The following is a 56,597-nucleotide window of genomic DNA, read 5'->3' on the forward strand; positions in this document are numbered from 1 at the left end:
TCCACTCCGTGTGCTGTAGAGTCGTCAGCGCCCTGTGGGAAGGCGTCTTCGCCCCGTCCCTTCCCTGCATCAGCCCCATGTCGTCATGGCGTCCTGTAATGGGCGTCTAATAACGCCAGTCCTTACGCTGCGTCTTTTGCAGCGTTAGTACTGCTGCGTTTTCAGCCGAGTGAGAACGTCGGCTCGCCTATGGAGGGGATATCATGAATACAAAAGCAAAAAGAATAAATGATTTCGGAAGGGATCACGTACCCGGCCTTGTACTGCGGGTATCTGTCCCGTTTATGTTCGCACAGTTCGTCAACGTCCTTTACAGTATCGTTGACCGTATTTATATAGGAAACATTCCGGTAACCGGGGCCGATTCCCTGGCAGGGGCGGGTGTATGTGCTCCCATTATCACCCTGCTTTCCTCCTTTGCCACGCTTATCGGTATCGGCGGTTCCATTTTATTTTCCATGCGTCTTGGCCAGGATGACAAAAAAGATGCGGAACGGATTCTGGGAAACTGCTTCAGTACCCTGCTTCTTTTCTCCGCCGTTCTCACCGTCGTTTTCCTGCTTACCAAAGGAATGCTTCTGCGCTGGTTCGGCGCCAGTGACATTACCTATCCCTATGCGGATATCTATCTGACCATTTACACCTGCGGCACTTTTTTCGCCCTGCTGTCCATGGGCATGAATTATTTCATCACCGCCCAGGGATATCCCATGCTTGGAATGGTAACCACCCTCATCGGGGCTGTTTTGAATATCATTCTGGATCCCTTATTTATTTTTGTTTTTCATATGGAGATTGCAGGAGCCGCTGCCGCCACGGTGCTGGCGCAGCTCGCTTCCTGCCTTTTTGTACTCTTCGTCCTTTATAAAAAAAGCATGCCGGTCCCCCTTCACCTTCGCCGTCCCGAACTGACGCTGGTAAAAAGGATTCTGGCGCTTGGCTTCTCCCCATTCCTCATTCTGGCAACCGACAGCATTATAATTATCGCCATGAATGCGGTTCTGCAGTATCATGGCGGCCCCGGCTACGGGGATACCCTCATTACCTGTGCCACCATTGTACAAAGCTACATGATGCTCATCACCTCACCCATGCTGGGCATTACCGGAGGCTCCCAGCCGCTTATCAGCTTTAATTACGGAGCCAATAAGCCGGAGCGGATAAGGAAAATCATTCTGTGTGTCCTGCTTTTGTGTATTGGATTTACAACCTTCATGTTCTTGGTTTCCCGTTTCCTGCCCGCTGCCTTTGCAGGAATATTTACCGATAACGCCGAGTATATTGAGCTTTCCGTATGGGGAATACGCGCCTTTACCATGATGATCATTCCCCTGAGCTTCCAGTATGTATTTGTGGACAGCCTCACGGCACTGGGAATGACAAGCCTGTCCCTGTTCCTTTCCCTGTTCCGCAAAACCACTTATTTTGCCGCCACCTGCCTGCTGCCCCTGGCCTTTACGGCAGCAAGCGCCTTTTATGCGGAACCGATTGCCGACGGAATCGCCGCCCTTTTATCATCTGCTGCTTTTACCCTGGTGTATTTCAAATATCTGCGGGGAACCGGCAGGCTTGTGCAGATCGGAATCGGGAAGGAAAAAGCAGCTGCCTGACCTGCGGATGGTACTGCATAAATAGTAAAAAAAGAAGCCCTGCGGAATCCTTATTGCAAAAACATTGCAGATTCCGCAGGGCTTTTTCATCCCTTGCTTTTTTATATTAGGAACTCAAACTTCCGTCCTACGCCTCATTCCAAAGCCTTTCCATAAACTCTCTGGCCTGCACCGCATTCTCCGGTACGGTATCCTCCAGCGTTGCATGGATATAGGGCTTATCCGTTTTCATAAAGCGAATCAAATCACTGTAATCCATGATTCCCGTTCCCGCCGCCATGGAAACAATCTTCCCATCCGACACACTGAAATCCTTAACATGGATGACCGCCACGTCTTCTCCCAGCAGTTCAATGGCTTCCTTCACCACATCCTTATACCTTCCGGCATCGCAGTCATCCAGCAGATTCACCGGATCCAGTATGATCTGCAGATTCGGCGACTGAATCGAGCGAAGCACCTGCCTTGCCCTGCGCGCATCGTATACGATGTGCCGGCAGACCGGTTCAATTGCTACCACCACTCCCATTTTTTCCGCATATTCCACAACACAGGAAAGATTCTTCGTAAACGTATATAAGGCTTCCTCCGTGCGGCTTGCCGGATCCGGCACATACAGGGAATTCGGATTGCCGGTTTCCGTCCCCACCACGCCTGCTCCAAGCCAGGACGCAAAACGAATCTGCGCCTTGTATTTCTCTATTGTTTCCACAAGACGGGCTCCGTCAGGATCCGCCAGGTTCAGATAACAGCCAAGCACAGCCACATCCAGGTCATTGCGCGCGAAAAGCTTTTTTAAATACATGGCAAAACCGGGCGTGAGCGTGGAATTCTTTATTTCAAAATCATCAATCACCTTGGACAGCGCCACATGGGCACAGGAAAAACCCTGCTCTCTGGTATGGGCCAGCCTCTCCGGCAGCGCCATGGGTAATGTATCGTGTAAGCGGATTCCTATCTGCATATCTCATCTCCTTACGCTTCAGATACGAAGCATTTTGGTGGCATAGGGCTCCAGCTGCGCTTCCACCAGCCCGTCTGCTGTCTGTATGGTTGTTGTCTGGGGCATATCGCTGTTGTTAATGACCACCAGCTGTCCGCTGCCCGGATAATAAGCGCATTCCGTACAGCAATTATCCGTCAGGTAAAGCCCGTTTCTGTCTTCTCCTCCCGCAAGCAGAATCAGGTTGAGAAGCAGCCTGGTATTTTCTATCGTTTTTTCAAAAGAAGCCATATAAATTCCCATACCGCTGCCGAACTTGTTCACCGTCAGGGTAGGAACCCCGCCGTCCTGTGCGAGTACCTTTGCTTTTCCATCCGTGAGGAAAGGGATCCCCTTCCGGTAATTACCGGTTTTCTTCACAAAGCAGCCTTCCGGCATAAGCCCTTCCTCCGTCTGTACCTCAAATTCCCATTTCCCATGACAGATACGCGCTCCGGTATCTTCATCAACACCCAGTACAGGAGCCATACGGAAAAAGGAATCATAGCCATCCACCGCGGAAGGCTCATTTACGCCGATAAAGCTTCCCCCTTCATATACAAAACGAGTCAGTTTTTCAACAACAGCCGGATTCTTCCATACATCCCCGCCGCTCCAGGCGCTGCCCGCAAATCCGGCATTGAGCACCACATCCACGTTTTCCAGCGCGCCGTTTAAAACGTCCTCAAAGCTGATAAAGGATACGTCCACCGGAAGTCCGGAAAGGGCTTCATTGATATGAATCAGGTCATTCATATAGGTTTCATGGAAATGACCGGAAAGCGTCCAGGAACGGAGCTTTCCCCAGTAATGCAGAACAGCCACTTTTGTACGGATACTGTAGGGCCTGCCTTCCTTGTGGAATTCACCTATGGTACGGAATTCATCCGCCACCTGCTCTATATAATCGCAGAAATCCGGATAGTCTTCCACCAGATGGAGATAGCCTCCCAGCCCGATCCTCTGGACAGGTTCCCTAAGAAGGGCCCTTCTCACACTGTTCCAATATTTTTTCGCCTCCAGTGTGGGGTCTCCGCCGTCCATAAAGGTAGGCGCGCCGCCCAATCCCACAGGGAACAGATACGGATGAAGCCGCAGCTCATGGGTATCCACCTTCACCCCTGCGCAGAGCCTGGCCTCGAAGCCGGAGAACACGCACTTGATCAGCCCGTCAAAACCGAATTTCTCAAACCTTCCGTTATAAGGCTCGATTCCCACCCAGCTGTCATCATAAAAAACATAGGCTTTTTTGCCGTATTCATGTACCATATCAATCAGCTTCCGGCCGAAGGAAATTACAAAATCATTGATAAATTCCATCCAGTCCGCTTTTTTCCGGCTGCCCGGCATATGGGTCACATGCAGTTTTCCCTGGTTGATGAAGTCCTCGGCAGTCAGTTCATAGCCATATTTCGCGGCAAAATCATCCAGCGCCTTTTCACTCACCGTAAAATCATAGGAGCCCCAGTCCGTAAAAAGGTTCCTGTTCCTGACATCGCTTCCCCATATCCAAACAAAATTATAAAACATGGAAGTAAAACGCACAACAGTAGTGGCCGGATGGGTTTCACACCACTCCTTCATCCACTCCAGGAGAAATTCCTGTGTCTGAGGGTAAATGGGATCAATCTGCATCAGGTGCTCTTTATCCCAATTGTTGGTAGTATGGTTGTACATGGAAATTTCTTCCCAGATACGGTAGGCCATAAAGCTCACCGTATAGGAGTGCCATGCGGCGGGCTCCTCAATGGTCACACATCCTTTTTCCTTATCGTAACTCCATTTATCCGCATCCAGCAACGTATCCGTGGTTCTGTCATATACCTGCCAGTACCGGATCGCCCTGTCGCTGTCATTGACAGAAAACTGCTCCTCAAAAAAATCCTTCATCAGCTCAATGGTGAGCTTCCCTTCCGCCGCCACCGCCGGGCTTGTCATAAGGAAGCACTGCTGCAGCTTATCATGGTTCTTCTTCGCCCACTCATTATGTTCCCGTATCATACAGATAGTGGAGTAAATCCCATATCCCGCATCCAGTATTTCATCGGAAAGCTCCGTCCCGTCACTGTCACGGATGACATCCGCCCCCCATTTTTCCGCCAGCTCCAAAGTCAGCTTTTCGTAGCCTGATTCCCCCGGCAGCGTAAAGCTCCCTTTTCTATTTTCACTCATTCCTTCATTTACTCCTTATTTCTCAGGATTTATGTATATAATCCTCCCGGATCATTCCGATTGCATAAAATTATAAAGCGCCGTCCTTTGCCGCGTCATTGGCTGTGAGCAGTCCGGAGAAAAACGCCAGCGTCAATCCCTGTCCCCAGCCCTGAATCCAGCGTCTGGAAATATCCCTGTACCCATCCCTGTCCTTCATAACAGCGGTTCCCGCGGATACATTCATCACCTTTCCATCCTTGCCCACATTTTCCAGAATTCCTTTCACTGCTTTATTGATATATTTGGAATGCAGAGGATTTCCCTTTTCCAGCATGGCTGCGGCGATACCTGCGGAAGCGGATACTTCCTCATAAGAGCCTTCATCGTCCAGAATCGTCCTCCATAACCCGTTTTCCGTCTGCAGCAGCTTCAGCGCGGCAAGCTGCTCATTCAGAGAGCCGGTCACCTCCAGGTATTTGGGGTAGAGATAAGCTTCCGGAAGAATGCTTCCTACCTGCGACATGGTATAGGCGGCCCAGGCATTTGCCCTTCCCCAGTAAAAACCGGACATGTGGTCGCCGGTAATATTATTATAGCCATGGTAATATAAACCGGTTTCCGGATTCTGAAGATAATGGATATGCCAGTAGTATTGATTCAGCGCATCGTCAATCATCTCGGCATTGTTAAGCTTCACGCCCACGCGAAGCAGGAAAAAAGCCGCCATGAACAGAGTGTCCGCCCAGGCCTGTTCCGGAAAATCATTGTTGGCAGACACCGTATGCTGAAGCACATGGTCACCGAACCGAAGGGCCTCCTCCTGCAGGTAATGCACCTTGCTCATCACCACATCCCAATATTTTTCATCCCCGGTTGCCTCATATAAGGTAATCAGGCAGTGTCCCATGGCGCAGGTATTCACCGTCCACTGAGGCGGCAGTCCCAGCTCCATATATTCATCAATCCTGTCCTTTAAAAGTGTCAGATACTCTTCCTTCTTTGTAACCTCCCAAGCTTTGGATATGCCGTAATAGGCCACACCGCAGGGCCAGTCCCAGGTCAGATCCATATTCATGGTTTTGTGCACGATGCGGTCGATTGCATCCTCAATTTGGTTCCTGTCAAAATCCAGCTTTAACATTTGCACCCTCTCTTTCTCCGGAAAATTCCGGTATGCATCCCTATTATGCCTATACCTTAAAATAAATCGCTTCCGATTTCTATTTAATTTGAATGATATACTTTGCAATTTCAACCATTTATGATATATTTTTGTTAGCTTTTATCCATTATTTTAAATTCAAACGGAACAATTCCGGAATAGGATCCGTTAATTTGTATATTATTTTAATCTTTCTTCTTTTTCTATGGTTTTTCCATACAATTTATTGCAAATTTTATTTGTTACTTTTTTAACATATTGGTTGTAATTATTATAAATTCCTGTAAAAGGAGGCCGTATATGTCCAAACCCAAAAACACTGTCATGGAATACCGCAACTATTATCTTCCTGCGGACTTTCCGGTTCTTGTCCTTACAGGCGGACATTGGAAAATATCAGATATTCCCAGCAGCCGTCTCCATTTTCACAACTGCCTGGAAATCGGCCTGTGCCACTCTCACAGCGGCACGATGAAATTTTACAGCGAACCCATGTCCTTCAAAGAAGGGGATGTCACCTGTATTCCCCGGAATATCCCCCACACCACTTACTCCGACCAGGGAATGGAAAGCCGCTGGTCCTATATTATGTTTGATCCTGCGCAGCTTTTCAGGGGCCTGTTCCTCACCCCCGACGCAGGCCCCGACCTGTCCCTGTTTTCCTATCGGAATTACCGGCATATCCTGCCCCGAGAGGAATACCCCCATATCCACTATCTGACGCTATCCATCATCCGGGAAATGGAGGATAAACGGCCCAATTACCAGATATGCGTAAAAGGGCTTCTGCTTGCCCTCTCCATCGAGCTGAACAGGATCCAGGAAGAGGCAAGTCAGGAGCCGGGCTCGGAAGCCTCTCACAAAGCCTATCTTCCTGAAAACGCCCTCATCATTTCACCTGCCCTGGATTATATAGAGGATAATTACAGCACACAATTTCCCATGGAAGACCTGGCTGAAGTATGCCATATGAGCCTCACTCATTTCAGACGCGTATTTCATACCATCATGCGGACCAGCCCTCTGGATTACCTGAACAGCACCCGCATCATGAAGGCCTGCAACCTGCTGCTCAGTACAGAGGAATCCATCCTCACCATATCCGAAATGGTGGGCTTCGCTTCCGTCTCCAATTTCAACCGGCATTTCCGCAGTGTAATCCGCATGACGCCCCGTGAATACCGCAGCCGGATGCTCCTTGCCCGTCAAAAAGAAGGGAACGACTCCCGGCAGACCATCCTGGAATTCACCGGATGGATGGAGCCGGAAACCGATCCCTCTTAGGATATGCGCCATCGTGCGCGCCGTATATTACTTATAATACCCCTTCAAAGCTTCTTTTACCGCATAATAGGCCGGTTTGGGCCTGCATTCGGTATCCACTATCCCCCAGTAGCATTCCGCAGGGCAGTCCGACGCACCGCAGTGATAGCAATGATAGGCATCCCGCCAGCAGAACATGAAGGAACCAAGGCAATGCGGATGTTGTGCAAAAATACGGTGTCCTCTCTTAAAATAATCTGCCTGCACCTGGGGCGTATGCCCTCCTTCCGCCTGATTGAACCATTTCTTTGTATAACATACTTCATTCAGCCCTTCAGGAATCAGCGCCGGATCCGGTGCCTCTGTCTCCAACTCCCCGTCAGAGGAATACCCCCATTCATTCGCCAGTACGGGAAGCCCGTATCTTTCATACAGACCGTCAATTACCCCGATCCAGTCATCCACATCTCCCGGCTGCCAGGAGCCAAAATATTGATCCACTCCCATGTAATAAAAAGGATGCCCCTCCCGGTAAACCAAGTCCGCAATTCTCACCGCGTTTTCATTGTAGCAGGAAATATTGATGCCGCATCTGGCCTGAGGGTTGGCTCTTCGTATTCCCTCCGCGCTGGCCCTGGCCGTGTCCGCCAGAATATCATCCGGATAATCATTGGAAAAGACCGGTATGTCAATTTCATTCATGCACTGCCAGTATATTCCCGCAGCTTCCCCCAAATCCTCACAGATAAAACGCATGGATTCCCTTACGTTCTCATAGAATTCATCGGTCCCTTTCTTACCCACGAACTCAGGAAAATGCTCATGCCAGCAGGTCTTCCCTTCTTTTTCATCATAGGAAAACCCGCCAAGAGGAGGGGTTGCAGGCATCACCTGAAATCCTTTGGCATGGGTATCCAGGATTTCCTGCCTCGCCTGTATGTATTCCTCACTCAGGGTGCCGAACATTTTGTCCGCCCAGGGGAAACAGATATTCAGCCGCATCCATTCCACCCCAAGCTCCTTTACCATTTCATATTCTCCGCTTGTATTATACGCAAAAACAATCCCCTTAATTTTTTCAGATGCCTTCATACCCCAGATTCCCTCCATCTTCTTCAATTATGGAAAGCCATGCCAGCTCCGCTCCCCAGTATGCCGCCAGTTCCTTTTCCCTTTCAGCCTCTTCTTTTCTTCCAAGTCCCGTATATGCATAAAATTTTGCGGGATGTGCCTTCATATGATTGGCCTTGCGCACGTCATGCTCTCCCGGAAGGTTGGAAACAAAACCGCCGAAATAGGGAAGTCTGTCTTCCTTCTCCAACAGCGCATCCGCGCCCTCCAGCATCTGACGGTACAAAATGGCGGCCTCCCTTTCCTTTCCCAGCCGCCGCAGGGCACAGGCCGTATAAAAATCGCTTTCATCCAGACGCCCTGTCTGATAGGCCGCGGCTTTTTCATACCAGGCCAAAGCTTCTTCCCCTCGGCCATCCGCCTCAAGAGCCTTCGCCATATGGTAATACACCGCCGCTTCCCGGGCCATGACACCCCTGCCCTCATGGTAATTTTCCGGATATTCCAGCGCTTTTTCCAGGAAAGCTATGGCATCCTTATTCTTTCCTTCCCTCAGGGCGCGTCTTCCCAGCTGAATATAGGCTAAAATATGGGCCTTTACAAGAATTCCCTCTCCGCCTTCATAAGGATTGAAAATACGGTTTTTAAGGAATTCCGCCGCTTTTTCAGGCATTCCCGCTTCGTTGTACAGAACAAGCTGCTGATGGTACAGATCCTCTCTTTTGTAAACCAAATCAGGATACTCTTCCAGCAATTCCAGAAGGTTTCTTACCGGCACGCCGCACTGCTTCCGTATTTCCATGAGTTCCAGAAGATACCGCCCGTCGGGGCTGGGAGAAGAATTTTCTCCTGCCGAAGAAGCCCTTTTCAGGGCAAATGCCTTCTCCATTTCTCTCCTCGCACCGGTTTTATCACGGCATACCTCCAGGAGGGCAAGGGCAAGACATCTGTGGGCCTGGTAAAGCCCGTCCTCCCTGGACACCGCCTCCTCCCAGTATCTCATTCCTTCTTCCCTGTTGTCCCTCCCATAATACAGACAGCCCAGATAATAGGCGCTGCGTCCTCCGTCAAGCCCGCGGGAGTACGCGTATTCCAACACCCTTTTATCCATATCCGTATAAGGGAAGCAATAATCTCCGGGATCCGCTCCCGCCTTTTTCAGGAAAGCCGCCGCATCCTCCTCTTTTCCAAGGCCTGCCGCCGCATAAGCGCAGTCGTAGTAAACCATGGGATTGGAAGGCGCCTTCTCACCGAGCTTCAGCACCTCCTCCCAGGCTCCCAGCTCCAGATAAGAAGCCATCAGCACAAGCCACGCCGTTCTTCTTTTCCCCAGAACCGCCTGCAGTCTTTCCAGGCCGCTTTCTCCCTGCAGGAACCAATTTTCCCCCAATGACCCATAGGCCATGGGATCGATTCTCAGCATCCTCCCGGTCACCGCCTCCGCCTCCTGCGTTCTTCCCTCTTTTCGCAGAAGAAAAGCCTGCAGGAAAAAAAGCTCCGGGCTTTCTCCGTTTACAGTCAGAGCCTCCCGCACACAATCCCGGGCCGCCCCGGTATCCCCTCTTCGAACAGAAAGCTTTGCCGCCTGTTTCAGGCCCGCGCCCTTATAGCCATAATTCCAGGCCGCCTTTCTGTAATAGCGGACAGCTTCCTCCTCCTGCCCGTTTTCTTCCAGCGCCCAGGCATAATTAAAACAATATTCCCCGTCCCTCGGATTGGGATTGCGCAGCATACAGCGTTTCACCGCCCGTTCCATGAAGCGCAGGGCCTCCCTGCAGTTTCCACGCCGCATCATAAGAAGCCCCATGGCGTTATTGCAGCGGCTGTCTCCCGGATCCCTGTGCAGCGCTTCCATATAATAGTCCTGCGCGCGCAGCGTCACATGGCGGTACTGCTCCAAATGCAGCCCCTCCAGATAAAGCTCTTCCTGGCTGCCAATCTCCTTCGGCTCCCGGGCAGGCTTATGGGGCACGGGCTTCTCCCTGTTTTCAAAAAACGGCGCCCTGCAGGTATAGGAAATCAGCTCCTTCCCGTCTTCGTCATAAAGAAAGGCTGATACCTCCTTTTCCTCCATATCCTCCGGTACCTCAAACGTTCTGAGCACAGGCTTCCCGGGTTCCAGGGAAACTTCTTCTTCCACAAGCGTCTCCCCTTTTAACACTACCTTCATCCGGGCATTTCGATGGACAGCAGTGACATTAAAGCACACCTCCAGGCTCCGCCCTTCGTGCACAAAGCCCACCGCCCCGTCTTTTCCGGCATTTTTTAATCCCGGCATATCCGACAGGGCATACCATGTCTGCTCAAATGTCTTTGTCTCATCCGGAACCATAAATGAGAAATCCGGCTGATTATCCGTGTAGCAGCCTGTCATGATTTCCAGATAGGCCCCGTCCTCATCCGTCAGGTTAGAATGCCATACATCCCCGAATTCCCGGCTTCCCCACGTGAAGAATTTCTTTCCTACGGATACATGATGGTCCGCCACATGTACCGTTCCCCTTTTTCTTCCGTGGTCATAGCCGCCCATAAAATTATAATCCGAATTCAGGATGAAAAAGGACGCCGGCGAAGGAATATTCTTAAACCAGGTGATATCCGTCCCTTCCCCGAAATCCGCTCTGGCAAATTCCCCTCTGACCACCGGGAACGGAGAGACCGCATCCTTATAATGATAAGTAATGTAGTCCACATCCGGCGGGAACTGCAGCTGGTAATCCTGATTGGCATGAACCGCCAGATTGGCCCACCAGTGAAAGGTCTGCATGGCGTTTGTAGGATTATACAGCCTTGTTTTCACCGTCACATAGGCTTTGCCGGGCCAGATAGTCACCCCAACCATGCCCTTCATGCCGAATAAAGGCTCATATTCCCCCATCCATGCGGTTTCTGAACCGTCTTCCCCCTTCTCAATCCAGGAATCCACAGGCATAAAGGTGGTGGGACGGTGATGCTGGGGCCAGTTAAATTCAATGCCCCCTGAAATCCAGGCCCCGCACAAACCGATCAGCGCCGGTTTTATCACATTATTTTTATAAACAAAATGATAATCCGCCTTTTTGTCATATCCCTCATATATTCTTCCGCCCAGCTGGGGAAGCACCGTCACCCGGATGAATTCATTTTCCAGCCGGATGGCATCATATTCCCTGTCCGTCTTCACATTCTTAAAGGTATCTGTCATCGGGATGGGATAAATATTCCCCCTGGTTCCCTGATGATTTCTCACATCATAGAAAACAGGCGCCTTCTCCGCCTCATCCATTTCATATGTGGGAATCACCAGCTTCTGTCTGCTAATCATGTCATTAACCCCTTTGTCCGCTTCAGCGGACACCTTTCCCCTAAAAAGCAATCATCGCTGTCCGTTCGGCTTTTTCCTCCGCAGGCATTTTTTCCCCCGCCGCCACCTCATAGAGATCGGCGCCGCATGCCTTTACCGCCTCCATCATCTCCGGATAAGGCTGGGAGCAGATGTCAAATAAGCCGATATTATAATTTTCTCCGTCAAACCTGCCCAGTACAAACTGATCATAGCACTGGAAATAATGGCATCCCACCCCATAAGGATGCGCCGCCGCACGCTGACAGTAATACTTATAAGCCAGTCCTCTGTCATATTGGGAGGCAACTCCCTTCAGCCCGGTTGAACTGGGCCCCGCATCCAGGGCTCCGAAATGGAATTCTCCGATCAATACGGGAAGATCCACCCCCAGATCCACAATATTCTGGATCGCCGCTGTGGGATCATAAGCATAACAGTTAATGGAAAACACATCGAAGTTCTCCCATCCCGTAACCACATCCGGATCGGAAACCCAGGCCCAGCGCATTCCCAGATTCATATGGTCAGGATCCGCCTTCCGGCAGGCTCTGGAAGGAATCCCCACATATTCCTCCATCATCTTCCTGGAAAAAGCATGCATATCCCGCCCGGCACGTTCCGACCATTGAGACACATGGGCCTGGCTTTCATACAAATCCTCAAATTCCTCAAAGCTGCTGTTCCACGCGCCATTCAGGGCCTCTATCGTCTGATATTCCGCCTTCAGGCTTTCCACCAGCCTCTCCTTACATACCGTCCTCGCAGGATTATAAAGAACCTCATCCGCGATCACCAGATTATCCACGAACGCCCAGGCCGGCTCATTCCGAAGGAAATACCCCACCATCCAGGGATCCCTGCTTTTTGCCTGCATGGCCTTCGCACATTCCTCAGCATCCAGCCGGTATTCCTCACTGAACACGTCCGGGAAATCCCTGAAAATATTCTGCTCTGTCCCCGGGAACCTGGGAAGCGAAGTTACATAAGGCATCCCCGTAGTTCCCAACAGCCTGTCATCACTCCAGTTCCCCAGAGTATTCATCCCATATTTTCTCAGCTGTCCGGGAAGCATGCGCTTCCACTCCTCATACCATTCCTCTCCGAAAGCCCTGTAAAGATTTGCCTGTTCAAAAGAAAACAGCGTACATTTCCTTCTCGCCTCCCCGACAGGCGGCCACTTTTCATGAAGCTCATACATTCTGCCATACACGGGATCCTCCCTGTCCGGCAGCCAGTCCATCCATTTCTCCACGCCGTCCACACGGCAGTCACTGCGCGCCACCACACAATCCGGCCCCACGCTGAAAAAAGCATACCCCAGAGGATCCACCAGCCACCAACGCCCATCTTCCTTACAGCGCGTAAAAAATCCCGTTCCCTCAGCCAGTTTCTTCTTTTTCCATCCGCCATATTCCGTCCAGTCCTCATACGGATACCCCATATCCGCCTCCCCGGCCTGACGCTCAAGCATTTCCTTCATTTCTCCGATACTATGTAACTTACTCCCCCACTCCTTTCTCTTATTCTGCCCCAGCTCATCCACCAGCTTCACATCCGGCAGAGGAAACTCCCCCGGCCGCGTATCCGTCAGGGTAAGCTCCGAAAGCTTCAGCTCCGTCTCCTCATCCATAGGAAGTGAAGCCAGCACAATCCGGCTGATTTCCTCCCTGTCCACCCGTCTGCCCTGACACACAATTTTCAGCTGCCCCGGACAGGTCTCCGGAAAAAGCGCATGCGCATCCAGCCACGTCAGATCCACACAGATCCCCGTAAGAATTTGCGGAAGAACCCCGAACCGTATACCGAACACCGGCTCCCCGCTCTCCTCCCTGCTGCTATACACCAACAGATTAACCGGCACACTATGCTCCGCTTCCGCCTCCAAAGAAAAGACCAGATACCTCTCATCCCTCTCCTTCAGCCAGGTCACATCCAGTCCTCCCCCCGTCACCGGCACCCGCAGCCGGGCCATTCCCCCTTCATCTCCCAGCCAAACAGCCCCATCCGTCAGCATCCCCCTGCCAACCATTATTTTCTCCATAAAAATCCCTCCCTTTCTTTTTAGGTAAATAGTAGCTTGTAAATCCCCTCCCGTCTCCGAACCCTTCCCCGCCAGGGGCCTTCCCGCTCCGGTATTTTGGCCTTCGGCTTTTGGCTCCCGCCGAGCCTCCGCCGGGCAGTATCCGCTGAAAGGGCCGTTTAAAAACGCCGGTCCTTACGCTGCGTCCTTTGCAGCGTTAGTACCGCTGCGTTTTTAACCGAGCGAGAGCGTGCCCGCCCAGTGGATACTGCCCGGCGGAGGCTCTGTGGGAGCCAAAAGCCGAAGGCCAAAATACCGGAGCGGGAAGGCCCCTGGCGGGGAAGGGTTCGGAGACGGGAGGGGACTCACAACCTACACTTTATATTCTAAAGGAGCCCGTGCATTTTTACAATACACGGACTCCTGTCGGGGCAGTATGAATTTTACTGTTCCCTGTCGGCTTTGATGGCGTTGTTCATCTCAACCAGCTTGGCAACATCATCTGCCTGCGCAACAGCTTCATCATAGAAATACTGGAATACTTCATCCACATGATAATTCTTCTGCAGTTCTTCAATCATTTTAGTACGGGTTGCTTCAAATTCTTCGTCACTCTTGGCAGCAACCGCGGTAACTACATTCTTGCCCATATAAGCATTGATTTCATTAACATAGGAAGCAATGTCCCCTTCCGGATCCCCGAAGGAAATATACATTCCGGCATCGGTAACGGGTGTTTCCGCACGGTATACATCGGCCTGGGTTTCCTGTCCGTAATGGGAAATGAAATCCTTCACCGTATCATTCATCTTGGAATCCAGTGCCTTCTGGGAGAACTGATATAAATCTATGGCAACACCGTCATCCGGATCGATTGTTCCGTTTCCGAAACCACAGAAATGATGATATACGTTCACGCCGGTTTCCACGCCAAAAGCATCATCCTTCGTAACCTTCAGATAATCATCCGTTGGAACGGCCTCTCCGTCCTCCACATTCCAGAACTGTCCTTCCAGACCGTTCCATGCGATTCGGGAGAATTCATAAGTAGACACGAAGTCAAGCAGTGCAACGCATCTCTCCGGATTTTCCGTATTGGCATTTACCACGTACTGTCTTTCGCCACGGTACATATTTCCGAAACGGTCTTCTGCATCACCTCTTAAGCTGGGCATGGAAATAAATGTTTTCTGGTTGCCTTCCGTCTTATTAAATTCCTGGTTCGCATTTCCTGACATCCAGCCAGGTACATTGAACATATATTTTCCGGCCTTCAGGTTCTCTTCATAGATATCGGAGGTCATGGTAAAGGAGTCCGGATCCAGCAGGCCTCTCTGGTTTGCTTTGTTATAAAAGCGTACAGCCCTCCAGAAAATACCTTCGGGATCGGTCAGCTGGTTATTTTCCAGCGGCTTGGAATCCACCGTGGATACACCCAGAACACGTCCGGTTGTTTCAATCAGGTTTACACCCTCCTGAGGCCCAAGGCCGAATGTAAATACCCATTCACCCCAGCCCTGTCCTGCGCCGAACCATGCACCGCAGCCATAGGTTTTCTGGCCGTCTGCTGTTTCGGGTTCAAGCGCCTGCATGGCTTCCATTACATCAAGCAGGTCTTCATCATAGGATTCCAGTTTGGGATAGCCGGCTTCTTTATACAGATCCCATCTGATATAATGGCCGCAGGTAGGTATTGTGCCGTCATCCCAGGAGCCCTTGCACATTCCCCACAGGTAAGCGTTCCCGTCAGGGCTGTTTGCCGCCATTCTCTGAGCTTCGATCATCATTTTCCCGGCAGGATCATTCATGGTGTTGGGCGCATACTCTTCCAGATAAGGCTCCAGATTCAGTGCGGAAGCCGATTCCAGCAGCATGGGAAGCTGCTTTGTGGGATCGGATAACAGGAAAATATCCGGCAGATCGCCGTCAGCCATCATCGCGGACAGCTGGCTCGGCCAGTCCGCTTCCGTAACCCCTGTCAGATACAGGTCAATATTCAGCGTGTCTTCAATATACTTGGTAACAGGATCGCTTCGTAATCCGTCCGCTTCCCCTCTTCCCACAAACGCAACCACATCAAGGGCCACACGGTCCTCAAAATGAGGAATCACCACTCCGGAATCAGCGGCTGCCTCATCGGTTCCTGCCGCATCCCCTGCGGTTCCCTCTTCAGCTTCTGCCTGTGTGGCTTCTCCTGTTGCCGCAGCGGAACCGGAAGCGGGTTCCTTCGATGAAGAACCGCAGGCTGTAAGTCCGCCGAGCATTGCAATGGTAACCACCACTGCCAGCATCTTGGTTACAGTATTCTTTTTCATACTCTCTCCTTTCTTTTCAGGCGCAATAACGCCCCTTCCTTACTTATGGGATTTCATTGTCTGCCAGATACCACGCCTAAAAACAGCAGGATATCCGACCCCTGCGGGAACCGCCTGTGAAATGTGCAGACACATTTTCCCGGCTGCCGTCCGCAGGAATGAAAGTAAGAACTTACTAACCCTTTACAGCCCCCAGCATGATACCCTTGGTGAAAAAGCGCTGCATATAGGGATATACACAGAGGATTGGCACCACGGTAATAAAGCTCATAGCCATCCTCAGCGTGGTGGAGGTGACCTTGACGGCCGCCCCTGCCGCGGCTCCGGTGCCTGTTGTTGACACCACATTGGACTGCAGCTTCGTGTACAGCAGATATTGCAGACAGTGCAGGTTGGCAGCCTTCCGCCCCTGCATAAAGAACATATCATCCGACCAGGTATTCCACTGATTCACCGCGGCGAACACCACAATACATGCCAGAATCGGCTTTGCCAGCGGCAGGATGATCCGGAAAAACACCTTCACCAGGCCTGCCCCGTCCATCTCCGCCGATTCCACCAGTTCACCGGGTATGGACTCTATATAGGTCTTTATCAGAATAATAAAGTAGGCCTGCACCGCATACGGCAGTATATATACAAGAAAATTATTTTTCAGCTTGATATTGCTGATTAACAGGTAATAGGGAATAAAACCCGCATTCACATACATGGTAATAATGAAAAATCGGTACAGCAGCTTTCTGCAGGGCAAATCCCGGTTCGCAAGAATATAAGCGGCGAAGCTGCAGCACATCAGAGTCAGCAGCGTACCCAGAATCGTACGGGCAAATGCGATTCCGATACTGGAAGTCAGCCCGGGGATTTCCAGCAGGTTCGTGTAGGCCTCTACGGAAAACTCCCTGGGAATCAGATATACACCCCGGTTCACTGCCGCAGGTGAAGACCAGGAGTTAATAAATATGTACCAGAGCGGATAAACACATATAAAAGTAAACAGCCCTAAAATAAGAGAGTTTATTATACCGGCAAAAGTAATTCTTTCCTTCTTCTTTTTATTCATATCACAGCTTCCTTTCTCCAATTCTGTCCCTTTTTCGCACTGCTTAGAAAATAGAATCCCCTCTCAGCCTCTTGGATGCCCAGTTAGCAAAGGAAAGAAGAATGATGCTGACAACGGATTTGAAGATACCCATTGCAGTCGCCAGGGAATATTCCATATTCTTGATACCCATCCGATACACATAGGTATCAAATACCTCCAGCTTATCCCATGTCATGCCGTTTCCTAACAGCCAGTACTGATCAAAGCCGTTGGAAAGCATATTTGATATTGCCAGAAGAAGAAGTACAAAGAAGGTCGACAGTAATCCGGGAACGGTAACGTGAACAATTTTCTGCCAGGTATTGGCGCCGTCCACATCCGCCGCCTGATACAGCTCCTGATCAATGGAAGTTATGGCCGACAAATAAATGATTGCGTTATATCCCAGTGTCTTCCAGGCGCCGATTGCCACCTGGATAAACCAGGCATGCTTTGCATTAGTCAGAGGATTTACCGGCTCCTTCACCAGCCCCAGTCCCATCAGTATATTGTTCAGGGCGCTGCTTTCCGAAGACAGCAGCATAAATACGATAGAATATACCAAAACCCAGGATATGAAATTGGGGATGGAGGTACCTGTCTGAACCATCTTGGCGTAACGCTTATTTTTCAGCTGGGAAATGGCGATGGCAAAAATGGCGGGAAGCACAGAGCAGCAGATATTCAGGAAGGAAATACACAGGGTATTCCGCATCACATTCAGGAAATCCTTGGGATTGGCGACAATTTTCTGAAAGTACTTCAGTCCGACAAATTCCGAATCAAACACGGATACGCCCGGCTTGAAATCTACAAATGCGTAACTCCATCCCAGAAGCGGGGCATAATTAAAGATCAGTACAAATATCATGAACGGCAGCAGCAAAAGTACAAGACGTATTTTTTTCTTCTGCCTTCCTGTCAGTTGATTTTTAGCTTTACCTGCCGTTTGCATCATATATCTCCCGCTCCTTTCTTACTATCCGGTTCCTCAATCTGCGCCACAGGGCTTACACGGAAGCAGGGTTCTTCCACACAACGGTCTTTATAGGCAAAGCCCCTGGCAATACCCTCCACGTTGTTATACCAGTTTCCCGTCACCTCATTGATGATGTGGATTCCGTCAAAGGTCTCCTCCATCTCAAAAAGCAGAATACGCTTGGCTTCATGCCTGTTGGGACAATGCAGCGCCATCATCAGCTGTCCCCCGAAGGTGGTAAACAGCATGGAATGCGCGCCGTCCATGGCGTACAGCGGTTCCGTCTCCTGAATCCAGGGGCCCTGGATATCTCCGCTTAAGGACCTGGCATAACCGGTAGTATATCCTCCCTTTTCCGAAAAGCTGGACCACAGCATAATCAGCACACCGCTTTTCAGTCTGTGAAGAAAAGGGCCGTCCGTTACCCATCCGCTGTTCTTCATCATTTTTGCAGCCCATGGGCCGTCCGAAGCACGGAAAAGAATGACAGGTTCGCCTGTGGCCTTTCCTAAATCATCACTAAGAGGTACCGCACAAATCTGTCCGTCATTTACCTGGAGCCACTCATGGCAGAAAACCATCCAGGGCCTGCCCTTTCTGTCTTCGTACAAGGTTCCGTCCAGACAGTGCCATCCATCCGGTGTAACCGGTTTCTCACTTACAGGTTTAAAAGGGCCCTTTGGTGAATCCGCCACGAGACACTGACATCTCCGATAGGTTCCCCTGGCCCGGAAGGAGGACAGCAGATAATATTTTCCTCTCCAAATATGTACCTCAGGAGCCCAATAATCGGAATCAGCCCAAAAGTCACCTTTACGGAAAGCGATTTCCGGTTTGGACCAATGTATCAAATCTCTGCTCTCCAAAACATAAAAACAGGGTTCCTCTGTATCTACCTCAGGAAACCTGGTTCGATCTACAAACTGCACATAGGTATAGTACTTTTTGCTTACCGGATCCGCCAGGATAAAGGGATCGCTGATATGTACGTCCCTGATATGATAAGGATACCGTTTTTCCATTTCTTCTTTCATAAGCCGTATTCAACCTCCCTTTTTATATACTTTTATTTGATAAGTGCTGCTATGTATTGTTTAATTGTTTATTTTGTATTATTTTATTAATTACAAAAGATATTTTTTGTACTTTTTATCTATATGTATTATCTTATATTTACTGCTTCCCTTTCATCCACTTTTTAGACGAATACCTATGCAGAATTGACCATATTAACAGAATTTACATTTTATGGTATACTACATCTATGTGCAATATGATGCTGTTTTACAGAAGGGAGGAGCTCTATGCCAACAAAAAAGCCAAAACCGATAGTTGAATACAGAAATTATTACCTTCCTTCCAGTTTTCCCGTACTACTTCTCACCGGGGATAACTGGAAAATATCCGATGTGAGAAGTGAACATCTCCATTTCCACAATTGCCTGGAGGTGGGTATCTGCCACACCGACAGCGGTACCCTGGAATTCTGCAGCGCAATGACCATCCCTTTCTCTGCCGGCGATGTCACCTGTATTCCCCGGAATATACCTCATACCACTTACTCGGCGCTCTACACCAAAAGCAGGTGGTCTTATTTATTTTTTGATCCCCGGCTGCTCTTCCGTGATATGCTTCCTCCTGATTTCAATTACAGCATGATATATGATGATATCCATAAATATCTGATACCGGCAGGCTCGTCCCGGCGCATTGCTCTTTTGGCTGAAGCTGCAGTCGAAGAGCTTTCCGCCATGAATCCGGATCATATGCTGGTAAGAAGTTATCTTTATGTTTTATATATGGAAATCATACGATTCCAAAATCCAAAAACGCAAAATATGCAACCTGAAATACCCCCCCCCGGAAAAATTTCCGTACTTATCCAGGAATTCACTCAATATCACCCCGGCACTCGATTTCATCGAGGATAACTACATGAACAAATTTCCTGTGGACCTGCTTGCCGAATTATGCCATATGAGTCCCACGCATTTCAGGAGGAACTTTCAGTCAGCCATGCATATGGCTCCGTTAACTTACCTGAATACAATACGTATCATGAACGCCTGCAACCTGCTCCGCAATACCAACCACACTATCCTCACAATCTCAGAGATGACCGGTTTCAGCACCCTGAGCAACTTCAACCGCCACTTTAACCAAATGATGAAGGTATCCCCTAAAGAATACCGGCACCAGACTCTTAAAGGCCGAAAACCGGGCGAAATCCCATCTATTATCGAATATGCCGGCTGGCTGGAACCCGATGAGGCGCCTTATCCCGGGAAACAGGAAAAGGCACCGGAAAGAATATAATAAGATAACGTGCGCCGCCAGGCGTACCAAAAAAAGGCACCCTCATGGAATTCCTTCCATAGAGGATGCCTTTTCTATACAGAAAAGCAATACTGCTTTCTTATTTTAATCTTATACCAGCTCCAGAACAACTTCCATTGCTCCGTCACCTTTTCTCTGTCCGATCTTGATGATACGGGTATATCCACCCTTACGATCCACATACTTAGGAGCGATTTCATCAAAAATCTTGGCAGGCATATCAACCTTCTTGGTGCCTCTTTTACGTCCGGCTGCAGTGGTGGGAACCTCGGTAATCGGGTAAAGAACCTTCAGCATCTGTCTTCTTGCATGAAGTCTGCTGGGCAGATCCTTCTTGATTTCCTTCTCCACTTCATCATAAACGGTAACTTTCTTTCCGTCTACGGTTTCTTTCACTCTCTTGCCGTCTTTGTCTTTTCTGGCAACCTTTGCGGTAACCTTAACGGTTTCGAAATTGTCTTTTTCTCTTACGCCCATAGCTATGATGCCTTCAGCGATTTTACGAACTTCCTTAGCTCTTGCTTCGGTAGTAACGATTTTTCCATGATACAGCAGATTGGTTACCTGATTTCTCAGCAGGGCCTTTCTCTGATCGGAAGTTTTTCCTAATTTTCTGTACTTTGCCATTTTTTTATTCTCTCTTTCATTCTTGGTACATCCGGCCACGCTCTTCGGACTTACTTACCGAATGTTTTTTATAAGCGGACGGCTGTCAGAAGACAGCCTCCGCAGCCAATCATGCTACAAAGCATCTCAAGGTACCCTTGCACCCTTAGTGCCATTGTGCCCTGAGGCACTTTTACATCTCCGCGCACATCGGACTTATCGGAAACGCCCATACAGATTCTGTATTCTTTATACGTTTACATCATCGCTGGGATTCAGCTGAAGTCCCAGTTCCTTTAATTTAGCAAGAACCTCTTCCAGAGACTTACGGCCCAGGTTACGAACCTTCATCATATCTTCGGAAGTCTTATTGGTCAATTCTTCTACCGTATTGATACCAGCACGCTTTAAGCAGTTATAGGAACGAACGGACAGTTCAAGCTCGTCGATGCTCATTTCCAATACTTTTTCTTTCTCATCATCTTCCTTCTCTACCATAACCTCCGCGGTCTTGGCATTTTCAGAAAGGTCAATGAAAAGGCTTAAATGTTCACTGAGTACTTTTGCAGCAAGGCTGACAGCTTCATCCGGAGCAAGAGTGCCGTTCGTATATACATCCAGTGTCAGTTTATCAAAGTCAGTTACCTGACCGACACGGGTATTGGCAACACTCATATTCACTCTCTCTACCGGAGTATAGATGGAATCAATTGCGATCACACCGATAGGCAGGTCTTCGCTCTTGTTCTTCTCCGCGCTGACATATCCACGGCCCTTGGTAATGGTCAGTTCCATGTACAGCTTGCTTTCCTTGCCGCCGCTTAAGGTAGCAATTACCAGGTCGGGATTAAGAATCTCAATATCCTGATCTGCCTGAATATCTGAAGCACGGACAACACCTTCGCCTTCGAATTCGATATAAGCGGTCTTAGGTTCATTGGTTTCGCTGCTGTTCTTGATTGCCAGACTCTTGATGTTCATGATAATTTCAGTCACATCTTCCTTGACACCGGGAATAGAGCTGAATTCATGCAGCACGCCTTCAATCTTCACCTGGCTTACAGCCGCACCCGGAAGAGAAGAAAGCATAATTCTTCTCAGGGAGTTGCCCAGCGTAATACCGTAACCTCTTTCCAGCGGTTCTACAACGAATTTGCCGTATTTCTTGTCCTCAGAGATTTCAGCAACCTCGATATTGGGTCTTTCAAAATCAAACACTGCAAATACCCTCCTTTACGAACGAAAAGTTTCTTAATTGAAACGTTCACGCCAGCTATAAGAAATTACTTGGAATACAATTCGACGATAAGCATTTCGTCTACAGGTACGTCAATCATTTCCCTGGCCGGAAGTTCCTTAATCGTTCCTTTGAAGTTTTCAATATCAACATCCATCCACTCCGGAACAAGTCTTCCTGCTGTAACTTCGAGGATATCTTTATATCTCTGCATTCCTTTTGCTTTTTCCTTGATTTCAATCACGTCGCCCGCTTTAACCAGGTAAGAAGGAATGTTTACACACTTTCCGTTTACCAGTACGTGCTTGTGATCTACTACCTGTCTTGCTTCTCTTCTGGTTCTTGCAAAGCCCATTCTGAAGATAACGCTGTCCAGTCTGCATTCAAGAAGAACCATCAGGTTGGTACCGGTCATCCCTTTCATTTTATCGGCTTTCTTATAGTAATTTCTGAAAGGTTTCTCCAGCACGCCATAGATGAATTTAGCTTTCTGCTTTTCTCTAAGCTGAAGGCCGTATTCACTTACCTTCTTGCCGGCTCTCGCATTGGTTCTGTTAGACTTCTTGTCATATCCCAGGTACATGGGTTCAAGACCAAGAGATCTGCATCTTTTTAAAACAGGTGTTCTGTTTACTGCCATTTTAGATTTCCTCCAAATATTGTTTACAGTACGTCTCAGACGCACTTTCTTCCAACGTTTTCATAATTTATTGTTGAACAGAGACTATACTCTACGACGCTTAGGCGGGCGGCATCCGTTATGAGGCACAGGAGTAACATCCTTGATGCTTGTTACTTCAATACCGCATGCAGAAAGAGCACGGATTGCAGCTTCACGTCCTGAACCAGGACCCTTTACGAATACGTCTACAGTCTTCAGGCCGTGCGGAATCGCTGCCTTTGCAGCGGTTTCTGCAGCCATCTGTGCTGCGTACGGAGTAGATTTCCTTGAACCTCTAAAGCCCAGACCGCCGGCGCTTGCCCAGCTTAAAGCATTTCCTTCAGTATCTGTCAATGTAACGATTGTGTTATTGAAAGATGACTGAATATGTGCCTGTCCGCGTTCAACGTTTTTTCTGACACGTTTCTTTGTTACTTTTTTCGCAACTTTCTTAGCCATTTAAACTAACCTACTTTCCTCAATAAATTATTTCTTCTTATTTGCAACTGTTCTCTTAGGACCTTTTCTGGTTCTTGCGTTGTTCTTGGTGTTCTGTCCGCGAACCGGAAGTCCTTTTCTGTGACGGATACCCCTATAGCATCCGATTTCCTGTAATCTCTTGATGTTCAGAGCGATTTCTCTTCTCAGATCACCTTCTACAGTCATTGTTTCATCGATGACAGCGCTCAGTCTCTTGACTTCATCGTCTGTCAGCTCCCTTACACGGGTGTCAGGGTTGACATTTGCCTTTGCGCAGATTTTTGTTGCGCTCGGTCTACCGATACCATAGATATAAGTAAGTCCGATCTCCACACGTTTTTCTCTTGGTAAGTCAATACCTGCAATACGAGCCATTTACGTTTCCTCCGTTTTCCTTTCGCGCCACATCCCACCCGGCTTTCCGCCAGGCCGCGCGTTTCTTCACTGCGCATTAAATATCCGGTCTTTACAAAAAACATTTAACGCGCAATTACACAAGGCAGACTCCACCCTTTCCACGTCTCCACGCTTCCTGGTGTATCACACCCTGTGCATACGATCAAATCGTATTAAATAATAGTTACTAATTGACTGGGGCGTTTTCTGATGCATTCCGTTAAGATTCTAAAAACCAATTGATTATCACTACCGACTCTCTCCTAGTCCTTTAACCTCCCGAAAAGCCAACAGGAAAAACAAATCAAATCGGAGATTTGCTTTGTTTTTCGAGCGACTGCTCCGCAGTCGCTTGCCCAGCCGGACATCTCCATCCGGCCTTTCCGATACTCCGGTATTCCGAAGAATACTGAGGATGCCTGGCACCCTAATTTTCGGTATCAAAAAGTAATCTCCCGTAAACCCATGTAAGAAATCATACAGCCGCTGCAGCGCTGCCGTACTCCACACGAATTGCCTTACGTTCAATTATTTCCAAGCATCGTCCCGGGGAACGATACTGATGCCGCCTGAATGGAACGACAAGGATCAGCCCTGTCTCTGTTTGTGTTTCGGGTTCTCGCAGATAACTCTGATAGCACCCTTTCTCTTGATTACTTTGCACTTTTCGCAAATCGGTTTTACTGATGATCTAACTTTCATGTTAAACCTCCTTTCAAAAAAGACCGTCTTAAATTATAACATGCAAAAACGGGTTATGCAAGCATTTCCTTCGGAAAATACTCGCATTTCCTTCGGAAAATCGCTGTTCATCCGGAAATTCGCTGTTCATCCGGAAATACCTGCTTTATTCCGTAAAGACAACTTTTTATTTATCTCTCCAGATAATACGGCCCTTGCTTAAATCATAAGGAGAAAGCTCCAGTGTAACCTTATCCCCCGGAAGGATACGGATAAAGTTCTGTCTCAGCTTTCCGCTGATATGAGCAAGCACTCTGTGTCCATTCTCCAACTCCACCTGAAACATGGTGTTGGGCAGCTTTTCCACTACGGTTCCTTCGATTTCAATTACATCTGCTTTCGACATACTTTATTTCCTTTCTGTTTCCAATCATCATTGCTGCGGATTTATCCGTTTTTTCTTAAGGGTTATTTCTGCGGGTATAAAGATTTATTTTCTCTCTGATCTGATTATTGCCCCAGGCGGGATTCTCCAGAAAACTAACCAGTTCTTCACGGGTGACTCCGTCATTGATCAGCTGAACATGTTTCCTGTTCTTCTTTTTGGGATGAAGCAGATCCCTGCCGCATCCGTCTGACAGATATAGCATATCCTGCTCTTCCTTAATAATCAGATAAAGCGTATTCTTGTCATGCCCTGCTTTTGAGAGCGCCAGTTTTCCTGTCATACATTTCCTCATTTCAGCAGATTGTGAGAATTTCGGGTTCACCATCTGTAATCAGAATCGTATTTTCGTAGTGAGCAGACAGGGAACCATCCTTTGTTACAACAGTCCATCCGTCGTCCATCCACTCCACCGGCCAGTCTCCTATATTGATCATCGGCTCAACAGCCAATGTCATACCAGCCTGCAGCCTTACGCCCCTGCGTTTCTGTCTGAAGTTCGGAATCTGCGGATCCTCATGCAGGCTGGTGCCGATGCCATGCCCCACCAGGTCATGGACAATTCCATAACCGAACTGGCTCACGTAATCATCAATGGCAGCGGAAATATCGTACAGATGATTTCCTTCCCTGGCCTGTTTGATTCCTTCAAAAAAGCTCTGCCTTGTCACCGCAATCAGATTCTTTGCATCCTCACTTATGGTTCCTACCCCATGGGTTCTTGCTGCATCAGAATGATAGCCTTTATAAATAAGACCTGCATCCAGGCTGACAATGTCGCCGACCTTAAGGATATGGCTGTCATTGGGAATGCCGTGGACCACCTCATTATTTACAGAAACACAAATAGATGCCGGATATCCCTGATAATTCAGAAAGTTGGGTATGCAGCCATAGCCGCGTATTAATTTTTCGCCCAGCATATCAATGTCCAGCGTGGAAATTCCGGGGCGGATAAAAGCTCCCAGTTCTTCATGAACCTCTGCCAATATCCTGCCGGCTTCCCGCATTAATTCAATTTCTCTTGCAGATTTAATGGTCACTGCCATATAAATAACCTCCGAAGGCCGCAATCCTTAACCAAGGATTTTTACAATTGCATCAAAAACCTCTGTCATAGGAAGGGTTCCGTCAACTGTTCTCAGCACGCCTTTGGCTTTATAATATTCAATCAGAGGCTGTGTCTGTTCATGATAAACCTTCAAACGGTTTGTAACCGTCTCAGGCTGATCGTCTTCTCTGCATACCAGGTCGCTGCCGCATACATCACAGATACCTTCTTTTTTAGGCGGTATACTGACAATGTGGTAGGTCGCGCCGCAATTCAGGCAGGCACGCCTTCCTGACATTCTGTTGATGATATTTTCATCCGGCACATCCACATCTACCGCGTAATCAACGCTGTCCCCCAGCTTGGTCAGTTCGCTGTCAAGCACTTCTGCCTGAGGAATCGTTCTCGGGAAACCATCCAGGACATAACCATTGCTGCAGTCATCCTGTGCAACTCTGTCCAGAAGGAGACGGACCGTAAGCTCATCGGGTACCAGAAGCCCTTTGTCCATATATCCCTTTGCTTCTTTTCCAAGCTCCGTACCATTTTTGATATTAGCCCTGAAAATATCTCCGGTGGAGATATGGGGAACCCCATATTTGTCAGCTATCATTTTGGCCTGGGTTCCTTTACCGGCGCCAGGAGCGCCTAACATAATAATTTTCATAGCATTTTCTCCGTTTTGAGGACGCAATGCGCACTCAGTTCTGTATTGTACCATTTACCATATCGCATTTTGGGACAAAACAAATGTTCTGTCCCAATTATCGTAAGTTTATAATATTAATCGTTCAAAAAGCCTTTGTAATTCCGGACAAGCATCAGGGACTCTATCTGTTTCAGAGTTTCCAGAACTACGCTGACAACGATAATAAGGCTGGTTCCGCCGAAGGAAACGTTCGCCCCGAAGATACCGTTGAATACAAAAGGCAGTACGCAGACAATAGTAAGGCCGCATGCGCCGATGAAAATAATGTAGTTCAGGATTCTGTTCAGATAATCACTGGTAGGCTTACCGGGTCTGATACCGGGGATAAAACCGCCCTGCTTTTTCATATTGTTAGCAATCTCAAGGGGATTGAAGGTAATCGATGTATAGAAATAAGCAAAGAAGATTACCAGGGCAATATAAACAACAAGACCGATAGAATAAATCGGTTCACTCGGTTTGCACCAGCTGTTTGAACTTAATCCCTTAAGGATGTGGCTCCATACCCCTGTTCCCTTGTAGCCGATGAGCTGGCAGATAATAACGGGGAACTGCATGATGGATGATGCGAAAATAACAGGGATAACGCCTGCGGTATTCACCTTCAGCGGAATGTTGGAAGACTGTCCGCCAACCATTTTCCTTCCCTGTACCTTTTTAGCATACTGTACCGGAATTTTTCTGGTAGCATCATTCAGGATAATAACCAGAATAACCATAGCCACAATTACCGCCAGGATGATGAGCGCCGCCAGTACAGCGGTTGCCACCGGCTTACCCTTTACAAACTGGTTGTAAAGCCCTGCCAGATCCTGAGGCATTCTGGATACAATATTAATAGTCAGAACGATTGATATACCATTACCCACACCATTCTCGGTAATTCTTTCACCAATCCACATCAGGAAAGCACTTCCCGCGGTAAGAGCTGCAACTACCGTAATAACATTCAAAGCATTGAAGCTTTCCAGCAGTCCGCTTCTTCCGAATCCGATCGCCATGGCAGTGGACTCAATCAGAGCCAGACCTACGGTTACATATCTGGTGATTGCGGTCAGCTTTTTACGGCCGTCCTCTCCGTCCTTCTGCATTTCCTCAAGCTTCGGAATGGCAATAGTCAAGAGCTGTATAATGATGGAGGATGTAATATACGGTGTAATGTTCAGTGCGAACAATGACATGTTCAGGAAAGAACCTCCGGTAAATGCATCAAAGAAATTAAATGCATCGCCGGTCTGCGCCGCAAACCATCTGGAAAAATAAGTTCTGTCTACCCCGGGCACAGGCAGCTGTGATCCTAAACGGATCACAACCAGCATGGCAAAGGTATAAAAGATCTTTTTCCTCAGCTCTTTCATTTTAAATGCATTTTTAAGGGTTGTAAGCATTACATCACCTCTGCTGTTCCACCAAGTGCCTCGATTTTTTCTTTAGCGGATGCGCTGAAAGCATTTGCCTTAACATCGAGTTTTTTGGTCAATTCTCCATTTCCGAGGATTTTTACTCCATCTTTAGGATTTTTAACGATTCCCTGTTCCAGTAATGTTTCAACAGTAACTGTGGTTCCGTCTTCAAAAACTTCCAGAGCATTCAAGTTAATTCCTACAATTTCCTTAGAGTTTCTGTTTGTAAAGCCTCTCTTAGGAATACGTCTGTATAAAGGCATCTGACCGCCTTCAAAGCCCGGTCTTGTTGCCCCTGAACGAGCCTTCTGACCTTTATGTCCCTTACCAGCGGTTTTGCCGTTTCCTGAACCATGTCCACGGCCTCTTCTGAAGTTATCGCTGTGCTTGGAACCTTCTGCAGGCTGTAAGTTTGATAATTCCATTCCTGACACCTCCTGTTCTTATGCTTCTTCTACTTTGAGCATGTAACCGACATGACGAATCATACCTCTTACGGATTCATTGTCGGGCAGCTCAACTGTTTTGTGCATTTTGGTAAGCCCCATAGCCTTTACGGTAGCCCTGTGCTTGGGAACCGCACCAATAGGAGATTTTACCAATGTAATTTTTAACATTTTTTCTGCCATTTTAAGTTTCCTCCTTAAGCCATGATTTCGTCAACAGATTTACCACGGTTAGCTGCTACTTCTTCAGGAGTCTTTAACTGGCTTAAGCCTTCGATGGTAGCAAGTACGACATTCTGCTTGTTGTTGGAACCAAGAGATTTCGTACGGATATTTTTAATACCTGCAAGTTCGCATACATTACGAACGGGGCCGCCGGCGATAACACCGGTACCATCAGGAGCTTTCTTAAGAAGAACGGTTGCAGAACCGAACTTGCCAAGGAAGTCATGGGTAATACTGTTGTTTTCGTCCAGTGCAACTTTAATAAGGTTCTTAGCAGCGTCTTCTTTTCCTTTACGGATAGCTTCCGGAATTTCAGTTGCTTTTCCAAGGCCTACACCTACATGGCCTGCGCCGTCACCTACTACGACTAAAGCTGTGAAACGGAAGTTACGACCACCCTTTACAACCTTAGTTACACGCTTGATGGAAACCACTTTTTCGGTGAGTTCCAAATTGTTTGTGTCAATGATTGTATGTCTCATTTACGATGTGTTCTCCCTTCCTAGAATTCCAGGCCAGCTTCTCTGGCCGCATCAGCTAACGCTGCAATTTTACCCTGATATATGAAGCCGCCTCTGTCATAGACAACGGTGGTGATTCCTTTTTCCAGAGCCCTCTTAGCAATAACAGTTCCCAGATATGCTGCTGCATCAACGTTATTGGTTTTTTCCAGTTCAGCTTTTATGTCTTTTTCAAGAGTAGAAGCAGAAACCAGGGTATTTCCAACTGTATCGTCGATAATTTGAGCATACATATGATTATTACTTCTGAACACAGCAAGACGCGGTCTTTCAGCAGTGCCGCTAAAACGGTTACGCTGTTTTCTGTGCTTGTTCAAACGAACTTCTTGTCTTGACTTCTTACTAACCATTTTTACACTCTCCTTATCTATTTCTTACCAGTCTTACCAACTTTACGTCTGATTGTTTCATCAGCATACTTGATGCCCTTGCCCTTATAAGGCTCCGGTCTTCTCTTGTCTCTGATTTCAGCTGCGAATTGGCCAACTTTTTCTTTATCGATACCTTTAACGATGATGATGTTCTGACCTTCAAGCACTGTTTCCAGGCCTTCGGGATCTTCCATCTCCACCGGGTGGGAATAACCTAAAGATAAGGTTAATTTATTTCCGGACTTTGCTGCTCTGTAACCAACACCATTTACCTCAAGCTTCTTTTCGTAGCCCTGGGTAACACCAACAACCATGTTATTGATCAGTGTTCTTGTCAGACCATGCAGGGATTTCATCTTCTTCAAATCATTAGGTCTGGAAACCACGATTTCGTTTCCTTCCATCTTGATTTCCATTTCTGCAGGGAGCACTCTTTCAAGTGTGCCCTTAGGACCTTTTACAGTCACTTTATTATTTTCTGCAATTTCCACAGTAACGCCTGCGGGAACCGCGATTGGCATTCTTCCTATACGTGACATGCCCGTACCTCCTATAAATTTTATTTATATCAACCCAAACAGCCCATTAACAAGCTGTTGCCAGCTCCCTTCAGCAAGCAGCATTTTTACCAAACAAATGCCAGTACTTCGCCGCCTACCTGAAGTTCTCTTGCCTTCTTGTCAGTTACAACGCCCTGGTTGGTTGAGATGATGGCAATGCCAAGACCACCCAGTACCTTGGGAAGTTCTTCCTTGCCTGCGTATACACGAAGACCAGGTTTGGAAATTCTCTTTAAGCCCGTGATGATCTTGTGATTCTTGTCTTCTCCATATTTCAAAGTGATATGGATGGTCTTGAAAGCACCGTCATCCAGAATGTCATATTTCTTAATATATCCCTCGTCCAGCAGAATCTGCGCGATAGCCAGTTTCATTTTGGATGAAGGTACATCTACGGTATCATGTTTTGCAGTATTTGCATTACGGATTCTCGTAAGCATATCTGCAATCGGATCGCTCATTGTCATTTGAATTGCCTCCTTCTTACCAACTTGCTTTCTTTACGCCGGGGATCTGTCCTTTATATGCCAGTTCACGGAAGCAGATTCTGCAGATTCCGTATTTTCTCAACACTGAATGTGGACGACCACAGATTTTGCAACGGGTATATTCTCTTGTGGAGAATTTAGGTTTACGCTGCTGTTTAATCTTCATTGCTGTCTTAGCCATGAATAACCTCCTTATTTCTCAAAAGGCATGTTGAATAATCTCAGTAATTCACGTGCCTCTTCGTCAGTCTTTGCAGTAGTAACGATAATAACGTCCATACCTCTTACTTTGTCAACCTTATCGTATTCGATTTCGGGGAAAATAAGCTGTTCTTTAATGCCCAGCGCATAATTTCCTCTGCCGTCGAATGCATCAGGATTAACACCCCTGAAGTCACGTACACGGGGAAGAGCCAGGTTTACAAGACGATCCAGGAAATCATACATCTTTTCGCCGCGAAGGGTCGTTTTACATCCGATTGCCATACCTTCTCTGATTTTGAAGTTAGCGATGGAATTCTTCGCTCTTGTAAGTACTACATGCTGGCCTGTGATTGTTTCAAGGTCCTTCACAGCGGATTCCAGAGCCTTTGCATTGTCCTTCGCTTCACCAACACCCATGTTGATGACGATTTTATCCAGCTTCGGAACTTCCATTACATTTTTATATCCGAACTTCTTGCTCATTGCTTCTACAATCTGTTCGTTGTATAAGTCTTTAAGTCTACTCACGTTTACGGCCTCCTTCCTTAGAATTAATCAATTACGTCGCCGGTTGATTTAGCAAAACGTACTTTCTTGTCATTTTCCACTTTGAAACCGATTCTTGTCGGTTTTCCCTTGTAGACATACATTACGTTGGACATATCAAGCGCAGCTTCTTTTTGAATAATTCCGCCGTTCTGGTTAGCTGCAGACGGTTTCGCATGCTTGGTAACCATGTTCACGCCTTCAACAACCACTTTGCCGTTCTTCTTATCTACGGAAAGGACTTTGCCTTCTTTGTCCTTATCCTTACCGGCGATTACTTTAACGGTATCGCCTTTTTTAATTTTCATTGTTGACATAGGGCACCTCCTATAATACTTCGGGAGCCAGAGATACAATTTTCATAAACTGTTTCTCACGAAGCTCTCTTGCTACCGGCCCAAAGATACGGGTTCCTTTGGGAGTCTTGTCATCTTTGATGATTACAGCAGCATTTTCGTCAAATTTGATATAAGAACCGTCTTTACGACGAGCGCCTTTTACCGTACGTACAACAACAGCTTTTACAACGTCACCTTTTTTTACAACGCCGCCTGGTGTTGCATCTTTGACGGTGGCAACGATAACATCGCCGATACTCGCATACCTTCTTGTGGAGCCACCCATAACTCTGATGCACAGGAGCTCTTTCGCACCGGTATTATCAGCAACTTTCAATCTGCTTTCCTGTTGAATCATGCTAATTCTCCTTCCGCCAGATTCACCCCCGCTTGAATGGGATCAGAACCTGTATTCCAAATTATTGCAAACGTTAAAAATAACGCTAATTATTTTGCTCTTTCGATAATTTCCACAAGTCTCCATCTTTTATCTTTGGAGAGCGGTCTTGTTTCCATAACTTTAACGGTATCGCCGATATTGCAATCGTTGTTCTCGTCATGAGCTTTCAGCTTGTAGGTTCTCTTAACGATCTTGCCATAAAGAGGATGTCTTACATGATCTTCTACGGCAACAACGATAGTTTTCTGCATTTTATTACTAACGACTTTACCAGTACGTGTTTTTCTCAGATTTCTTTCTTCCACGTCGATGTGCTCCTTTCTGGAATGTTAACGGCTTACTGAGCAGCCTTGGCTTTTTCAGTAATGAGGGTCTGGATTCTTGCGATATTCTTCCTAACCTCTTTAATTCTTGCCGTGTTATCAAGCTGATTTGTTGCGTTCTGGAATCTCAAATTGAAAAGTTCTTTTTTAGCATTTACCAGTTCCTGTGCTAAATCAGCGTCGGATTTTTTCTTTAAATCTTCAACATACTGTTTAGTTTTCATTTGATACACCGCCTTCCAAATCTGCCTTAGAAACAATTTTACATTTACAAGGAAGCTTATGCATAGCGAGACGTAATGCTTCTTTTGCGGATTCCTCAGGAACTCCTGCAATTTCAAACATTACACGTCCGGGCTTAACAACTGCTACCCAGTATTCCAGAGTACCTTTACCGGAACCCATACGTGTTTCTGCTGGTTTTGCTGTTACTGGTTTGTCAGGGAAAATCTTAATCCATACTTTACCGGTACGTTTTGTATAACGTGTCAGTGCGATACGGGCTGCTTCAATCTGGTTGGACTTAATCCAGCACGGTTCTGTTGCTACCAGGCCGTACTCACCGTAAGTGATGGTGTTGCCGCGCATTGCCTTGCCTGCCATAGAACCGCGGAACTGTTTACGACGTTTAACTCTTTTAGGCATTAACATTATTTATCGCTCCCTTCCTTGTTTCCTTTCGCAGGAAGTATTTCGCCCTTGTATATCCATACTTTGACACCGACTTTACCGTATGTGGTGTTTGCTTCTGCAAATCCATAATCGATATCAGCTCTCAGTGTCTGAAGCGGAATGGTTCCTTCACTATAGAATTCGGTACGAGCCATATCTGCACCGCCGAGACGGCCTGCACATGCTGCTTTGATACCCATTGCTCCTGCTTTCATTGTTCTGCCCATGCAGGATTTCATAGCTCTTCTGAAAGATACACGGTTTTCCAGCTGTCCTGCAATGTTCTCTGCGACCAGCTGTGCATCCTTGTCAGGTCTCTTGATTTCTTTGATGTCAACAAGAACCTTCTTGTCTGTCAGCTTGGACAGCTCTTTTTTGGTTACTTCGATTTCCGCACCGCCTTTACCGATAACTACGCCCGGCTTAGCTGTGTAGATAATAACCTTTACTCTGTCGGATGCTCTTTCGATTTCAATCTTGGAAACACCGGCGCTGTAAAGTTTTTTCTTTAAATATTTTCTGATGTTGTAATCTTCTACTAAAAAGTCTGAAAACTCAGCGTCTGCATACCATCTGGAATCCCAATCTTTAATGACGCCGACTCTTAAGCCATGAGGATTAACTTTCTGTCCCATATTTTCTCCTTTCACAATGTCCCGTTCGGGACACTTCCTTCCTCGGATTATTTCTCATCCAGCACCAAAGTAATGTGGCTCATTCTCTTTTCGATACGATAAGCCCTTCCCTGTGCCCTGGGGTGTACTCTCTTCATTGTAGGTCCCTTATTTGCGTAGCACTCAGCAACATACAGGTTATCTTTGTTCATACCGTTGTTGTTTTCAGCATTCGCAACTGCAGATTCGAGTAACTTCTTAATCAGGCTGGATGCATATCTGGGATTGTATTCCAGGATAGCCAGTGCTGTCGTTACGTCTTTGCCTCTGATGGCATCCAGTACGAAGCATGCTTTCTGTACAGAAACCCTTGCGTATGATAACTTTGCAGAAGGTCTTGTATCTTTATTTGCATTTCTTTCTCTCTTTATTTGAGTTCTGTGTCCTCTTGCCATGGATAAAACCTCCTTTCAATTATCTCAGCTTGGATTTCTTTTCGTCTTTTCCATGTCCTCTATAGGTTCTGGTAGCAACAAACTCACCGAGCTTGTGTCCAACCATATCTTCTGTTACATATACAGGCACATGTTTTCTTCCGTCATGGACAGCGATTGTGTGTCCAACAAAGGACGGGAAGATTGTAGAACGGCGGGACCAGGTCTTAATAACCTGTTTCTGTCCGGCAGCGTTCATTGCATCTACTTTTTTGAGGATGCTTGCATCAGCAAACGGTCCTTTTTTCAGTGATCTAGCCATTGATTCTTTCCTCCTTATTTAATAGCCTTACCGTCTCTTCTTCTTACAATCAGCTTGTTGGACTTGTTTTTCTTCTTACGTGTCTTCAAGCCAAGTGCAGGTTTGCCCCAAGGAGTACTCGGGCCCGGACGACCAATACCGGTCTTACCTTCACCACCACCATGAGGATGGTCATTGGGGTTCATGACGGAACCGCGGACAGTGGGACGGATTCCCATGTGGCGCTTACGTCCTGCTTTACCAATATTGATAAGGTTGTGGTCGCCGTTGCCAACAACACCAACGGTTGCGCGGCAGATAACGGGTACCATTCTCATTTCACCGGAGGGAAGTCTCAGTGTTGCATATTTTCCTTCTTTAGCCATCAGCTGTGCGCCGTTGCCAGCGGAACGAACCAGCTGACCGCCCTTGCCGGGATATAATTCAACGTTGTGTACCTGGGTACCAACAGGAATCTCAGATAAAGGAAGGCAATTGCCGATTCTTACTTCTGCGTGAGGGCCGTTCATGATTTTCATGCCATCCTTCAGTCCTTCCGGAGCAAGGATGTAAGCCTTCTCGCCGTCTGCATAGCAGATCAGTGCGATGTTTGCGGTTCTGTTGGGATCGTATTCGATTCCGACTACAGTTGCCGGAACATCATCTTTATATCTCTTGAAATCGATAACTCTGTATTTTCTTCTGTTTCCGCCGCCGCGATGTCTGACGGTGATTTTACCCTGATTGTTACGGCCGGCATTCTTCTTCAGAGATACACAAAGGCTCTTTTCCGGAGTTGACTTTGTAATCTCAGAAAAATCGGAGCCAGTCATATTTCTTCTGGAAGGTGTATATGGGTTATATGTCTTAATTCCCATGATTTTATCTCCTTTTCTTCATCATTTATTGTCGTGCTTGATTTGCACTTAGCAGGAGCCGTCCGGAGGGTTTAAACCGTACCGTGTGTCTCCTGATGCAAGTACATGCGTACCCACATTCGCGTTTCTTACAGACCGGCGAAGATTTCGATATCTTTGCTTTCTTCTGTCAGCTGAACAATCGCTTTCTTGGTCTTTGCAGTTTTTCCAACAACCATTCCGCGTCTTCTGTTCTTGCCTTCACAGTTCTGTGTATTTACGCTCTTAACCTTGGTTCCCTCGAACATTTTTTCCACAGCTTCTTTGATCTGGGATTTGTTTGCTTCAGGATGAACAAGGAAAGTATATTTCTTTTCTCCCATACCAGCCATGCTCTTCTCAGTGATGACGGGTTTGAGGATGACATCATAATATTTTACGTCAGCCATTATGCGTACACCTCCTCGATAGTCTTAACAGCATCCTTGGTAAGAACTACGGTGCCGGCCTTCATTACATCATATACATTCAGAGTGCTTGTCAGAGTTGTATTGACGGTGGGCATGTTCTTTGCGCTCATTACCACGTTCTTGTCATTTTCATTGATTACTACAAGGCCTTTGCTCACTTTCAGGTTATCCATAACCTGCTTGAAGTTCTTAGTCTTGATTTCGTCAAATTTCAATTCATCCACAACGATGAGCTTGTTTTCCTGTACTCTGCTTGTTAATGCAGATTTAAGAGCAGCTCTCTTTTCCTTCTTGTTAAGCTTGAAGGAATAATCTCTCGGAACGGGAGCGAATACCACACCGCCGCCGGTCCACTGAGGAGATCTGGTTGAACCCTGTCTTGCATGACCGGTTCCTTTCTGTCTCCAAGGTTTTCTGCCACCTCCGGAAACTTCAGAACGTGTCTTTGCCTTCTGTGTTCCCTGACGCTTGTTGGCAAGCTGCCAAACGACTGCCATGTGTACCAGGTGTTCATTCACTTCAACGCCGAATACTGCATCGCTTAAGTCGAGCGTTCCGACTTCCTTGCCTTCCATATTAAAAACAGCTACGTTAGCCATTGTTAGTTCCTCCTTTCACCCCTAATTTAAGCATCCATTCTCGTGGTTTCTTTGATAGTTACCAGTGCTTTCTTAGGGCCCGGTACTGCGCCTTTTACCAAAAGCAGATTCTGTTCTGCATCAACCCTTACAACTTCCAGGTTCTGAACGGTAACCTTTACGCAGCCCATATGTCCAGGCATTCCTTTTCCCTTGAATACACGGCTCGGTGAGGAGCATGCACCATTGGAACCCTGATGACGGTGGAATTTGGAACCATGAGCCATAGGTCCTCTGTGCTGGCCATGTCTCTTGATAGCGCCCTGGAATCCTTTACCTTTGGAAATAGCGGTTGCATCCACTTTATCTCCGGCAGCAAAAATATCTGCTTTGATTTCCTGAGCCGGTGCATATTCGGATGCATTGTCAAATTTGAATTCCCTTACATATCTCTTGCAGGAAACTCCGGCTTTATCGAAGTGGCCCTTCTGAGCCTTCTTAACACCATGTCTGTGAATAACTTCTTTCTTACCGCCCTTGTCTTTGTTGACTGTTCTTTCTTTCTTGTCTACATATCCAACCTGTACGGCGCTGTAGCCATCGTTGTCAACGGTCTTGATCTGGGTTACTACACAGGGGCCGGCCTGAAGTACGGTTACCGGAATCAGGGAACCATCTTCATTGAAAATCTGAGTCATTCCGACTTTGGTAGCTAAAATCGCTTTGTTCATGAATTTTACCTCCTTGTTTTCTACATAGCGGAATAGTCACGGCGTTGCCGCGCCGAAGCATCCTGCCCTGCAGGCTGCCTGAAAAACGTCTGTGACGTTCTTCCTCCGGACACCATTCATACGTCTTTGTAGAGGTTTGCTGTGTTGATTATTTGGTTTTCATTTTGATGTCGATGTAAACACCGGCAGGCATTTCCAGTCTCTGCAGAGCATCTACCGTTTTGTTGGTAGGAGCAATGATATCAATCAGTCTCTTGTGGGTTCTCTGCTCGAACTGTTCTCTGGAGTCTTTGTATTTGTGTACGGCCCTCAGAATCGTAACTACTTCCTTCTTAGTAGGAAGAGGTACCGGTCCGCTCACCTGTGCTCCGTTCTTCTTAACTGTTTCGATGATTTTCTTGGCAGACGCATCAACAAGCTGATGGTCATAAGCTTTCAATGTAATTCTCATTACCTGATTTGCCATAAAAAAAGTCGCCTCCTTTTCGCACTTTTTGTTGAAGTACGACAAGCGGTGACTGTACACTCTCCCGTGTGTGTCCTAAATTTTGACGTATCAATACGTCTGCGACTGTTGGAACCTCATCCCGTTCCTTCAGGACTTTTCACGCGGTTGTTTCTGTTTAATAACAGACTTCATTGCTTGTACAGTGACTTGTCGTCAGTTTCCTAACTTGACATTCGCTCCACGGAAAACCCGCCCTTTCAGGCAGCAACCTCACGCTTCATCGCTATCATGTCACAGCATTTGTTATTATACTGGTATTTTCCTGAAGTTGCAAGCTTTTTTTCTTAAAAAATAAAATTTTTTTAATTTTTTTCTATAAATCTCTTTTTTCTGTTAAAAAGCCCGGATTCCGGGACAAAACCGTCCTTTCCTCCGGGTCTTTTTTCTGTTTCTTCCTATTATAATAGAACGTGTTACATATTCTTTTCTCTCTGGTTGTTTTTTATGATCAGGAGTACGCCGACCAGCAGAGCCAGTCCCACCGGCAGGGTTATCCAGACGCTCTTCACAAAACCTGCCAGCAGATAGGTCACAAAGGATACCGCCGCCACCGTTATCACATAAGGAAGCTGGGTTGTGACATGGTTAACATGATCACACTGCGCCCCGGCCGAAGCCATGATCGTGGTATCTGATATGGGCGAACAGTGATCGCCGCATACAGCCCCTGCCATACAGGCTGCAATGGAAATAATCATAAGCTGAGGATCCGATTTTTCAAATACGGCAACCACGATAGGGATCAGGATACCGAAGGTTCCCCAGCTGGTACCTGTTGCAAAGGCCAGGAAGCAGCCCACCAGGAAAATAATGGCCGGAAGCAGGTTCATCAGCCCGCCTGCCGCCTGTTCCACAGCCCCTGCGACGAATTCAGCCGCTCCGAGGCTGTCCGTCATGGCCTTCAGCGTCCAGGCAAAGGTAAGAATCAGAATCGCAGGGACCATGGCTTTAAAGCCATTGGGAAGACAGGCCATACAGTCTGTAAAGCCCAGCACCCTGCGCACACTGTAAAAAATAATCGTGATAACCATGGCAAAAAAGCTTCCCAGGGCCAGTCCGACCGAGGCGTCGCTGTTGGAAAAGGCGGTGACAAAATCTGCGCCCGAGAAAAACCCGCCCGTATAAATCATGCCGACAATACAGCAGATAATCAAAACAAGGATGGGCACCACCAAATCCATGACCTTTCCGTTGGGATTGGCGGTTTCCACCTCCACCTCTTTTTCTTCCTTCTTCCCTGTGGAAAAAAGGTCACCCTTCATGGCATTCTTTTCATGGGCTGCCATAGGGCCGTAATCAAACTTCATGACCACAAGAATGATCATCATGGCAATGGTAAACAGGGCATAAAAATTATAAGGGATCGCACGGATAAATATAGAAAATCCGTCCTCGCCTTCCACGAAGCCTGTCACTGCAGCAGCCCAGGAGGAAATCGGCGCTATAATACATACAGGCGCAGCCGTTGCGTCAATCAGATAAGCCAGCTTTGCCCTGGACACATTATGCCTGTCTGTCACGGGACGCATGACGCTTCCCACGGTAAGGCAGTTAAAATAATCATCAATAAATATCAATACTCCCAGCACAATAGTGGACAGCTGGGCTCCCGCACGGCTTTTGATTTTTTCCTTCGCCCACCGCCCGAAGGCCGCAGAGCCGCCGGCGCGGTTCATCAGGCTCACCATGGCTCCCAATATGACAAGGAATATCAGGATTCCCACGTTATAACCGTCGGACAGCACCGCGATAAAGCCATTCTCAAAAATGTGGGTGACAGTGCCTTCAAACTGAAAGCCGGAATAAAACAGTCCTCCCACCAGGATCCCTACAAACAGGGAACTGTACACTTCCTTCGTAATAAGCGCCAGCACAATTGCCACAACCGGCGGTACCAGTGATGCGAATGTGGCATACATTGCGGGTGCCGGAGCATCTCCGTCCGCCGCCAGAACCGTCATGGACGCCATGGCCGCCAGCATAAGCATAAGCACCAGGCCCCTGCCTGCTTTCTTTCCTGTTTCCTTCATACAACTAACTCCTCTCTTTCCCCTCTGTTTAAGATGTGTGACCAACACGCAAAAAAAGACCGTGAATGCGGCGCTAACAAAACACATTCACAGTCTCTGATTCCTTACAAGCATTTTATCCAAGATAGCGCTCCACATCCTTGTGACAGTGCACCGCATATTCTGCTGTGCCCCAGAAAAACTTCCCCGGACCGGGAACCCCTTCTTCGGCGGCCTTTCCTTTCCCTGGCGGACGGCTGTCCTGTTCCATAGCCCGCCTGGTACTGATAAAGCCCGCACCTCTATCATTCTCTATTCTTTTTTCTGTATGTATACTGGCATTCTATCATCCCGTACCGAAAAAAACAAGTGTAAAAGTTGCATTCCTGCAGCGGTTCGTGTATAGTATATGGGAATATACGGATACCGGCGTTTTTTTCTCTGAAAGATGTGCGGTATACTGGAAATAGATGAACTGATGATACAAGGGAGAATGGAGCGGCCATATGTGGAAAGCGGATAATTGGAAAGATTACGAAGTACTGGATACCGGAAACGGAGAAAAGCTGGAGCGCTGGGGAGAATATCTCCTGGTGCGGCCGGATCCCCAGGTTATATGGGATATCCCCCGCAAGGCACCCGGCTGGAAGAAAAAAAACGGTCATTACCACCGCAGCAGCAAGGGCGGAGGGGAATGGGAATTTTTTAACCTCCCGGAAGAATGGAGCATCCATTACGGGGAACTCACTTTCCGCCTCAAGCCCTTCAGCTTCAAGCATACAGGACTGTTTCCCGAACAGGCGGTGAACTGGGACTGGTTCTCCGGCATTATCCGCAGTTCGAAACGTCCTCTGAAGGTGCTCAATCTGTTCGCCTATACCGGCGGCGCCACTCTCAGTGCTGCCAAAGCCGGAGCAAACGTCACCCATGTGGACGCATCCAAGGGAATGGTTTCCTGGGCAAAAGAAAACGCAGCGGCATCCGGTCTTTCCGACGCACCGATCCGCTGGCTGGTAGATGATTGTGTGAAGTTTGTGGAGAGGGAAATCCGCCGCGGCAATACCTATGACGGCATCATTATGGATCCTCCCTCTTACGGGAGAGGGCCCAAAGGTGAAATCTGGAAAATCGAAGAAAGCATCTTCCCTTTCGTAAAACTGTGCAGCCAGCTGCTTTCCAAAGATGCTCGCTTTTTCCTGATCAACTCCTACACTACGGGACTGCAGCCCGCCGTGCTTTCCTATATGATGCAGCTGACCATTACCCCCATCCTGGGAGGCCGTGTGGAAGCGGACGAAATAGGACTGCCTGTTGCGGAAAACGGCCTTATTCTTCCCTGCGGCGCCTCAGGACGGTGGAGCGGCGGGAACATTTAACCTAATCCCGATATTACTCCTGCCAAAACTACCATATAGAATATAAATGCCAGAACCAGAAGAATGGCCGACCAGATCAGCGCCGCCTTACAGAAATTAGCTCTGCTCTGATTTTCCGTACCGCTGAAGCCCCATACGAACAACATGACAAGTCCCACACAGGGAATGGACAGCACAAGCAGTGTCACTATCCAGTCGGATATTTTCATGGGTTCCTCCGGTCCTGCGGGCTGTATGGGAGTCCCCTGATAAGGGCTTTCCGGATAATAGCCCTGATAGCCCGGCTGGCCGTTCATCTGCTGATAGCTGTTCCCATTGGGAAAAGGGTTCCTGTTCCGGCCGGGATTCTGATAAGTATTTGAATCCTGATAGGCATTCGGATTCTGATATGCATTTGGATTCTGATAGGTATTCGGATTCTGATACATATTGGGGGTCTGACAGGTATCCGTATTTCCATAGGTATTTCCCTGATAATACGGGCCGTTATAGGGAGCCTGCCCGCCGGGGGAAGAATTGCCCTGCCCATAAGCCGCGGAATTCCGGTACTGGCTGTTTCCCGCCGGATATCCCTGAGCCGTATTGCTGTTAGCGTTTTCCTGATTCTGATTTCCTTCAGGCAAAACCGCATCCTGATATTCCTGATTAGGGGTGCTGCCTCCCTGCCGGATATCCGATGTATTCTGAGGCGCTTCGGCTCCTGCTGCTTCTGCTTCTGCCTTCTGCTCTCCGTCCTTATCCGCAGCAGACAGCTCTTCCGCCATACCTTCCGCCTCTTTATTCTGCTGTGTCTCTTCTGTCGTTCCAAACCAATCTCTGTCGCTCATTCAAACCTCCTGTTATCATCGCATCCGGCTCTTCTTATGACTCTTTTCCATTTGTAACTGTTCCGTATCTTCCCAGTTATTTTATTTTATCATATTCCGAACAGATGCCGCAATAAATCATTATAAAAGGGCAGCAGCCGGTTCAGGATATTATCCCTTTTAAACGACATGGGAGGATACCCTGGAAATACCGTCGCCATGCGGTAAAGATACACCGCAAACATAGCCGCGGCTATCACCGCAAGCCATTTTGTCATACCTCTGACTGATTTTCCCATTATATAACGCCGGCAGCAAAACCAGGCCCCAAAAATCACCCACAGATATGCGCAGGGATTCAGATTCCAGGCTCTAACAAACTGTCCTGTAAAAATACAAATCACAGCCCTGGTCGTACCGCAGCCAGGACACGGAAACCCTGTCAGAATAAGCAGGGGGCAGAATGCATGAAAAACCGACCTCACCACAAAATAATAGATCAGAAATGCCGCTGCCGCCCATTTATACTGTTTCACATCGCCCGCTATCCGGCGCAGAATCAGCTGCATACAATCTCCTTAATAAAAAAATCCCTTCCGCTCACAAGCTTCATATTCCGGCTGCCGCAGTCAGGACAGATTCCGCCGCATACCGTTGCATGAAATTCCTTCCCGCAGTCCAGACAGAGGCCGTTTGCCGGCAGAATCTCTATTTCAAGCTCCGCATTCTCCAGCATGGTCTCTTCGACTGCCGCAGGATATACCTTTTTCATATATTCCGGTATAACGGACGAAATTTCACCTATCTGCAGAACCAGGGTTTCTATCTTATCCACCTGGTTCTCCACGGCAAACTTTTCCACCGTTTTCACTATTTCCATTAAAATTCCCAGTTCATGCAAGGCGGCTTACTCCTTCCATTCCCGTACCTGCTGTCTGAGCCAGTCAGCCCATTCTTCCATCCCCTCCCCTGTTCTTGCACAGACAGGGATGATTTTAATATCCGGGTTTATTTTTCTGGCTCTTTCCATACAGGCTTCCATATCAAACTCAAAGTAAGGAAGGACATCTGTCTTATTAATCAAAAGGACATCCGAAACAGAAAACATTAAAGGATACTTCAGGGGCTTGTCGTCTCCCTCCGGAACACTGAGAATCATGGCATTCCTGGATGAACCGGTATCGAATTCCGCGGGACATACCAGATTTCCCACATTTTCCAGAATCGCCAGGTCAATCCCCTCCGTTTCCAGAGCCTCCAGCCCCTGCTTCGTCATTCCTGCGTCCAGATGACACATACCGCCCGTATGAAGCTGGATTACCTTTACCCCTGTCTCCGAAATGGCAGCAGCATCCACATCCGAATCAATATCCGCTTCCATAACGCCGATTTTCATTTCATCCTTTAATAACGCTATGGTCTTTTTCAGAGTGGTCGTCTTTCCCGATCCGGGGGACGACATCAGATTCAGCAGAAAGGTTTTCTGCGCCTTTAATTCCCCGCGCAGTTCATCCGCTTCCCTGTCATTATCTTCAAATATGCTTTTCTTTATTTCCAATATCTTATACTCTTTCATATCCTTCTCCTTTGCTCAGAAATTTAGTGATTCTCTTATAAAGGTAACACTCTGTCCGCGCAAAGTCAACGGACACTGAAAAGCCGCCTGAAAAAAGCGCCTCGTTATTTTTCCCGGGTTCCCTCTGCCGCCCTGCGGTTCCTCTGTCCGGCTTCCCTGGCCTTGCGGTTCTGCCTTCCGGCTGGCAAGGTTCCTTATAGGGCAAACGACTTTTAGTCGTTTTGCTCTCGCTCGGATAACTACGCAGCGGTACTAAGGTTGCAAAGAACGCAACCTAAGGACCGGCGTAGTTATACGGCCCTTACAGGAATCCTTGCCAGCCGGAAGGCAGAACCGCAAGGCCAGGGAAGCCGGACAGAGGAACCGCAAGGCGGCAGAGGGAACCCGGGAAAAGTAACAGCGCCGCCCGGAGGCAGCGCTGATTCAGACTGTTTTATTCATATTCCACGAATTCGGAATATTCCTTCCAGATATTGCAGATCCAGGTTTTTCCCTGGTTGAAAATAATTTCATTCCCGTCCTCATCATAGAATTTGGGAGGGACTCCGTCGCCGTCCATACGGGACCAGGTGCCTTTTATGACTTTTCCATTGGTAAAAACAAGGGCATCGCCTTCCCCATGGACACCGAATGCCAGATAATCCTTGGCATCTCTCACTTCTCCGTGGCAGTACTGGAATACCACATTGGATACGGTGAGCTGTTTGTTATTCATCTCATCAATCTGTTTCTTTCCGTCCTGGAAGCGATAATACAGATTGTCCTCTTTATTATATTCGAAATAAGGATTATAGGCGCCATATCCGCCTGCATTGCTCTTGGTTCCGCCCGGACGGATCGTTACGGCATCCTCCGCATCCTCATATTCGGCCCGATAGCCTTCCGCAGCAAAAGTAAACTGGGGGACATAATCATCATCATATTCCCATTCATATCCCAGACGGTCCACGGCATCCTTCAAACCGTCAATAAACAGATATCCGGTAAACTCTTTGGCATAACCGGGACGGCTAATCCGTCCGTAGGCTTCGTCCGCAGGCTTATGGATTCCATCCACACCTACGCTGATATTCTGTACCGTATCACGGTTGATCAATTCCTCCACATAGGGCTTGGCCAGTCCCCAGTTACAATAAATGGCCTGATACCCCATCGCCGTATAAACATAATAATCCCTGCTGCTCCTTATCGGCCCGATATGGTCTAAATCGTCGAAATCCTCAAAAATAGCCATCAGACGGGTAATTCTTCCTTCCACAGGAGCTTCATAAATAATGCTCGCTTCAGAAATGCCGTATTGAGGCATAGCCTGGGCATTATTAGGTATCATAACCGCCAGCGGCCTTCTGACCACTACTTCCTTATCCTTCCATTCACCGGTAAGATAACTCTGCATCTGGCCGTCAACCACTTTACGCTCTTCAATTATCTGAAGGCCCGCTTCTTCGGTTTCCGTTTCCGATTCCGTCTCTGTTTCGCTTTCCTGCACCTCGGAGGGAGCTGCCGTTGTCTCCTCGACCATAGTTTCCTGCTTTTTGCCGCAGGCAGTCAATGCTAACGCCATAGCCATTATGGAGGCCACGGCAAATATTGTTTTTTTACGTTTCATCATTTGTTTTTCCTTTTTTAAACAAAAAAACCTGATTTACAGTAACTGAAATTATTATATAATAACCAGTTCCCATTTGTCCATGTAAAAGAAAGGAATTCTTTCCTGCCGCAACAAATTCACTCGAAATAACAATATTTGTCTGCCCCGTCTTCTTTATTTCACCTGCGCCTTTCTGTAAATCCTGTATAAAAGAGGACATATCATAACAGTCATTACAGAATACACCACCAGAATGATCCCCGCCGCCCCCATTATTCTTCCTGCAATACTGTAAAGGTTGAAATAAGAAACCACCATATTCATCTGCAGTAGCTGATCCGGCATAAGCCCCAGGATTTTATTTATAAGAGGGAACCTGATTCCGCCTAAAAAAGAGGGAACAAAAATCAGGATAAACGGCGTCATTACAGCAACCACAGCGGATCTGGATGCCGCGGATATCAGCATGGTCAAAAAAAGGATAAACAAACAGCCCGCATACCCCCCGGCGAAAACCAGCAGTCCCTCCTGCCAATAGGTTATATTATAGAAGCTCTTCCAGCCTCCCCTTCCTGTCTGTATCACACAGTTCGCTCCGTCAGCCCCCAGTATTCCAAGCACGATCCCCACGTAGAGAAGAACAGACAGCCAGTATATTCCTGTTATCAGAAGAAAGCCCGCCTTTATTTTGGCAGACACCGCCCTTCCTCTTCCATGACAGGAGGCAAAAAAAACAGAGTCGGCCTTATACTGGTATTCACACGAAAAAAGACTGGCTGCAAGGAAGCCCAGTATCAAAACCATTATCATCAGCAGAGTCGGAGCGAACTCAAACAGCTGCTTCCATCCGTCCGCATAATCATAATATAGAGGCGTCTCCATCTCCTGATATTTTTCCACCAGAAAAGCTTTTTCTTCCTCTGAAAACTGATCCTTTGCCTCTGTGTCCAGCCATTCCTTCAGATGAGCTGTCCTGTTGGCATAAAAGGCTTCCGCATCTTCCGGCACAAGGGAATCCGGCCTATAATAATCATAATCCCTGAATGCCCCATAGGCATAAACCAGAAGCATACGGATATCGGAGAAGCCCTGTTTCCAGCCAAAGGCAATATCTGACTTACGGATATCCCTGGAACGGTACTCCTCCGTATTATTTACCGCAAGATTGGCGGCGATCACCTCCCCAATCTTTTCTTCCGTAAGAGGTCCTGACCATTCCTTCTTTGCCTCCCTCAGCTTTCTGACCGCAGCGACGCCGTTCTCTTTTTCTCCCTGTTCATTCATATAACTCACTCCGGAAACGGCAAAACCACAGACGACGATCAAAAGGCCGATAAGACATATTACGGCGATCCTGCCGCTTGTTTTGGAAAAAATCTTTTTCATCTCATAATAAACCATCTTCGTCACCGCCCTTTTCCCCGAAATAATATAAGAAAACATCCTCCAGCGTTATTTCCTCCTGCTTCGCATCGGGGCAGGGCCTCTCTTCGCATAAAATACGAAGCTCCACACCTCCGGAGGTTGTTTTCATATTGGCTACCTTATATTCTTTCGCCCAATCCTGCGCCTTGCTTCTGGGGACAGTACAGCTCCAGACCCTGTCCGGCACGGAGGACATGATTTTTTCCGGCGTCCCGGAGCGGACAATATGTCCGTCACCCATCAGCATGATTTCATTGGCGATATACTCCACATCAGACACAATATGAGTGGACAGCAGAACCAGCCTGTCCTGTGAAAGCCCGCTGAGCAAATTGCGGAACCGGATTCTTTCATTGGGATCCAGACCTGCCGTAGGTTCATCCAGAATCAATATTTCCGGATCATTCAGCATGGCCTGTGCAATCCCCACTCTTCGCTTCATGCCTCCGGACAGCTTCTTCATCTTCTTATGGACCACTTTAGCCAGACCTACCCGCTGCAGCAGTTCCTTCACTCTCTTTTTTGCCACAGCCTGACGCAGCCCCTTAATAGAAGCAATATACATCAGGTAGTCCTGTACCGTAAAATCCGGATAAAACCCGAACTCCTGAGGCAGATACCCCAGCCGCTTCCTGTATTCTCCATCCATTTCAAAGATATCCTGTCCGTCACAGGTTATTTTCCCCTCTGTCGGCTTCAGCAGGGTACACAGCATTCTCATTAACGTGGTTTTGCCGGCTCCATTCACTCCCAAAAGCCCATAGACACCATTCCTCATTCGGCAGCTGACCTGCTCCACCGCCGTAAAACCATAAAATTCCTTTGTTATCCCATCCAGTTTTAACTCCATGAAATATTTCCCTCCTGATCATTCCTGCAGCTTCTGAGAAAGCAAAAAATCATACACGCCATATAAGAAACGGAAACGAGCAGCATTAACCACCACACCGGCCTTGCTACAGCGTTATAAACGGATTCGTTCAGCACTATCAATATCCAGACCGCGATCCACAGAAGAGACAGCGCCACGGCCATGTATTCTGAGCCATACCTTCTGCTGCATAATACGGAAAAACAGATACAGCAGGTTACATTAAACGGCAGGAAAAACTGAATCAGCAAATCCTCCGCCGTCAGCTGTACCGTGGCCGATACCGCTCCGCAAAACAGGCTCAGCAGAAAGAAATCAGCCATTCCAAAAAGAAGCATCCTTGCCGAATAAACCTGCCGCAGGGAATAAAAGGCAGCCCCCTCCACTTCTTCAGAACCGGAGCTGCGGTTTTTCCAGAATTCAGGTATCAGCAGGATCACGAAGACAGGTGCCAATACCCCCATGCTCCTTTCCACATAATAATTACCCTCCGCCGAATACATGATCCACCACAAAAGAATGAGTGTAAGGAATTGTAAAAACCACCATCGTTTTCTTATGTATGCTCCCTGCTGAATCAGGAACTCCATATAGGATGCAGTCTGCTTCTGTTCGTTCCGGTAAAAAGCATTTTTCGACAGCCGGATTGTCTGCTCCAGCCTGTCTTTATCCGGCCCGATATCCGTTTCCTTCTTATATGCTTTCAGCAATGCTTCCAGTTTCTTCTCTTCCGCCATCATTCCCTCTCCTTTCCCAAAAGTTCGCCCAGCTGTTCTTTTGCCTGTTTCAATCTGTACTTTACAAGCGGCAGGCCAATGCCCAAAATATCTGCAATCTCCCGCTGCTTCCGTTCCTGAAAATAGTACAGAATAAGTATTTCCCGAAGCTCTCCCGGCAGCCTGCGGAGAGCTTCCTCCATATCCAGCCTGCAGTCTACAGAATCCATGGAGTTTCCGCAGACATCCGGTATGTCCGGGTCAGGCAGGCTTGTACTCTTCTTATAGAAATCCCTGCACAGATTAGCGGCAATCGTATAAAGGTAATTCAGCGCTTTTCCATGGTGCCGGTAGACGGACAATGATCCAAAAAATTTCACAAATGTTTCCTGCGTGATATCCTCCGCATACCCCTTGTCCGATACATGGTAATGGCAGTAACAGAGTATTTTCGGATAATAACGGCATACAAAACTTTCCATGGCGGATTCGTCGCCGTTCTTCATTTTATTTATCAGAAGAAAGTCTTTGTCCATGAGGAATTCCTTTCGATAGATTAAAGAGGCCTGTACGAAATGCTTTCCTCTTTCTATGTATAACGAATGAGGAAAGGAAAAAGATAGTTCTTTTTTTAAGATTTAAGCAAAAATGGGGAAGGCGGAAAATGCCCATATTCCTTCCTGCAAAGAAATATAGGCATCTTAATATTTGCTCTTTGAGTTGTTTTACGTTTTCTTTACCAGCCAGCCCCCGGGAAATATAGTTAATCGTATTTTCCTGTCTCCTGTAATAACCTTGCTTTCCTTTTTTCTTCTTTTACATTCAGTAAGATATCTGCAAATTTCTCCGCTTCTTCCAAAATAAGCTTTCCATTGCCCGCCATTCTTATAATCATATATTTAGATGCTCCTATCGCAATGGGGATTTTATACCTTTTCCCTTTTATCTGCATGACAATATTTATTCGGGATGCATACGCCCTGTCCTTCTTATGCCCCAATTCATAATCAACAGAAACACTTACAGAGTCAATATCCGATACCGGAATATACTGGAGCTTAAAGGGATTGGAGATAAAAAGAACGGCAAGCTCCCCATTTATCCCATCCAGCCAAAAGGTACACGTTTTTGTATCATAGGTATAGCTGCAGACAAAAAAATCCTTCTGCTTTTTATTCCTGACAGCAGAATAAATTATCTGCAGAACGAGCATGAGGCAGAAAAAATAGCAGAGATAAGCGATCGCCAGTGGAACAATCATATAAAGATTATCCCGTGTCACAAATCTGCTTTTCAGTACAACAGCAGGAGGTATTAACAGTAATATAATGTAATAAAAATAATTCTTTTGCTGCATGGCTATCCCCGCTAAAGCAATTTATTCTTTGTATTTTCCTGTATTTATTCTAACATAAAAGAAACCGCAATTCTCTGATTTCTCAAAGAATTGCGGTACTTATTTAAAAGAATTTGCTCTGTATCAATGATTACTCGATGATAGTAGCAACACGGCCTGATCCTACTGTACGTCCGCCTTCACGGATAGCGAAAGTAAGACCCTGCTCCATAGCGATAGGATGAATCAGTTCGATGGTCATCTCTACGTTATCACCAGGCATACACATTTCTACACCTTCAGGAAGGTCACATACACCAGTTACGTCAGTTGTTCTGAAGTAGAACTGAGGTCTGTAGTTGTTGAAGAAAGGAGTATGACGTCCACCTTCATCTTTGGTCAGAACGTAAACCTGAGCGGTAAATTTCTTATGGCATTTAACGCTGCCGGGTTTTGCAAGAACCTGTCCTCTTTCGATTTCAGTTCTCTGAACACCACGAAGCAGTGCGCCGATGTTATCACCAGCCTGAGCTTCATCCAGCATCTTACGGAACATTTCGATACCGGTAACAACGGTCTTCTTGCTCTCTTCTTTGATACCGATGATTTCAACTTCTTCATTCAGGTGAAGGGTACCACGCTCTACTCTACCGGTAGCAACAGTACCACGGCCTGTGATGGTGAATACGTCTTCTACAGGCATAAGGAAAGGCTTGTCTGTATCACGCTGAGGATCCGGAATATAGCTGTCAACAGCTTCCATCAGCTCAAGGATCTTATCACCCCATTCGCTGCTGGGATCTTCCAGAGCCTTCAGAGCGGAACCCTGGATAATCGGAGTGTCATCTCCGGGGAATTCATACTCGTTCAGCAGGTCTCTGATTTCCATCTCAACCAGCTCAAGCAGTTCCGGATCGTCTACCATGTCACATTTGTTCATGAATACAACGATATAAGGAACGCCTACCTGACGGGACAGCAGGATGTGTTCTTTGGTCTGAGCCATAACACCATCGGTAGCTGCAACAACCAGGATAGCACCATCCATCTGAGCTGCACCAGTGATCATGTTCTTTACATAGTCAGCATGGCCAGGGCAGTCAACGTGTGCATAATGTCTGTGCTCTGTTTCATACTCAACGTGAGCTGTGGAAATGGTGATACCACGTTCTCTTTCTTCCGGAGCCTTGTCGATCATATCGAAAGCTACAGCTTCACCGGTACCAAGTCTTAAATTCAGGGTCTTGGTAATAGCTGCTGTCAGAGTAGTTTTACCATGGTCAACGTGGCCGATGGTACCAATGTTACAATGCGGCTTGTTTCTTTCAAATTTAGCTTTAGCCATTTTTGATAATCCTCCTTAAAATCAATAGATATAAATTGTTTCTTTTTCTAATCGGCTACTTCTGATTATATTAGATACTGCCGATATTTTCAAGCTTTATTTGGCAATCAAGGCTTATTTTGCCTTAGCTGCCAAAACTTTTTCCTGTACGTTCTTCGGTACCTGCTCATATTTATCAAAGAACATAGAGTAGTTACCACGACCCTGTGTCTTGGAACGCAGGTCAGTGGAATAACCGAACATCTCTGCAAGAGGCACATAAGCCCTTACCATCTTACCGCCGCCGATATCTTCCATACCTTCGATACGGCCGCGACGGGAGTTGATATCACCGATAACATCGCCCATATAATCCTCCGGCATGGTAACTTCAACCTTCATAATAGGCTCAAGCAGTACCGGATTTGCCTTGGACATAGCATCCTTGAATGCCAGTGAACCGGCAATATGGAATGCCATTTCGGATGAATCGACTTCATGGTAGGAACCGTCGTATACGGTAGCATGAACGCCCAGTACAGGGAATCCGCCGAGTATACCAGCTTTGGAAGCTTCTTCAATACCTTCGCCGACTGCAGGGATATATTCCTTAGGAATAGAACCGCCAACGACTGCGGTATCGAACTTGAAGGTTTCCTCGCCGTTCGGATCCATAGGCTCAAATTTAACCTTACAATGACCATACTGACCACGTCCGCCGGACTGCTTTGCATACTTGCTGTCCACATCAACGGGCTTCGTAAAGGTCTCTTTATAAGCAACCTGAGGAGCACCAACGTTTGCTTCTACCTTGAATTCACGCAGAAGTCTGTCAACGATGATTTCCAGATGGAGCTCACCCATACCTGCAATGATTGTCTGGCCGGTTTCCTGATCCGTATGAGCACGGAATGTAGGATCCTCTTCTGCCAGTTTTGCAAGGGCTTCACCCATTTTGCCCTGTCCGGCTTTGGTCTTAGGCTCAATAGCCAGCTCGATAACCGGTTCAGGGAACTCCATGGATTCCAGAATTACCGGATGCTGATCATCACAGATGGTATCACCGGTTGTGGTGAATTTGAATCCAACTGCCGCAGCGATATCACCGGCAAAAACCTTATCCAGTTCCTGTCTTTTATTTGCATGCATCTGCAGGATACGTCCAACACGTTCCTTCTTATCCTTAGTAGCATTCAGTACATAAGAACCGGAGTTCATCGTACCGGAATATACACGGAAGAATGCCAGCTTTCCAACAAACGGGTCAGCCATAATCTTGAATGCCAGAGCGGAAAAAGGTTCGTCATCAGAAGAATGTCTTTCCACTTCATTTCCTTCCAGGTCGGTACCCTTGATAGAAGGGATATCCGTAGGAGCGGGCATATACTCAAGAACAGCATCCAGAAGCTTCTGAACACCTTTGTTTCTGTAAGCGGAACCGCAGCAAACCGGAATTGCAGTACATTCGCATGTGGCTTTTCTCAGGACAGCCTTGAGTTCTGCTTCAGAAGGTTCTTCCCCTTCCAGATACATCATTGTTAAATCGTCATCCAGTTCGCAGATCTTCTCGATGAGCTCGGAACGATACAGCTCTGCATCATCCTTCATATCCCCAAGATCGTCTGTAACCACAATATCTTCGCCTTTATCACCATTAAAGTAATAAGCTTTCATTTCAAACAGGTCGATGATTCCCTGGAATTCATCTTCCTTGCCGATAGGCAGCTGCAGGATAATGGCATTCTTGCCAAGTCTTGTCCTGATCTGATCTACGGCCCCATAAAAGTTTGCACCGAGGATGTCCATCTTATTGATGAAGGCCATTCTGGGTACGTTGTAGGTATCTGCCTGACGCCATACGTTTTCTGACTGAGGCTCAACGCCGCCCTTTGCACAGAACACGCCCACAGCGCCATCCAATACACGCAGAGAACGCTCTACTTCCACTGTGAAGTCAACGTGGCCGGGAGTATCGATAATATTGATTCGGTACTCAGGCGCATCGGGATCAACCTTACATTCATTATGCTTTGTCCAGTGGCATGTGGTAGCGGCTGATGTGATGGTGATACCTCTTTCCTGTTCCTGCTCCATCCAGTCCATGGTAGCAGTACCTTCATGAGTATCCCCGATCTTATAGTTAACACCGGTGTAGTACAGAATACGCTCTGTCAGAGTAGTCTTACCTGCATCGATGTGAGCCATAATACCAATGTTTCTGGTTCTCTCTAGTGGATATTCTCTTCCAGCCAAAGGTTTTTCCTCCTTAATTTTGTATCCCGGGCCTAAGCTGCGGGTACTCTCTCACAAAAATTAGAATCTGTAGTGAGAGAATGCCTTGTTAGCTTCTGCCATTTTATGCATATCTTCTTTTCTCTTAACTGCGGAGCCGGTGTTATTAGCTGCGTCAAGAATTTCGTTTGCCAGTCTTTCTTCCATGGTCTTCTCGCCTCTCTTGCGGGAGAAGGTTACAAGCCATCTCAAGCCCAGCGCCTGACGTCTGTCAGTCCTTACTTCGATAGGCACCTGATAGGTGGCACCACCGATACGTCTTGCCTTTACTTCGAGAACAGGCATGATGTTGTTCATAGCTTCCTCGAATACTTCAAGAGCCGGCTTTCCAGCCTTTTCTTCTACTCTTCCAAACGCACCGTATACAATCTTCTGGGCAACACCCTTCTTACCATCAAGCATGATGTTGTTGATAAGCTTGGTAACTACCTTGTCATTGTATAAGGGGTCTGCCAATACGTCTCTTTTCTGAATATGTCCTTTACGTGGCACGGTTCTTCCCTCCTTAATTATAATCTGCAATTAAATCATAGGTACTCACATGTGTCTGATACTAACAATACACGCAATGTGTATTACACTCCATGTGTATTACACGCTGTGTGTATTACACTCAATGTGTTCGTGCGGCATATCTGTTCGCTTAAAAGTGAAAATCAGAATCCCAACACTAAATTAGTTCGCTCTGTGGTACACGGAAAATAATAAATTATTTTCCAGCCTTCGGTCTCTTAGCACCGTATTTGGAACGGGCCTGACGTCTGTTAGCAACGCCTGCGGTATCCAGTGTACCTCTGATGATGTGGTATCTGGTACCAGGAAGGTCCTTAACACGGCCGCCTCTGATCAGAACAACGCTATGCTCCTGCAGATTGTGTCCTTCACCGGGAATGTAGCTTGTCACTTCGATTCCATTAGAAAGACGAACTCTGGCGATCTTTCTGAGAGCTGAGTTAGGTTTCTTAGGAGTAGCTGTTTTAACAGCGGTGCAGACACCTCTCTTCTGAGGAGCGGAAGCATCCGTAGCTTTCTTATGAAGGGAATTGTATCCTTTCTGGAGAGCCGGTGCGGTAGACTTCTTTACAGATGTCTGACGTCCTTTTCTGACTAACTGGTTAAATGTTGGCATTCTTTTTCACCTCCTGCGGTATAGGTTAATGTGTTTTAAATCGCATGCATAAGAAAAAAATGCATCCAAATGCACGCTAGAATAGTATACGTGCTTGTGAATGCATTGTCAATAGATTTTATTGAAAATTACTGTAAATAACTGGTAAAACCTTATATATTGTGACTATCGGCGCTCCGCAGCCCTGCAGGCCGTCCATTATTCGGCAAATAACAGCCTCAGATGCTCCTCCGCTTCCCTCACGGAGCTTTCCACCCTCACTCTGATTTTTTCCACACAGCCTTCCTCCCGGCCGGGCAGAATATCGGGAACAGGAACAAAAGGCATCTCTTCCTGTACCTTCCTCATTCTTCTTTCCAGCGTTTCCCATTCCTCCTCATAATCTTTTAAAAAATTATGGGCTTCCTTAGTATGGTCCGCCTGCTGCCTGCACAGACTTATAGCCTCACTGATGCAGACCGCCGCCTGTTTCAGCAGGACATCCCGTTCGATCAGCTGTGTGTGAAGAGAGGCCACCTCTTTATTTTTGGCCGCCAGAATTCCCTGGAGAGATGACAGCTGCCGTTTTGCAGATTCTATCTCATACATAAGATTATCCGCTTCTTCTCTGCCGGTTTCCGTTTCCTGAAAAGCTGTACCGTCGTTTCCCATTTTTGTTTCCCTCATAAAGATCACGTTTTCTGCTTCTCATTTTACCACAGTTCCAATAACTTGCACAGGTTCCGGCATCACTTTTTATTCCTGATTCCGACTTATAAGCTGCTGTTCTACAGCCTGTCAAATGCATCCTGGCTGACCGGATAGTAGTAATAAAAGCCTGTGGCATAGCTGCATCCGATGCCTTTGAGATATTCGGCCTGCTCCTTGTTTTCCACGCCCATACATATTACCTTCAGCCCCAGATCCTTACATAAATTCATGATGCTCTGAATAATTTTCTTTCCCTCCGGCTTATTCGTATGGCGGATAAGATCATGGCGCAGCTTTATATAGTCCACGCCGCATTCCAGGTATTCAAAAAATACTCTGTCCAGTTCAAGCCCCGACAGGCAGATATGAAATCCAAACCCGCGCAGTTTTTTTATCGTTTCCATAAAAATGTCGGAGCGGCTCATCTCCACCAGCTGGTTCAGCTGGATAACAATCTGATCCCGATCCACGCCATATTGGGATACCGCACCGTCAAGCTCCTGGGGGAACTGTTCATCCCCCACATTTTCCACCGTAAAATTAAACAGAAGCCTCATACGCCGCCCCTTGTCCGCCTCTTCTTTTAAGAAGCGGCAGCCCTGGCGGAATATATCCATATTCATTTTGCCAGTCAGCTGCTTCCGCTTGATGACATCCAGGAAATCGCCGGGCTGCAGAAGGCCTCTTCCCGGATTCTGCCACCGGACCAACGCTTCAGCTCCCGTGATACTCCCTGACTCCATCTCGATCACAGGCTGCAGATACATGACAAATTCCTGATGCATCAAGCCATGAATCGCTTCATGCTCCATGGCATAGCCGGTAACCGTCTCTTTCTCCACCATTTCATCATACACGGTACATTCCACATAATGATTCCGTGAAAATTCAGCCGCTATTTCCGCCCTCTGAATGGTCTTCAACGGCTCTGTCTCCAGGCCGGACATCCGATAGATACCCGTATGGGGATCCAGAAAATACCGTTTCTGCCGGCTCTTCATCGCCTCCGCTATACTGGCATAAATATCCCTGACTCTTTTTTTAATGCTGTCCACACTGGTATACTGGAGAAAAAACACAAAATAAAACTGATTGAACCTGCTCATGGCCTCCGAGCCATCCGCCAGCATGGACACACAGATATCGCTGATGATCTGCAGCGCCATTTCCGATTCCGGATAGCCGTAAATATGGCTGATAGTATCCAGCCCGGCATCCAGAAACAAAACGGCATAATGCGCTCTGTTACCGTCCGTAATCTGCTCTTCGAATTTCTTTTTCCAGGCCGTGAAATTATCTCCTCCCGTCAGTTCATCCCGGAAAGCGAGCTGCACCACCTGTCTGCGCTTTTTTATCATGTATATAATCAGGACCAGAATAAAAATCATCAAAACCAGGACCGCCGCCCAGACAGCGAAGACAGAATTTTTCTCACCCTGATATGCATCCTTCGCATACTGCACAAGAAGACCTTCCGTACGCTCCTCATTCACCCGATACAAAGCGGCCTCCAATGCCTCCTCGGCCTCACTCTGCATGCTCTTGGTATATGCGAGGCAGATATCTATCCTTTCTTCCCCATCCTGAAAGGATATCACCGCTTTCCCTTTGTGCAGCCCGGCTGCCTCCAGTTCCCCGTCGGTAAGCCCCATCGTCCATACCGCGTCCACCTGCATATTTCCTGCCAGACTCAGGCGGTTATCCTCCTTCGAGCCGTTCACATATCGTATTTCCATGTCCGCCTGTCCGGCGGCGGCATCCAGTATCTCAGGCAGTATGCCCTGATAAGAGGCTTTTTCGGAATCGTAGAACTCAAACGGCCAGGAATCCGGCATCCCTCCCACATAGATTTCTTCCCCGCTTCCCTTTATTGTATGAAAGGGCATAAAAAGCCAGAC

General features: G+C 47.4%; 64 protein-coding genes and 1 riboswitch (1 of these 65 running past the window's edge). Of the genes, 5 read left to right on the top strand and 59 right to left on the bottom strand.

The annotated features are described in order from the left end of the window. Positions 1–203: 203 nt before the first annotated feature. The gene (locus BLA28_RS18150; RefSeq protein ID WP_069157537.1) at positions 204–1,610 is read left to right on the top strand and encodes an MATE family efflux transporter; all 1,407 of its coding nucleotides are present in this window, start codon (positions 204–206) and stop codon (positions 1,608–1,610) included. Positions 1,611–1,737: 127 nt separating this feature from the next. Here the strand turns inward: BLA28_RS18150 and BLA28_RS18155 are convergent, their stop codons facing one another. The 3 genes from BLA28_RS18155 to BLA28_RS18165 form a co-directional block, all read right to left on the bottom strand. Further along, positions 1,738–2,574 (bottom strand): sugar phosphate isomerase/epimerase family protein, encoded by an 837-nt coding sequence (locus BLA28_RS18155; protein ID WP_069157538.1) that lies wholly within the window; start codon positions 2,572–2,574, stop codon positions 1,738–1,740. 18 nt (positions 2,575–2,592) lie between these two features. Then, positions 2,593–4,764 (bottom strand): 1,3-beta-galactosyl-N-acetylhexosamine phosphorylase, encoded by a 2,172-nt coding sequence (gnpA, locus tag BLA28_RS18160; protein WP_069157539.1) that lies wholly within the window; start codon positions 4,762–4,764, stop codon positions 2,593–2,595. A 70-nt stretch (positions 4,765–4,834) separates the two neighbouring features. Beyond that, a complete protein-coding gene (locus tag BLA28_RS18165) occupies positions 4,835–5,887 on the bottom strand; it encodes a glycoside hydrolase family 88/105 protein (RefSeq protein ID WP_069157540.1) in 1,053 nt (350 codons plus the stop codon). 321 nt (positions 5,888–6,208) lie between these two features. Between BLA28_RS18165 and BLA28_RS18170 the strand changes: the two genes are divergently transcribed. Continuing rightward, on the top strand, positions 6,209–7,192 hold the full coding sequence (locus BLA28_RS18170; protein WP_069157541.1) for an AraC family transcriptional regulator: 984 nt from the start codon (positions 6,209–6,211) through the stop codon (positions 7,190–7,192). 27 nt (positions 7,193–7,219) lie between these two features. On the opposite strand, the gene BLA28_RS18175 is transcribed toward BLA28_RS18170, so the two are convergent. From BLA28_RS18175 to BLA28_RS18205, 7 genes are all read right to left on the bottom strand, one after another. Beyond that, positions 7,220–8,263: a hypothetical protein gene (locus BLA28_RS18175; protein ID WP_069157542.1), complete on the bottom strand. Its 1,044-nt coding sequence runs from the start codon at positions 8,261–8,263 to the stop codon at positions 7,220–7,222. Next, positions 8,250–11,546 (bottom strand): DUF5107 domain-containing protein, encoded by a 3,297-nt coding sequence (locus BLA28_RS18180; protein WP_141702931.1) that lies wholly within the window; start codon positions 11,544–11,546, stop codon positions 8,250–8,252. Before BLA28_RS18180 ends, BLA28_RS18175 begins: the two co-directional genes overlap by 14 nt. A gap of 40 nt (positions 11,547–11,586) precedes the next feature. Then, entirely contained in the window at positions 11,587–13,608 is a 2,022-nt protein-coding gene (locus BLA28_RS18185; protein ID WP_069157544.1) for a beta-galactosidase, read from the bottom strand. A gap of 422 nt (positions 13,609–14,030) precedes the next feature. Further along, positions 14,031–15,902: a type 2 periplasmic-binding domain-containing protein gene (locus BLA28_RS18190; RefSeq protein ID WP_071699275.1), complete on the bottom strand. Its 1,872-nt coding sequence runs from the start codon at positions 15,900–15,902 to the stop codon at positions 14,031–14,033. A 175-nt stretch (positions 15,903–16,077) separates the two neighbouring features. Then, positions 16,078–16,965: a carbohydrate ABC transporter permease gene (locus BLA28_RS18195; RefSeq protein WP_009256106.1), complete on the bottom strand. Its 888-nt coding sequence runs from the start codon at positions 16,963–16,965 to the stop codon at positions 16,078–16,080. Between the two features lie 43 nt (positions 16,966–17,008). Beyond that, entirely contained in the window at positions 17,009–17,944 is a 936-nt protein-coding gene (locus BLA28_RS18200) for an ABC transporter permease (protein WP_009256107.1), read from the bottom strand. Further along, positions 17,941–18,999 (bottom strand): glycoside hydrolase family 43 protein, encoded by a 1,059-nt coding sequence (locus BLA28_RS18205; protein ID WP_069157546.1) that lies wholly within the window; start codon positions 18,997–18,999, stop codon positions 17,941–17,943. The genes BLA28_RS18200 and BLA28_RS18205 overlap by 4 nt, the downstream gene beginning before the upstream one ends. 270 nt (positions 19,000–19,269) lie before the next feature. Between BLA28_RS18205 and BLA28_RS33840 the strand changes: the two genes are divergently transcribed. Both BLA28_RS33840 and BLA28_RS33205 read left to right on the top strand, forming a co-directional pair. After that, positions 19,270–19,896 carry a hypothetical protein gene (locus BLA28_RS33840; protein ID WP_165868780.1) on the top strand — a complete coding sequence of 209 codons (627 nt, stop codon included), beginning with the start codon at positions 19,270–19,272 and terminating at the stop codon, positions 19,894–19,896. Positions 19,897–19,900: 4 nt separating this feature from the next. After that, on the top strand, positions 19,901–20,281 hold the full coding sequence (locus BLA28_RS33205) for a helix-turn-helix transcriptional regulator (RefSeq protein ID WP_009256110.1): 381 nt from the start codon (positions 19,901–19,903) through the stop codon (positions 20,279–20,281). Between the two features lie 111 nt (positions 20,282–20,392). Here the strand turns inward: BLA28_RS33205 and BLA28_RS18215 are convergent, their stop codons facing one another. The 33 genes from BLA28_RS18215 to BLA28_RS18375 form a co-directional block, all read right to left on the bottom strand. After that, positions 20,393–20,929, bottom strand: a complete 537-nt coding sequence (locus BLA28_RS18215) for a bL17 family ribosomal protein (protein WP_009256111.1) — start codon at positions 20,927–20,929, stop codon at positions 20,393–20,395. Positions 20,930–21,157: 228 nt separating this feature from the next. Further along, on the bottom strand, positions 21,158–22,126 hold the full coding sequence (locus BLA28_RS18220) for a DNA-directed RNA polymerase subunit alpha (RefSeq protein WP_009256112.1): 969 nt from the start codon (positions 22,124–22,126) through the stop codon (positions 21,158–21,160). Between the two features lie 65 nt (positions 22,127–22,191). Next, positions 22,192–22,785, bottom strand: coding sequence for a 30S ribosomal protein S4 (gene rpsD, locus BLA28_RS18225; RefSeq protein ID WP_069157548.1), 594 nt, complete (start codon positions 22,783–22,785; stop codon positions 22,192–22,194). Positions 22,786–22,869: 84 nt separating this feature from the next. Then, positions 22,870–23,265 carry a 30S ribosomal protein S11 gene (rpsK, locus tag BLA28_RS18230; RefSeq protein ID WP_009256114.1) on the bottom strand — a complete coding sequence of 132 codons (396 nt, stop codon included), beginning with the start codon at positions 23,263–23,265 and terminating at the stop codon, positions 22,870–22,872. Between the two features lie 27 nt (positions 23,266–23,292). Continuing rightward, the gene (gene rpsM, locus BLA28_RS18235) at positions 23,293–23,661 is read right to left on the bottom strand and encodes a 30S ribosomal protein S13 (protein WP_009256115.1); all 369 of its coding nucleotides are present in this window, start codon (positions 23,659–23,661) and stop codon (positions 23,293–23,295) included. A 609-nt stretch (positions 23,662–24,270) separates the two neighbouring features. Next, the gene (gene rpmJ, locus BLA28_RS18240; RefSeq protein WP_025482803.1) at positions 24,271–24,384 is read right to left on the bottom strand and encodes a 50S ribosomal protein L36; all 114 of its coding nucleotides are present in this window, start codon (positions 24,382–24,384) and stop codon (positions 24,271–24,273) included. A gap of 166 nt (positions 24,385–24,550) precedes the next feature. Beyond that, positions 24,551–24,769, bottom strand: coding sequence for a translation initiation factor IF-1 (infA, locus tag BLA28_RS18245; RefSeq protein WP_009256116.1), 219 nt, complete (start codon positions 24,767–24,769; stop codon positions 24,551–24,553). A 55-nt stretch (positions 24,770–24,824) separates the two neighbouring features. Beyond that, positions 24,825–25,091 (bottom strand): KOW domain-containing RNA-binding protein, encoded by a 267-nt coding sequence (locus BLA28_RS18250; RefSeq protein WP_069157549.1) that lies wholly within the window; start codon positions 25,089–25,091, stop codon positions 24,825–24,827. 13 nt (positions 25,092–25,104) lie between these two features. Next, positions 25,105–25,857, bottom strand: coding sequence for a type I methionyl aminopeptidase (gene map / locus BLA28_RS18255; protein ID WP_069157550.1), 753 nt, complete (start codon positions 25,855–25,857; stop codon positions 25,105–25,107). Positions 25,858–25,884: 27 nt separating this feature from the next. Continuing rightward, on the bottom strand, positions 25,885–26,526 hold the full coding sequence (locus BLA28_RS18260; RefSeq protein ID WP_009256119.1) for an adenylate kinase: 642 nt from the start codon (positions 26,524–26,526) through the stop codon (positions 25,885–25,887). Positions 26,527–26,642: 116 nt separating this feature from the next. Then, on the bottom strand, positions 26,643–27,956 hold the full coding sequence (gene secY, locus BLA28_RS18265; RefSeq protein ID WP_009256120.1) for a preprotein translocase subunit SecY: 1,314 nt from the start codon (positions 27,954–27,956) through the stop codon (positions 26,643–26,645). Continuing rightward, positions 27,956–28,396: a 50S ribosomal protein L15 gene (rplO, locus tag BLA28_RS18270; RefSeq protein ID WP_009256121.1), complete on the bottom strand. Its 441-nt coding sequence runs from the start codon at positions 28,394–28,396 to the stop codon at positions 27,956–27,958. Before rplO ends, secY begins: the two co-directional genes overlap by 1 nt. A gap of 18 nt (positions 28,397–28,414) precedes the next feature. Beyond that, positions 28,415–28,600: a 50S ribosomal protein L30 gene (rpmD, locus tag BLA28_RS18275; RefSeq protein ID WP_009256122.1), complete on the bottom strand. Its 186-nt coding sequence runs from the start codon at positions 28,598–28,600 to the stop codon at positions 28,415–28,417. 14 nt (positions 28,601–28,614) lie between these two features. After that, a complete protein-coding gene (gene rpsE / locus BLA28_RS18280) occupies positions 28,615–29,124 on the bottom strand; it encodes a 30S ribosomal protein S5 (protein WP_009256123.1) in 510 nt (169 codons plus the stop codon). Positions 29,125–29,144: 20 nt separating this feature from the next. Further along, on the bottom strand, positions 29,145–29,513 hold the full coding sequence (gene rplR, locus BLA28_RS18285; protein ID WP_009256124.1) for a 50S ribosomal protein L18: 369 nt from the start codon (positions 29,511–29,513) through the stop codon (positions 29,145–29,147). A 17-nt stretch (positions 29,514–29,530) separates the two neighbouring features. Further along, positions 29,531–30,073 carry a 50S ribosomal protein L6 gene (rplF, locus tag BLA28_RS18290; protein ID WP_009256125.1) on the bottom strand — a complete coding sequence of 181 codons (543 nt, stop codon included), beginning with the start codon at positions 30,071–30,073 and terminating at the stop codon, positions 29,531–29,533. Positions 30,074–30,159: 86 nt separating this feature from the next. Further along, entirely contained in the window at positions 30,160–30,561 is a 402-nt protein-coding gene (gene rpsH, locus BLA28_RS18295) for a 30S ribosomal protein S8 (RefSeq protein WP_044964727.1), read from the bottom strand. A gap of 16 nt (positions 30,562–30,577) precedes the next feature. Further along, on the bottom strand, positions 30,578–30,763 hold the full coding sequence (locus BLA28_RS18300; protein ID WP_009256127.1) for a type Z 30S ribosomal protein S14: 186 nt from the start codon (positions 30,761–30,763) through the stop codon (positions 30,578–30,580). 11 nt (positions 30,764–30,774) lie between these two features. Then, on the bottom strand, positions 30,775–31,314 hold the full coding sequence (gene rplE / locus BLA28_RS18305; protein ID WP_009256128.1) for a 50S ribosomal protein L5: 540 nt from the start codon (positions 31,312–31,314) through the stop codon (positions 30,775–30,777). A gap of 23 nt (positions 31,315–31,337) precedes the next feature. Continuing rightward, positions 31,338–31,649, bottom strand: a complete 312-nt coding sequence (gene rplX / locus BLA28_RS18310; RefSeq protein WP_009256129.1) for a 50S ribosomal protein L24 — start codon at positions 31,647–31,649, stop codon at positions 31,338–31,340. 10 nt (positions 31,650–31,659) lie between these two features. Continuing rightward, positions 31,660–32,028, bottom strand: a complete 369-nt coding sequence (rplN, locus tag BLA28_RS18315; RefSeq protein WP_009256130.1) for a 50S ribosomal protein L14 — start codon at positions 32,026–32,028, stop codon at positions 31,660–31,662. An 89-nt stretch (positions 32,029–32,117) separates the two neighbouring features. Then, positions 32,118–32,375, bottom strand: coding sequence for a 30S ribosomal protein S17 (rpsQ, locus tag BLA28_RS18320; RefSeq protein WP_009256131.1), 258 nt, complete (start codon positions 32,373–32,375; stop codon positions 32,118–32,120). Between the two features lie 32 nt (positions 32,376–32,407). Further along, entirely contained in the window at positions 32,408–32,617 is a 210-nt protein-coding gene (gene rpmC / locus BLA28_RS18325) for a 50S ribosomal protein L29 (protein WP_009256132.1), read from the bottom strand. Then, complete coding sequence (gene rplP, locus BLA28_RS18330) at positions 32,607–33,044, bottom strand: 50S ribosomal protein L16 (RefSeq protein WP_009256133.1); 438 nt, start codon at positions 33,042–33,044, stop codon at positions 32,607–32,609. Before rplP ends, rpmC begins: the two co-directional genes overlap by 11 nt. Next, positions 33,044–33,700, bottom strand: a complete 657-nt coding sequence (rpsC, locus tag BLA28_RS18335) for a 30S ribosomal protein S3 (RefSeq protein ID WP_016360094.1) — start codon at positions 33,698–33,700, stop codon at positions 33,044–33,046. Before rpsC ends, rplP begins: the two co-directional genes overlap by 1 nt. A gap of 47 nt (positions 33,701–33,747) precedes the next feature. After that, positions 33,748–34,134 (bottom strand): 50S ribosomal protein L22, encoded by a 387-nt coding sequence (gene rplV, locus BLA28_RS18340; protein WP_009256136.1) that lies wholly within the window; start codon positions 34,132–34,134, stop codon positions 33,748–33,750. A 19-nt stretch (positions 34,135–34,153) separates the two neighbouring features. Next, positions 34,154–34,435, bottom strand: coding sequence for a 30S ribosomal protein S19 (gene rpsS, locus BLA28_RS18345; protein WP_009256137.1), 282 nt, complete (start codon positions 34,433–34,435; stop codon positions 34,154–34,156). 14 nt (positions 34,436–34,449) lie between these two features. Further along, complete coding sequence (gene rplB / locus BLA28_RS18350) at positions 34,450–35,292, bottom strand: 50S ribosomal protein L2 (RefSeq protein ID WP_069157551.1); 843 nt, start codon at positions 35,290–35,292, stop codon at positions 34,450–34,452. A 128-nt stretch (positions 35,293–35,420) separates the two neighbouring features. After that, complete coding sequence (gene rplW / locus BLA28_RS18355; RefSeq protein WP_009256139.1) at positions 35,421–35,720, bottom strand: 50S ribosomal protein L23; 300 nt, start codon at positions 35,718–35,720, stop codon at positions 35,421–35,423. Continuing rightward, entirely contained in the window at positions 35,720–36,340 is a 621-nt protein-coding gene (gene rplD / locus BLA28_RS18360; protein WP_009256140.1) for a 50S ribosomal protein L4, read from the bottom strand. The genes rplW and rplD overlap by 1 nt, the downstream gene beginning before the upstream one ends. A gap of 26 nt (positions 36,341–36,366) precedes the next feature. After that, a complete protein-coding gene (gene rplC / locus BLA28_RS18365; RefSeq protein WP_009256141.1) occupies positions 36,367–37,050 on the bottom strand; it encodes a 50S ribosomal protein L3 in 684 nt (227 codons plus the stop codon). A 148-nt stretch (positions 37,051–37,198) separates the two neighbouring features. After that, positions 37,199–37,516, bottom strand: coding sequence for a 30S ribosomal protein S10 (gene rpsJ / locus BLA28_RS18370; protein ID WP_009256142.1), 318 nt, complete (start codon positions 37,514–37,516; stop codon positions 37,199–37,201). Positions 37,517–37,971: 455 nt separating this feature from the next. Further along, positions 37,972–39,588 carry a Na+/H+ antiporter NhaC family protein gene (locus BLA28_RS18375; protein WP_069157552.1) on the bottom strand — a complete coding sequence of 539 codons (1,617 nt, stop codon included), beginning with the start codon at positions 39,586–39,588 and terminating at the stop codon, positions 37,972–37,974. Positions 39,589–39,705: 117 nt separating this feature from the next. Then, positions 39,706–39,880: riboswitch (Lysine riboswitch) on the bottom strand. Positions 39,881–40,073: 193 nt separating this feature from the next. Between BLA28_RS18375 and BLA28_RS18380 the strand changes: the two genes are divergently transcribed. Beyond that, positions 40,074–40,943: a class I SAM-dependent methyltransferase gene (locus BLA28_RS18380; RefSeq protein WP_069157553.1), complete on the top strand. Its 870-nt coding sequence runs from the start codon at positions 40,074–40,076 to the stop codon at positions 40,941–40,943. Here BLA28_RS18380 and BLA28_RS33460 read toward each other — a convergent pair. The 16 genes from BLA28_RS33460 to BLA28_RS18470 form a co-directional block, all read right to left on the bottom strand. Beyond that, the gene (locus tag BLA28_RS33460) at positions 40,940–41,770 is read right to left on the bottom strand and encodes a hypothetical protein (RefSeq protein WP_089975405.1); all 831 of its coding nucleotides are present in this window, start codon (positions 41,768–41,770) and stop codon (positions 40,940–40,942) included. The two genes, BLA28_RS18380 and BLA28_RS33460, sit on opposite strands and share 4 nt — an antisense overlap. An 89-nt stretch (positions 41,771–41,859) precedes the next feature. Next, positions 41,860–42,318 carry a DUF2752 domain-containing protein gene (locus BLA28_RS18390; RefSeq protein WP_069157554.1) on the bottom strand — a complete coding sequence of 153 codons (459 nt, stop codon included), beginning with the start codon at positions 42,316–42,318 and terminating at the stop codon, positions 41,860–41,862. Beyond that, the gene (locus BLA28_RS18395) at positions 42,309–42,650 is read right to left on the bottom strand and encodes a hydrogenase maturation nickel metallochaperone HypA/HybF (RefSeq protein ID WP_009256147.1); all 342 of its coding nucleotides are present in this window, start codon (positions 42,648–42,650) and stop codon (positions 42,309–42,311) included. Before BLA28_RS18395 ends, BLA28_RS18390 begins: the two co-directional genes overlap by 10 nt. 6 nt (positions 42,651–42,656) lie before the next feature. Continuing rightward, a complete protein-coding gene (hypB, locus tag BLA28_RS18400) occupies positions 42,657–43,325 on the bottom strand; it encodes a hydrogenase nickel incorporation protein HypB (RefSeq protein ID WP_069151122.1) in 669 nt (222 codons plus the stop codon). A gap of 433 nt (positions 43,326–43,758) precedes the next feature. After that, complete coding sequence (locus tag BLA28_RS18410; protein WP_069157555.1) at positions 43,759–44,937, bottom strand: DUF3048 domain-containing protein; 1,179 nt, start codon at positions 44,935–44,937, stop codon at positions 43,759–43,761. A 153-nt stretch (positions 44,938–45,090) separates the two neighbouring features. Beyond that, entirely contained in the window at positions 45,091–46,317 is a 1,227-nt protein-coding gene (locus BLA28_RS18420; RefSeq protein ID WP_069157933.1) for an ABC transporter permease, read from the bottom strand. Beyond that, entirely contained in the window at positions 46,304–47,191 is an 888-nt protein-coding gene (locus BLA28_RS18425; protein ID WP_069157557.1) for an ABC transporter ATP-binding protein, read from the bottom strand. Before BLA28_RS18425 ends, BLA28_RS18420 begins: the two co-directional genes overlap by 14 nt. Further along, a complete protein-coding gene (locus tag BLA28_RS18430) occupies positions 47,182–47,952 on the bottom strand; it encodes a hypothetical protein (RefSeq protein WP_081330014.1) in 771 nt (256 codons plus the stop codon). The genes BLA28_RS18425 and BLA28_RS18430 overlap by 10 nt, the downstream gene beginning before the upstream one ends. Beyond that, positions 47,949–48,464, bottom strand: a complete 516-nt coding sequence (locus BLA28_RS18435; RefSeq protein ID WP_069157558.1) for an RNA polymerase sigma factor — start codon at positions 48,462–48,464, stop codon at positions 47,949–47,951. Before BLA28_RS18435 ends, BLA28_RS18430 begins: the two co-directional genes overlap by 4 nt. 227 nt (positions 48,465–48,691) lie before the next feature. Then, positions 48,692–49,189, bottom strand: coding sequence for a hypothetical protein (locus BLA28_RS18440; protein ID WP_133304891.1), 498 nt, complete (start codon positions 49,187–49,189; stop codon positions 48,692–48,694). A 226-nt stretch (positions 49,190–49,415) separates the two neighbouring features. Beyond that, positions 49,416–50,609: an elongation factor Tu gene (gene tuf, locus BLA28_RS18445; RefSeq protein ID WP_044971883.1), complete on the bottom strand. Its 1,194-nt coding sequence runs from the start codon at positions 50,607–50,609 to the stop codon at positions 49,416–49,418. 114 nt (positions 50,610–50,723) lie between these two features. Beyond that, positions 50,724–52,841 (bottom strand): elongation factor G, encoded by a 2,118-nt coding sequence (gene fusA / locus BLA28_RS18450; RefSeq protein WP_069157560.1) that lies wholly within the window; start codon positions 52,839–52,841, stop codon positions 50,724–50,726. 60 nt (positions 52,842–52,901) lie between these two features. Next, a complete protein-coding gene (gene rpsG, locus BLA28_RS18455) occupies positions 52,902–53,372 on the bottom strand; it encodes a 30S ribosomal protein S7 (protein ID WP_009256157.1) in 471 nt (156 codons plus the stop codon). 217 nt (positions 53,373–53,589) lie between these two features. Beyond that, on the bottom strand, positions 53,590–54,009 hold the full coding sequence (rpsL, locus tag BLA28_RS18460; RefSeq protein ID WP_009256158.1) for a 30S ribosomal protein S12: 420 nt from the start codon (positions 54,007–54,009) through the stop codon (positions 53,590–53,592). Between the two features lie 198 nt (positions 54,010–54,207). After that, positions 54,208–54,660, bottom strand: coding sequence for a hypothetical protein (locus BLA28_RS18465; protein WP_069157561.1), 453 nt, complete (start codon positions 54,658–54,660; stop codon positions 54,208–54,210). Positions 54,661–54,776: 116 nt separating this feature from the next. Continuing rightward, positions 54,777–56,597, bottom strand: the 3' portion of a protein-coding gene (locus tag BLA28_RS18470) for an EAL domain-containing protein (RefSeq protein WP_069157562.1). It continues 66 nt past the right edge of the window; only the last 1,821 of its 1,887 coding nucleotides appear in the window; its start codon lies beyond the right edge, outside the window; its stop codon occupies positions 54,777–54,779.

This window comes from Eisenbergiella tayi (assembly GCF_001881565.1).
Classification (GTDB): domain Bacteria; phylum Bacillota; class Clostridia; order Lachnospirales; family Lachnospiraceae; genus Eisenbergiella; species Eisenbergiella tayi.

Excerpts from the sequence above, each read along its gene's own strand:
- BLA28_RS18150 (WP_069157537.1), top strand. The coding sequence starts at position 204 with ATGAATACAAAAGCAAAAAGAATAAATGATTTCGGAAGGGATCACGTA.
- BLA28_RS18155 (WP_069157538.1), bottom strand. The coding sequence starts at position 2,574 with ATGCAGATAGGAATCCGCTTACACGATACATTACCCATGGCGCTGCCG.
- gnpA (WP_069157539.1), bottom strand. The coding sequence starts at position 4,764 with ATGAGTGAAAATAGAAAAGGGAGCTTTACGCTGCCGGGGGAATCAGGC.
- BLA28_RS18165 (WP_069157540.1), bottom strand. The coding sequence starts at position 5,887 with ATGTTAAAGCTGGATTTTGACAGGAACCAAATTGAGGATGCAATCGAC.
- BLA28_RS18170 (WP_069157541.1), top strand. The coding sequence starts at position 6,209 with ATGTCCAAACCCAAAAACACTGTCATGGAATACCGCAACTATTATCTT.
- BLA28_RS18175 (WP_069157542.1), bottom strand. The coding sequence starts at position 8,263 with ATGAAGGCATCTGAAAAAATTAAGGGGATTGTTTTTGCGTATAATACA.
- BLA28_RS18180 (WP_141702931.1), bottom strand. The coding sequence starts at position 11,546 with ATGATTAGCAGACAGAAGCTGGTGATTCCCACATATGAAATGGATGAG.
- BLA28_RS18185 (WP_069157544.1), bottom strand. The coding sequence starts at position 13,608 with ATGGAGAAAATAATGGTTGGCAGGGGGATGCTGACGGATGGGGCTGTT.
- BLA28_RS18190 (WP_071699275.1), bottom strand. The coding sequence starts at position 15,902 with ATGAAAAAGAATACTGTAACCAAGATGCTGGCAGTGGTGGTTACCATT.
- BLA28_RS18195 (WP_009256106.1), bottom strand. The coding sequence starts at position 16,965 with ATGAATAAAAAGAAGAAGGAAAGAATTACTTTTGCCGGTATAATAAAC.
- BLA28_RS18200 (WP_009256107.1), bottom strand. The coding sequence starts at position 17,944 with ATGATGCAAACGGCAGGTAAAGCTAAAAATCAACTGACAGGAAGGCAG.
- BLA28_RS18205 (WP_069157546.1), bottom strand. The coding sequence starts at position 18,999 with ATGAAAGAAGAAATGGAAAAACGGTATCCTTATCATATCAGGGACGTA.
- BLA28_RS33840 (WP_165868780.1), top strand. The coding sequence starts at position 19,270 with ATGCCAACAAAAAAGCCAAAACCGATAGTTGAATACAGAAATTATTAC.
- BLA28_RS33205 (WP_009256110.1), top strand. The coding sequence starts at position 19,901 with ATGAACAAATTTCCTGTGGACCTGCTTGCCGAATTATGCCATATGAGT.
- BLA28_RS18215 (WP_009256111.1), bottom strand. The coding sequence starts at position 20,929 with ATGGCAAAGTACAGAAAATTAGGAAAAACTTCCGATCAGAGAAAGGCC.
- rpsD (WP_069157548.1), bottom strand. The coding sequence starts at position 22,785 with ATGGCAGTAAACAGAACACCTGTTTTAAAAAGATGCAGATCTCTTGGT.
- rpsK (WP_009256114.1), bottom strand. The coding sequence starts at position 23,265 with ATGGCTAAGAAAGTTGCGAAAAAAGTAACAAAGAAACGTGTCAGAAAA.
- rpsM (WP_009256115.1), bottom strand. The coding sequence starts at position 23,661 with ATGGCTCGTATTGCAGGTATTGACTTACCAAGAGAAAAACGTGTGGAG.
- rpmJ (WP_025482803.1), bottom strand. The coding sequence starts at position 24,384 with ATGAAAGTTAGATCATCAGTAAAACCGATTTGCGAAAAGTGCAAAGTA.
- infA (WP_009256116.1), bottom strand. The coding sequence starts at position 24,769 with ATGTCGAAAGCAGATGTAATTGAAATCGAAGGAACCGTAGTGGAAAAG.
- BLA28_RS18250 (WP_069157549.1), bottom strand. The coding sequence starts at position 25,091 with ATGACAGGAAAACTGGCGCTCTCAAAAGCAGGGCATGACAAGAATACG.
- map (WP_069157550.1), bottom strand. The coding sequence starts at position 25,857 with ATGGCAGTGACCATTAAATCTGCAAGAGAAATTGAATTAATGCGGGAA.
- BLA28_RS18260 (WP_009256119.1), bottom strand. The coding sequence starts at position 26,526 with ATGAAAATTATTATGTTAGGCGCTCCTGGCGCCGGTAAAGGAACCCAG.
- secY (WP_009256120.1), bottom strand. The coding sequence starts at position 27,956 with ATGCTTACAACCCTTAAAAATGCATTTAAAATGAAAGAGCTGAGGAAA.
- rplO (WP_009256121.1), bottom strand. The coding sequence starts at position 28,396 with ATGGAATTATCAAACTTACAGCCTGCAGAAGGTTCCAAGCACAGCGAT.
- rpmD (WP_009256122.1), bottom strand. The coding sequence starts at position 28,600 with ATGGCAGAAAAAATGTTAAAAATTACATTGGTAAAATCTCCTATTGGT.
- rpsE (WP_009256123.1), bottom strand. The coding sequence starts at position 29,124 with ATGAGACATACAATCATTGACACAAACAATTTGGAACTCACCGAAAAA.
- rplR (WP_009256124.1), bottom strand. The coding sequence starts at position 29,513 with ATGGTTAGTAAGAAGTCAAGACAAGAAGTTCGTTTGAACAAGCACAGA.
- rplF (WP_009256125.1), bottom strand. The coding sequence starts at position 30,073 with ATGTCACGTATAGGAAGAATGCCAATCGCGGTTCCCGCAGGCGTTACT.
- rpsH (WP_044964727.1), bottom strand. The coding sequence starts at position 30,561 with ATGACAATGAGCGATCCGATTGCAGATATGCTTACGAGAATCCGTAAT.
- BLA28_RS18300 (WP_009256127.1), bottom strand. The coding sequence starts at position 30,763 with ATGGCTAAGACAGCAATGAAGATTAAACAGCAGCGTAAACCTAAATTC.
- rplX (WP_009256129.1), bottom strand. The coding sequence starts at position 31,649 with ATGTCAACAATGAAAATTAAAAAAGGCGATACCGTTAAAGTAATCGCC.
- rplN (WP_009256130.1), bottom strand. The coding sequence starts at position 32,028 with ATGATTCAACAGGAAAGCAGATTGAAAGTTGCTGATAATACCGGTGCG.
- rpmC (WP_009256132.1), bottom strand. The coding sequence starts at position 32,617 with ATGAAAACTAAACAGTATGTTGAAGATTTAAAGAAAAAATCCGACGCT.
- rplP (WP_009256133.1), bottom strand. The coding sequence starts at position 33,044 with ATGTTAATGCCTAAAAGAGTTAAACGTCGTAAACAGTTCCGCGGTTCT.
- rpsC (WP_016360094.1), bottom strand. The coding sequence starts at position 33,700 with ATGGGACAGAAAGTTAATCCTCATGGCTTAAGAGTCGGCGTCATTAAA.
- rplV (WP_009256136.1), bottom strand. The coding sequence starts at position 34,134 with ATGGCAAGAGGACACAGAACTCAAATAAAGAGAGAAAGAAATGCAAAT.
- rpsS (WP_009256137.1), bottom strand. The coding sequence starts at position 34,435 with ATGGCTAGATCACTGAAAAAAGGACCGTTTGCTGATGCAAGCATCCTC.
- rplB (WP_069157551.1), bottom strand. The coding sequence starts at position 35,292 with ATGGGAATTAAGACATATAACCCATATACACCTTCCAGAAGAAATATG.
- rplW (WP_009256139.1), bottom strand. The coding sequence starts at position 35,720 with ATGGCTGACGTAAAATATTATGATGTCATCCTCAAACCCGTCATCACT.
- rplD (WP_009256140.1), bottom strand. The coding sequence starts at position 36,340 with ATGGCTAACGTAGCTGTTTTTAATATGGAAGGCAAGGAAGTCGGAACG.
- rplC (WP_009256141.1), bottom strand. The coding sequence starts at position 37,050 with ATGAACAAAGCGATTTTAGCTACCAAAGTCGGAATGACTCAGATTTTC.
- rpsJ (WP_009256142.1), bottom strand. The coding sequence starts at position 37,516 with ATGGCAAATCAGGTAATGAGAATTACATTGAAAGCTTATGACCATCAG.
- BLA28_RS18375 (WP_069157552.1), bottom strand. The coding sequence starts at position 39,588 with ATGAAGGAAACAGGAAAGAAAGCAGGCAGGGGCCTGGTGCTTATGCTT.
- BLA28_RS18380 (WP_069157553.1), top strand. The coding sequence starts at position 40,074 with ATGTGGAAAGCGGATAATTGGAAAGATTACGAAGTACTGGATACCGGA.
- BLA28_RS33460 (WP_089975405.1), bottom strand. The coding sequence starts at position 41,770 with ATGAGCGACAGAGATTGGTTTGGAACGACAGAAGAGACACAGCAGAAT.
- BLA28_RS18390 (WP_069157554.1), bottom strand. The coding sequence starts at position 42,318 with ATGCAGCTGATTCTGCGCCGGATAGCGGGCGATGTGAAACAGTATAAA.
- hypB (WP_069151122.1), bottom strand. The coding sequence starts at position 43,325 with ATGAAAGAGTATAAGATATTGGAAATAAAGAAAAGCATATTTGAAGAT.
- BLA28_RS18410 (WP_069157555.1), bottom strand. The coding sequence starts at position 44,937 with ATGATGAAACGTAAAAAAACAATATTTGCCGTGGCCTCCATAATGGCT.
- BLA28_RS18420 (WP_069157933.1), bottom strand. The coding sequence starts at position 46,317 with ATGGTTTATTATGAGATGAAAAAGATTTTTTCCAAAACAAGCGGCAGG.
- BLA28_RS18425 (WP_069157557.1), bottom strand. The coding sequence starts at position 47,191 with ATGGAGTTAAAACTGGATGGGATAACAAAGGAATTTTATGGTTTTACG.
- BLA28_RS18430 (WP_081330014.1), bottom strand. The coding sequence starts at position 47,952 with ATGATGGCGGAAGAGAAGAAACTGGAAGCATTGCTGAAAGCATATAAG.
- BLA28_RS18435 (WP_069157558.1), bottom strand. The coding sequence starts at position 48,464 with ATGGACAAAGACTTTCTTCTGATAAATAAAATGAAGAACGGCGACGAA.
- BLA28_RS18440 (WP_133304891.1), bottom strand. The coding sequence starts at position 49,189 with ATGATTGTTCCACTGGCGATCGCTTATCTCTGCTATTTTTTCTGCCTC.
- tuf (WP_044971883.1), bottom strand. The coding sequence starts at position 50,609 with ATGGCTAAAGCTAAATTTGAAAGAAACAAGCCGCATTGTAACATTGGT.
- rpsL (WP_009256158.1), bottom strand. The coding sequence starts at position 54,009 with ATGCCAACATTTAACCAGTTAGTCAGAAAAGGACGTCAGACATCTGTA.
- BLA28_RS18465 (WP_069157561.1), bottom strand. The coding sequence starts at position 54,660 with ATGGGAAACGACGGTACAGCTTTTCAGGAAACGGAAACCGGCAGAGAA.